This is a genomic window from Rhodococcus sp. BUPNP1 (genome assembly GCF_002215235.1).
GTDB lineage: Bacteria > Actinomycetota > Actinomycetes > Mycobacteriales > Mycobacteriaceae > Rhodococcus.
Map to the genome: position 1 here is coordinate 1 of NZ_NERM01000033.1, position 41,989 is coordinate 41,989.

The window sequence follows — 41,989 nt, forward strand, 5'->3', positions numbered from 1 at the left end:
GTGTCGGTGGGGGGTGTGGGCGCAGCTGTGGTCACACCTGGCAGGCTAGGACGCGGGTCCGACACGGTGCCGGACCCGCGTGCCCGATCCCGGGTGCGGGGCTGGAACGAAGGTGGACACGGCGATGGCAGTAGGCGGACTCGGGCGCAGCGGACCCTTCCAGGTGGGGGACCGGGTGCAGTTGACCGACGCCAAGGGCCGCAAGTACACCGTGGTGCTCGAACCGGGCAAGGAGTTCCACACCCACCGCGGCGGGATCCTGCACGACGATCTGATCGGCACCGACGAGGGTGTGGTGGTCACCTCCACCAACGGCACCCCCTATCTGGCGTTGCGTCCGCTGCTCGTCGACTACGTGATGTCGATGCCGCGCGGCGCGCAGGTGATCTACCCGAAGGACGCCGCGCAGATCGTGCAGGAGGGCGACATCTTCCCCGGCGCGACGGTGCTCGAGGCCGGCGCCGGCTCCGGTGCGCTGACCTGTTCGCTGCTGCGCGCGGTCGGGGAGAACGGTCGGGTGATCTCCTACGAGGTGCGCGAGGATCATCTCGAATACGCCGAGCGCAATGTCGACACCTTCTTCGGGGAGCGCCCGGCGAACTGGACGACGGTGCTCGGGGATCTGGCGGACTACGACGTCGAGAAGTACGGCCGCGTCGACCGGGTGGTGCTGGACATGCTCGCCCCCTGGGATGTGCTCGAGACGGTGAAGAAGGCGCTGGTGCCCGGTGGGGTGCTCATCGTCTACGTGGCGACGACGACGCAGCTGTCGCGGGTGGTCGAGGCGATGCGGGAGCAGACCTGCTGGACCGAGCCGCGTTCGTGGGAGTCGATGGTGCGCGGGTGGCACGTGGTGGGTCTGGCGGTGCGTCCGGAGCATCGGATGCAGGGGCACACGGCGTTCCTGGTCAGTGCGCGCCGGCTGCAGGACGGGGTGGAGACCCCGAAGCCGCAGCGTCGGCCCAGCAAGGGCTGAGCCGACGCCGACCGGCGGGGGTCATTCGCAGCTGAGCGTGCCCATGGCCAGGATCGAGCAGGCGCTCTCGTCGGCGATGACCCAGGTGCCGTCGATCTGCTCGAAGGTCAGCGGCATCGGGGCGCCGCCGTGCGGGCCGGCGACCTCGGTGGTCGCGGTGACGGTGTCGGCGTCGACGGTGGTGATCTCGCCGACGGTGCCGGTGAGCGGGTAGCCGGCGAGCACGCCGGTGAACTGGTCGAGCACGGCGGTGCGCGCGGTGCCGTTCTCGACGACCGCGGCGCGGTCCTCGGTGGTGGCGGCCGGGTCGAAGAACACGTCGATCTGTTCCTGCAGCTGTTCGACGGTGACCGCGGCGGTCACGGTGGTGCTGGTCGTGATGGTCGTGGCGCTGGTCGTGGCGGCGGTGTCGTCACCGGCGTCGTCGGAGCTGCAGCCGGTCAGGGCGGTGAGGGCGGCGATCGCGGTGGCGGCGCAGAGTGTGTGAACTGGACGTGGGGTCACGGAGGAGTACCTTTCGAGAGAAACGGTCGACGCACGGTATTTAGGGGAGCCTAACAGCGTGTCGGGAGTGCGCCGCCATGGCGCGTCCCACACGCGACACATGTTCGGAACACGACTGTTTCGTGTCCTCCCCCATGTGGGGCGATGTCCCGGTAGCGTGGAATGACCGACAGTGGAGGGAGTCGCTATGAGCTCGTCAGAGAAGCCGGATGCGGTTGCGGCGGCACGCGAAATCGAAGAGTTGCGCGCAGAGGTGGCGACCTTGCGTCGTCGGCTCGGCGAACCGTCCGATCAGGTACGCGACCTCGAAGCCCGGCTCGAGTCCCTCACGGTCCGCAACGGCAAACTGCTCGAGACCCTCAAGGATGCGCGCCAGCAGCTGATCACGCTGCGCGAGGAAGTCGACCGGCTGGCCCAGCCGCCGAGCGGCTACGGGGTGCTGCTCGAGACGTTCGACGATCAGACCGTCGACGTGTTCACCTCGGGCCGCAAGATGCGGGTCGCGGTGTCCCCGAATCTCGAACTCGACACCTTCCGGCCCGGCCAGACGGTGCGGCTGAACGAGGCGTTGACCGTCGTGGAGGTCGGTGGTTTCGAACGCGTCGGCGAGATCACCACCCTGCGGGAGGTGCTCGACGACGGCACCCGCGCGCTGGTGGTCGGGCACGCCGACGAGGAACGCATCGTGTGGCTGGCGGCCCCGCTCGCCGCGGCCGCCGCCGACGACAGGACCGATGTGCTCGTCGACGACGAGAACTCGTTCACGCTGCGCCCGGGTGATTCGTTGCTGGTCGACAGCAAGGCCGGTTACGCCTTCGAACGGATCCCCAAGGCCGAGGTCGAGGATCTCGTGCTCGAGGAGGTCCCGGACGTCGGCTACAACGACATCGGTGGCCTGGGTCGGCAGATCGAGCAGATCCGCGACGCGGTGGAGTTGCCGTTCCTGCACAAGGACCTGTTCCGCGAGTACTCGCTGCGCCCGCCGAAGGGTGTGCTGCTGTACGGCCCGCCCGGCTGCGGTAAGACCCTGATCGCGAAGGCGGTCGCGAACTCGCTGGCGAAGAAGATCGCCGAGGCCCGCGGCGACGATTCGAAGGAAGCGAAGTCGTTCTTCCTCAACATCAAGGGCCCGGAGCTGCTGAACAAGTTCGTCGGTGAGACCGAGCGGCACATCCGGTTGATCTTCCAGCGGGCCCGGGAGAAGGCATCCGAGGGCACCCCGGTGATCGTGTTCTTCGACGAGATGGACTCGATCTTCCGTACCCGCGGCTCGGGTGTGTCCTCCGATGTGGAGACCACGGTGGTGCCGCAGCTGCTCGCCGAGATCGACGGTGTCGAGGGGCTCGAGAACGTCATCGTCATCGGTGCGTCGAACCGTGAGGACATGATCGACCCGGCGATCCTGCGGCCCGGCCGCCTCGACGTGAAGATCAAGATCGAGCGTCCGGACGCGGAGGCCGCGCAGGACATCTTCTCGAAGTACCTGACCGAGAGCCTGCCGGTGCACGCCGATGATCTCGCCGAGTTCGGCGGCGATCGGGTCGCGTGTGTGCGGGCGATGATCGAGCGGGTCGTCGAGCGGATGTACGCCGAGTCCGAGGACAACCGGTTCCTCGAGGTCACCTACGCCAACGGCGACAAGGAGGTCCTGTACTTCAAGGACTTCAACTCCGGCGCGATGATCCAGAACATCGTCGACCGGGCGAAGAAGTACGCGATCAAGTCGGTGCTCGAGACCGGGGCGCCCGGTCTGCGGGTGCAGCACCTGCTCGATTCGATCGTCGACGAGTTCGCCGAGAACGAGGACCTGCCCAACACCACGAATCCGGACGACTGGGCCCGGATCTCAGGGAAGAAGGGCGAGCGGATCGTGTACATCCGCACCCTGGTCACCGGCAAGAACGCCAGCGCGAGCCGCGCGATCGACACCGAGTCGAACACCGGCCAGTACCTGTAGGAATCCACCCGCGACGGCCGGGCCTTCCCTCCTCCGGAAGGTCCGGCCGTCGCGGCCTATCCAGGGGGAGGACCGACCGTGCCGTTGCCGCGCACCATGGCCCGGTTCAACAAGATCGTCACCAACCGGGTCACCACACCCTTCGCGCAGCTGCTACCGGGCACCGCGGTGGTCGAACATCGCGGGCGCCGCTCGGGCCGGGTATTCCGCACCCCGGTGCTGCTGTTCGGTGTCGGCGACGATCTGCGGATCGCGTTGACCTACGGCGCCGACACCGACTGGGTGCGCAACGTGTGCGCCGCCGGTGAGGCGGTGGTGCACACCCGGGGCAGGGCCATCCCGGTGCGCGACCCGCGGCTCGGGACCGACCGGCAGGCGAGTTGGGCGCCGCTGCCGGTGCGGGTGGCGCTGCAGGCGATCGGGGCGCACGGCTATCTGGACTGCACCCCCAAGGCGCACCGCTGACCGGTGGCGGGGCTGTTCACGACCGTGAGCGTCCGGATCGCCTAGGCTCGAGGGCATGCAGCGGATCATCGGTATCGAGGTCGAGTACGGGATCTCCTCACCCAACGAGCCATCGGCGAACCCGATCCTGACCTCCACGCAGGCGGTGCTGGCCTACGCGGCCGCCGAAGGGGTGCCGCGCGCGCGGCGCACCCGCTGGGACTACGAGGTCGAATCGCCCCTGCGCGACGCGCGGGGCTTCGATCTGGGCCGGTTCAACGGCCCGGCCCCGGTCATCGACGCCGACGAGGTCGGTGCCGCGAACATGATCCTCACCAACGGGGCGCGCCTGTACGTCGACCACGCCCACCCCGAATACTCCGCCCCGGAGGTCGCCGACCCCCTCGACGCGGTGATCTGGGACAAGGCCGGGGAACGGGTGATGGAGGCCGCCGCCCGGCACGCCTCGAGTGTGCCCGGCGCACCCCGACTGCAGCTGTACAAGAACAACGTCGACGGCAAGGGCGCCTCCTACGGCACCCACGAGAACTACCTGATGGACCGCGAGACCCCGTTCTCCGCGGTGGTCGCGGGCCTGACCCCGTTCTTCGTCTCCCGGCAGGTCATCACCGGCTCCGGGCGCGTCGGCATCGGCCAGTCCGGTGACGAGCCCGGTTTCCAGCTCTCGCAGCGCGCCGACTACATCGAGGTCGAGGTCGGTCTCGAGACCACCCTCAAGCGCGGCATCATCAACACCCGCGACGAACCACACGCCGACGCCGACAAGTACCGGCGCCTGCACGTGATCATCGGCGACGCGAATCTGGCGGAGATGTCCACCTACCTCAAGGTCGGCACCACCGCGCTGGTGCTCGACCTGATCGAGGCCGGCATCGACCTGTCCGATCTGCAGCTCGCCCGCCCGGTCACCGCGGTGCACCACATCAGCCACGACCCGTCGCTGCGCAAGACCGTCGCGCTCGCCGACGGCCGGGAGCTGACGGGCCTGGCGCTGCAGCGGATCTACCACGAGCGGGTCGCGAAGTTCCACGACGGCACCGAGGACAAGCGGATCCTCGACATCCTCGACAAGTGGGCGATGGTGCTCGACCTGCTCGAACGCGACCCGATGGAATGCGCCGACCTGCTGGACTGGCCCGCGAAGCTGCGGTTGCTCGAGGGCTTCCGTAACCGCGAGGGGCTGTCCTGGTCGGCGCCGCGCCTGCACATGGTCGACCTGCAGTACTCGGATGTGCGCCTGGACAAGGGCCTGTACAACCGGCTCGTGGCCCGCGGGTCGATGCAGCGGCTGGTGTCCGAGCAGCAGGTCCTCGATGCGGTGCACACCCCGCCGTCGGACACCCGCGCCTACTTCCGCGGCGAGTGCCTGCGCCGTTTCGGTGCCGATATCGCGGCGGCGAGCTGGGATTCGGTGATCTTCGATCTCGGTCGCGAGTCGCTGGTGCGCATCCCGACGCTCGAACCACTGCGTGGCAGCCGCGCGCATGTCGGGGAGCTGCTCGAGACGGCGCAGTCGGCGGCGGAGTTGGTCGATCAGCTCACCCACTGACCACCCGCCCGGCAGGGGTGCGGTGGCCGGATCACAGGTCGCGAGTACGCGTGTCGCCACCGGTGGACCGCTTCGCTGGGTAGGGTAGGAGTTCGAAGCAGCGGTGACCACACCGATCGTCGACCGGTGACGGTTCCGCGCCGAGTACAGGAGGAGGTCGGCGGCTATGGCACAGGAGCAGACCACACGCGGTGGCGGCGGAGACGACGACGAGGTCGTCGGTGACGGCGGTGCCGGTCAGGAGCGTCGCGAGAAGCTCGCCTCGGACACCGACGATCTTCTCGACGAGATCGACGACGTGCTCGAGGAGAACGCGGAGGACTTCGTGCGGGCATATGTGCAGAAAGGTGGCCAGTGACAGCCGAACGATCCTCTCTTCCCTACCGCGAGGTGCAGCCGAAGCTGCACCTCGCGTCGCCCTTGTCGTCGTTCTCCGACCACCTGCGGATGCACGCCCCGGAGATGCTGCCGGAGAACCGGTTCCGGTTCGAACGAGGTGACCACGTGGACCTCGCCCCGCACGGCACCACCATCGTGGCGCTGACCTTCGACGGGGGTGTGCTCATCGCCGGCGACCGGCGCGCGACCATGGGCAACCTGATCGCCTCCCGCGACGTCGACAAGGTGTTCATCACCGACAACTATTCGGCGGCCGGCATCGCCGGCACCGCGGGCCTGGCGATCGAGCTCGTGCGACTGTTCGCGGTCGAACTCGAGCACTACGAGAAGATCGAAGGTGTGCCGCTGACCTTCGACGGCAAGGCCAATCGGCTCTCGTCGATGGTGCGCGGCAATCTCGGTGCGGCCATGCAGGGCCTGGCCGTGGTGCCGTTGCTGGTCGGTTTCGACCTCGACGCGTCCGATGCGCACCGCGCCGGGCGGATCGTGTCCTACGACGTGGTCGGGGGCCGCTACGAAGAGCGCGCCGGCTACCACGCGGTCGGCTCCGGATCGTTGTTCGCCCGCTCGTCGCTCAAGAAGCTCTACCGCGCCGACGCCGACGAGCAGAGCGCGCTGCGCAGCGCCGTCGAGGCGCTGTACGACGCGGCCGACGACGACACCGCCACCGGTGGTCCCGACACCACCCGCGGGATCTACCCGACGGCGGTGGTGATTACCGCGGCCGGGGCCGTGGCCGTCGCGGAGGAAACCCTGTCCGAGCTGGCCCGCACCATCGTGGCCGACCGCACCGCAGGAGATGCCCGGTGACACTTCCGTACTATGCGTCCGCCGAGCAGATCATGCGCGATCGCTCGGAGCTGGCCCGTAAGGGCATCGCCCGGGGCCGGTCGGTGATCGCGTTGACCTACGCCGACGGTGTGCTGCTGGTGGCGGAGAATCCGTCGAAGGCGCTGCACAAGATCAGCGAACTGTACGACCGGGTCGGTTTCGCCGCCGTCGGCAAGTACAACGAGTTCGAGAATCTGCGGCGCGCCGGGATCATGCACGCCGACATGCGCGGCTACTCCTACGACCGGCGGGACGTGACCGGGCGGGCGCTGGCGAACGCCTACGCGCAGACCCTCGGCACGATCTTCACCGAGCAGCCCAAGCCGTACGAGGTGGAGATCTGCGTCGCCGAGGTCGGGCGCGCCGACACCGAGGACGGCCCGCAGCTGTACCGCATCACCTACGACGGGTCGATCGTCGACGAACCGCAGTTCGTGGTGATGGGCGGCAACACCGAACCGATCGTCACCGCGCTGCGCTCGTCGTACACGGCGGGTCTGCCGCTCGACGAGGCGGTCGCCGTGGCGGTGACCGCGCTGCAGCAGCCCGCCACCGCCGATGCGGCACCGCGGGTGCTCGGCCGCGGGGAACTCGAGGTCGCGGTGCTCGAGAAGCAGCGGCCGCGCCGCGCCTTCCGGCGTATCTCGGGGGTGGCGCTCGACGCGCTGCTGCCCAGCACCGGGTCTGCTCAGGCGGCGCCGTCGGAGGCGCCCGCCGGTCCGGCCCCGGAGTCGGGGTCCGAGACCGCGACCGGCTCGGAGACCGGGTCCGGTCCCGACGCGGGCTGATCCGCCGCGAGCCGATAGACCGTCAACGCCGACGGCACCACCTCGAAGTCGAAACCGGTGCCGTCGGCGAGGACCTCCCCGTCGGTGGCCAACGCCACCGGATCCCCGATGACCTCCACCGACAGGCCCGGGATGTGCCGCTGCCGATACATCGGTGACGCGCCGAGGGTGCCGGTCGCCGCAGCGAGCAGCAGGCGTAGCCGCGAGAACCGACTCTCCGCGGGCAGATACCGCACGTCGAGGGTGCCCCGATCCAGATGGGCGCGGGACATCGGCACCTGATCCGCCGGGGTGTAGTGGCCGTTGCCGACGAACAGCAACCACACCGCCCGCCCCGCCCCGTCGATCCGCACGGGCATCGGGCTCGCCGTGCGCAGCACCGCGAGCATCGCCAGGCCCGCCGCCGGCCACTTGCCGATCCGCGGTTCCCAGTGCTCCCGCAACCGCACCGCATCCGGATAGCCGCCGAGGCTGGCGGTGTTGACGAACCGCCGCACCGTGCGCCCGTCCGGCCCGGTCACCGTGACCTGACCGAGCCCGACGGCCACCGCCTGCCCGGCGGTGACCGCCCGCACCGTCTCCTCCAGGTCCACCACGCCGAGGTCGAGCGCGAAATGGTTGAGGGTGCCGCCGGGGAACACCGCCACCGGCAGCCGCGCGTCGACGGCGACGTCGAGCACCGCCGCGACCGTGCCGTCCCCGCCGCACACCCCCACCGCCTGCGGCCGATGTTCGGTCAGCAGACGTTCCAGCTGCTCCGCCGGATCGCCGTCGGGATCCAGATCGACGCGCCGCACCCCCGGCAGCGCGGCGGTGACCGCCGCGGCGATCTCCTCGGCGGTCCCGGCGTCGCGGTTGACCACCAACAGCATCCCGTCGCCGCCGGGCAGGGCGGGCGCGGCGGCCGCGACCTGCACGGTCGCCGGTTCGCGGCTGCGCACCGCCCACCAGCGGCGCGTCGACCACGCCACCGTCGCCCCCACGGCGGCGCCGACGACGACGTCGCCGGGCCAGTGCACGCCGGTGTGCACCCGCGAATAGGCCACCGCCGCGGCCAGCGGCGCCAGGACCGCCCCGGCCGCAGGGGATTCGAGCGCCACCCCGGTCGCGAACGCCGCCGCCGACGCGGCGTGCCCGGACGGGAACGACGACGAGCGGGGGATCGGCACACTGCGGCGCCGAAACTTCGGGTCGGTGCGCGCCGGGGGCCGGCGGCGCGGCAACAGCGGTTTGAGCAGCCCGTTGGTCAGGGCGCTGGCCCCGGCCACCGACAGCAGACCCCGCACCGCACCGCGGCGGGCGTGACCACCGACAGCGGCGCACACCGCGGCGCACGCCACCCACAGCACACTGTGGTTGGCGGCCCGCCCGAGATCGCGCAGCAGCGGGTCGGCGGGGGACGCGCGCAGCGCCCCGGTGCGCTCGAACAGGGCCCGGTCGGCGGTGCGGTAACGCTCGGGAACGATCACACCTCGACCGTAGATGTCGTTGCGACCCATGGGGGTCGGGTTCGCGCGGTACTGTCGAGGTGTGCAGCGACGAATCATGGGTATCGAGACGGAGTTCGGCGTCACGTGTACCTTCCACGGGCATCGTCGGTTGAGCCCCGACGAGGTGGCCCGCTATCTGTTCCGCCGGGTGGTGTCCTGGGGGCGCAGTTCGAACGTCTTCCTGCGGAACGGGGCGCGACTGTATCTCGATGTCGGTTCGCACCCCGAGTACGCCACCGCCGAGTGCGACGACCTGCTCCAGCTCGTCGAGCACGATCATGCCGGTGAGCGGGTCCTCGAGGAACTGCTCATCGACGCCGAGCAGCGTCTCGCCGAGGAGGGCATCGGCGGCGACATCTTCCTGTTCAAGAACAACACCGACTCGGCGGGCAACTCCTACGGCTGCCACGAGAACTATCTCGTCGCCCGTGTCGGCGAGTTCTCCCGCATCTCCGATGTGCTGCTGCCGTTCCTGGTGACCCGCCAGTTGATCTGCGGCGCCGGGAAGGTGCTGCAGACCCCCAAGGCCGCCACCTTCTGCCTGTCGCAACGCGCCGAGCACATCTGGGAGGGTGTCTCGTCGGCGACCACCCGGTCGCGGCCGATCATCAACACCCGCGACGAGCCGCACGCCGACGCCGAGAAGTACCGGCGCCTGCACGTGATCGTCGGGGACTCGAACATGTCCGAGACCACCACCATGCTCAAGGTGGGGTCGGCGGCGCTGGTGCTCGAGATGATCGAGGCCGGGGTGCCGTTCCGGGACTTCGCGCTCGACAACCCGATCCGCGCCATCCGCGAGGTCTCCCACGACCTGACGGGCCGACGCCCGGTGCGCCTGGCCGGCGGCCGGCAGGCCAGCGCGCTGGACATCCAGCGCGAATACCACGCGCGGGCGGTGGAATATCTGCACCAGCGCGAACCCGACCCGCACGTCGCGCAGGTGGTGGACCTGTGGGGCCGCGTCCTCGACGCCGTCGAATCGCAGGACTTCGCGAAGGTCGACACCGAGATCGACTGGGTGATCAAGCGCAAGCTGTTCCAGCGCTACCAGGACCGCTACAACATGGAGCTGTCGGATCCGAAGATCGCGCAGCTCGACCTGGCCTATCACGACATCAAACGCGGCCGCGGTGTGTTCGACCTGCTGCAGCGCAAGGGTCTGGCGGCGCGGGCGACCGACGACGAGTCCGTCGACGCGGCGGTGAACACCCCACCGCAGACCACCCGGGCGAAGCTGCGCGGGGATTTCATCGCCGCCGCGCAGGCCGCGGGCCGCGATTTCACCGTCGACTGGGTGCATCTGAAGCTCAACGATCAGGCGCAGCGCACCGTGTTGTGCAAGGACCCGTTCCGGTCGGTGGACGAACGCGTCGAACGGCTCATCGCCTCCATGTGAGTACCGCTGGCCGTCGGATCGGACCGGACGGTCCGATCCGATGGACGGTGATGCGGTGCCGGCGGCGTGCGGGCACTAGGGTTGGCGCGTGGCGATCTCGAAAGTCGAACGGCTGGTGAACCTGGTCATCGCGCTGCTGTCCACCCGACAGTTTGTGACCGCGGAGAAGATCCGTGCCTCGGTGGCCGGCTACTCCGAATGCGCGAGCGACGAGGCGTTCAGCCGCATGTTCGAGCGGGACAAGAACGAACTGCGCGATCTCGGGGTGCCCCTCGAGACGGGCCGGCCGTCGCGGTCGTCGACGGTGGAGGGCTACCGCATCAACCGCGACGCCTACGAACTGCCCGAGATCGACCTCACCCGCGAGGAGACCGCCGCCGTGGCCGTCGCCGCGGCGCTGTGGGAATCGCCGGAGCTGACCGCCGCCGCGCAGGGCGCGGTGCTCAAGCTGCGTGCCGCCGGGATCCGTGTCGACTCCGACGGTGGGGAAGTGGTGGCGCCGCTGCCGCCGCGCGCCCGCGGTTCCGAGCCGGCGTTGACGGCGTTGCTCGCCGCGATCGATGCGCGCCGCGCGGTGCGGTTCACCCACCGCAGTTCCCCCACCGAGCCGTGGTCGACGCGCACCGTCGAACCGTGGGGTGTGGTCACCGTGCACGGCCGCTGGTATCTCGTCGGACACGACCGCGACCGCGACGCGGTGCGCACCTTCCGGCTCTCGCGCATCGGCGACGAGATCACCGCGATCGGCCCCGAGGGGGCGGTGCAGATCCCGGAGGGCGTGGATCTGCGGGGGCGCGTGCTCGCCGCGACCTCCCCGGCGGAGGTCAGCGGATCGGCGCGGCTGTGGGTGGCCGACGGGCGCGCCTGGGAGCTGCGCCGGCTCGGACAGGCCGGCGCGGCCCGGCGGATCGGCGACCGCGACGGGGTGGAACTCGAGGTGCCGGTGCGCTCGTGGGAATGGATCGCCCGGATCGTCGCCGGGCAGGGCGCGGACGCGTTGGTGCTCGACCCACCGGAGTTGCGGGCCGAGGTGCACCGCATCCTCGAACAGGCAACCACGGATGCGGGGGAGGAGGAGCGATGAGCACACGACTGTCGGCGCGACTGGGACGACTGCTCAATCTCGTGCCCTACTTCCTGGCGCACCCGGGGATCAGCGCGGCCGAGGCCGCCCGCGATCTCGGGGTCACCCCGAAGCAGGTGATGGACGATCTGAACCAGCTGTGGGTGTGCGGGCTGCCCGGCTACGGGCCCGGCGACCTGATCGACCTGTCGTTCTCCGAGGACAGCATCGTGGTGACCTTCACCGCCGGCATCGAACGCCCCCTGCGGTTGACCTCCACCGAGGCCACCGCGCTGCTCGTGGCGCTGCGGTCACTGCAGGAGATGCCCGGTGTCGTCGACCCGTCCGCGGCGCAGTCGGCGATCGCGAAGATCGAGGCGGCCGCCGGGACCGCCGCGCTGCCCGCCGACACCACCACTGACACCGCCACCGCGGCGACTGTCGAGCCGGATCCGGAGGCGGCCGGGGACTCGGATGCCGCCGGACAGGTGCGGGCCGCGGTGCGCGACGGGCGGGCCGTGCACCTGACCTACTATTCGGCCTCCCGCGACACCGTCTCCGAACGCGACGTCGACCCGATCCGCATCGTCATCATCGACGAACACGCCTACCTGCAGGCCTGGTGCCGCAGCGCCGAGGGGGTGCGGCTGTTCCGCTTCGACCGCATCGACGCCGCCACCGTGCTCGACGAGCCGGCGCGACCGCCGCACCGGGCGATCACCGACGACGAGCACCTCGAACTGTTCGAGGGCGACCCGTCGCTGCCCGCCGCGCGGTTGCGCATCGCCCCCTCGTACACCTGGCTGCTCGACTACTACCCGCTCACCGACGTGCAGGTGCTGCCCGACGGCAGTTGTGAGGCGTCGATGCGGTACGCGTCGCCGGGGTGGATGGCGCGGTTGCTCGTCGGTCTCGGCGCCGGGGTGCAGGTGCTCGACCCTCCCGAGTTGCGGGCGGCGGTGCGGGCGCGGGCCGAGGCGGCGCTGGCGGCCTACGCCGAGCTCGACGGGGAGAACGCGAGCCGCGGTGCGGGGCCGACACCCTGACGGCGAGAGTTGTGAAACATCTGTGTGAACCCTCTGCAAATTGTGGGTGGATACACCGGCGCGAGGCCTCGGTGTGTGCTCGAGGTCCGGTAGCATCGATCGGAGCCGATCAGTGGAGGTTGTTGTAAATGGGTGCAATGAGCCCCTGGCACTGGGCCATCGTGGCGCTGGTGGTCGTGATTCTCTTCGGTTCGAAGAAGCTGCCCGACGCCGCGCGCGGTCTCGGTCGTTCGCTCCGGATCTTCAAGAGCGAGGTCAAGGAGATGCAGAACGACGACGCCCGGGCGTCCACGCCGCAGCAGCCGGCGCCGAATCCGTTGCCGGCCGCGCAGCCGACGACCGATCCCGCCGCGCCGAACACGCACACCGAACCGCGGTCTGCCTGACCGACGTTCATCCTGCCGGGGCGCCCACCGCGGGTGTCCCGGCGTTCCGCTGACCCCGGCACGCCCGCACGCCGGTGGTCTCGACAGGAGCTGAGAACCGCACCGTGCGCATCCCGTTCGATCCGCGCCGAAGCCGGCGCAAGACCAATCCCGACGGCACCATGTCGCTGGTCGAGCACCTCTACGAATTGCGCACGCGTCTGCTGATCGCTCTCGCTGCGATCGTGCTCACCACCATCCTCGGTTTCGTCTGGTACAGCCGCAGCCTGTTCGGCCTCGAAAGTCTCGGGGAGATCCTGCGCGGCCCCTACTGCGACCTGCCCGCCTCGGTCCGCGCCGACCTGAGCAGCGACGGGGCGTGCCGTCTGCTCGCCACCGGTCCGTTCGAGCAGTTCATGCTGCGCCTGAAGGTCGCCGCCACGGCGGGCATCGTCATGGCGTGCCCGATCTGGCTGTACCAACTGTGGGCGTTCGTCACCCCCGGCCTGTACCGCAAGGAACGCCGCTACGCGATCGGCTTCGTCACCTGCGGGGCGGCGCTGTTCGTCACCGGCGCGGTGCTGGCCTATCTGGTGATCTCCCACGCGTTGTCGTTCCTGCTCACGGTCGGCAACGACGTGCAGGTCACCGCCCTGTCGGGCGCCGAATACTTCGGCTTCCTCATCAACCTGCTGGTGATCTTCGGGGTGTCCTTCGAGATCCCGCTGGTGATCGTCGCGCTCAACGGCGTCGGGGTGCTGCCCTACGCCAAGCTCAAGGCGTGGCGGCGCGGGCTGATCATGGCGGTGTTCGTCTTCGCCGCCATCGCCACCCCCGGCCAGGATCCGTTCTCCATGCTCGCCCTGGCGTTGGCGCTGACGCTGCTCGTGGAGTTCGCCATCCAGATCGCCCGGCTGACCGACCGGCGCCGCGCCCGCAAGGCCCGCGCCGAGGGCTGGGCCGATCTCGACGACGACGAGGGTTCGACGATCCCCGCCCCGAGCCCGGTGGAGCCGGCAGCGCCCACCGATCCGGCCCGCACCGACTACTCCGACACCCTGTGACCGGCGACCCCACTCCCGGCCCTGCCGGTGACGACGGGACCGGCACCGCGCCGCTCGTCCCCACCCCGCAGCTCGCGGAGTTCGGCACCGGCCTCGGGTTCCCGCTCGACCCGTTCCAGATCGAGGCGTGCCGCGCCCTCGAGAACGGGCATTCGGTGCTGGTGTGCGCCCCCACCGGCGCCGGCAAGACCGTCGTCGGTGAGTTCGCGGTGTATCTGGCACTGCAAGGCGGTTCCAAATGCTTCTACACCACCCCGATCAAGGCGCTGAGCAACCAGAAATACGCCGACCTGTGTGCCCGGCACGGCCGCGACGCGGTGGGTCTGCTCACCGGCGACCAGTCCATCAACTCCGATGCGCCGGTGGTGGTGATGACCACCGAGGTGCTGCGCAACATGATCTACGCGTCGTCCACCGCCCTGATCGGCCTCACCCACGTGGTGATGGACGAGGTGCACTTCCTCGCCGACCGCTTCCGCGGCGCGGTGTGGGAAGAGGTCATCCTGCACCTGCCCGAGGACGTGCGGCTGGCGTCGCTGTCGGCGACGGTGTCGAACGCCGAGGAGTTCGGTGACTGGATGACCACGGTGCGCGGCGACACCACCGTCGTCGTCGACGAGGTGCGGCCCATCCCGCTGCACCAGCACATGATGCTCGGCTCCCGCATCTACGACCTGTTCGACCGCCGCGCCGACACCGACACCGCCCCGACCCGCCGGGGCCGCGACATCGTCGTCAACCCGGAACTGGCGTCGGCGGTGCGGCAACGGCAGAGCCTGTCCGGGATGGACCGCTGGGGTGAACGCGGACCCCGTTTCCGGCCGCCGCCGCGCCCGGAGGTCATCGTCCGCCTCGACCGCGACGGTCTGCTGCCGGCCATCACCTTCGTGTTCAGCCGCGCCGGCTGCGACGCCGCCGTGCAGCAGTGCCTGCGCTCGGGTCTGCACCTGACCGACGACACCGAAGCCGCCGAGATCCGCCGGATCGTCGACGAACACACCCGGGATCTGCCGCGCGGCGACCTCGAGGTCCTCGGCTACGCATCGTGGCGCACCGCCCTCGAACGCGGCATCGCCGCCCACCACGCGGGCATGCTGCCGGCCTTCCGGCACACCGTCGAAGAACTCTTCGTCCGCGGGCTGGTGCGGGCGGTGTTCGCCACCGAGACCCTCGCGCTGGGCATCAACATGCCGGCCCGCACCGTGGTGCTCGAGAAGCTCGTCAAGTTCAATGGCGACACCCACGCCGAGCTGACCCCCGGCGAGTACACGCAGCTGACCGGCCGGGCCGGGCGGCGCGGCATCGACGTCGAGGGTCACGCGGTGGTGCTGTGGCAGCCGGGCATCGAACCGGCCTCGGTCGCCGGGCTCGCCTCCACCCGCACCTTCCCGCTGCGGAGTTCGTTCCGCCCGTCCTACAACATGGCGGTCAACCTCATCGACGCCGTCGGGGTGGAGCGGTCGCGGGCGCTGCTGGAGATGTCCTTCGCCCAGTTCCAGGCCGACAAGTCGGTGGTCGGTCTCAAACGCGGCATCGACCGCAACGAGGCTACCCTCGCGCAGCTGCGCGACCAGCTCGGCGGTGAGGGCAGCGAGATCCTCGACTATCTGCGGTTGCGCGCGGAGCTGACCGACGCCGAACGCGCCCACGAGCGGCGCGGCAAGCAGGATCGCCGGGCCGCGGCGGTGGCGTCCCTGGTGACCCTGCGGCGCGGCGACATCATCGCCGTGCCCGCCGGTAAACACACCGGCCTGGCCGTGGTGGTGCTGCCGGACACCGACGCCGGTGATCCGCGGCCGCAGGTCGTCACCGCCGACGCCTGGTCCGGTCGCCTCTCCGCCGGGAACTTTCCGACCCCGGCGACGGTGCTGGGCACGCTGCGGCTGCCGCGGCACGTCGATCACCGCACCGGCCGCGGGCGCCGCGACATCGCCTCGGCGTTGCGGTCGAAGGGCCTCGTGCCGCCGCGCCGTCCCAAGCGCAACAAGTCCAAGGGTGACACCCGCGAGATCGACGCGTTGCGCCGCGAGCTCAAGCATCACCCGGCCCGCAAGCATCCCGATCTGGATTCGCTGGCGCGGGCCGGGGAGCGCTACCACCGGTTGCTGCGCGAAACCCAGCAGCAGCGCCGCAAGGCCTCCGCGGCGACGGATTCGCTGGCGCGCACCTTCGAGCGGATCGTCGCACTGCTCACCGAACGCGGCTATCTCACCGAGGGCGACGACCCGGCGACCACCGAGGCGGGGGGGAGGCTCGCCCGCATCTACACCGAATCGGATCTGCTGGTCGCCGAATGCGTGCGTCGGCGCGCGTGGGCGGGACTGTCCGCCGCCGAACTCGCCGCGGTCGCCTCGGCGGTGATCTACGAATCGCGCACCGACGAGCCGGTCACCGTCGTCGGGCCGACCGGCCCGATCCGGCACGCGCTGGCCGAGACCACCCGGATCTGCGACGGCTTGCGGGCCGACGAGATCCGGCACCGGCTGCCCCCGACCCGCGAACCGGATCTGGGTTTCGTCACCGCCGCCTACACCTGGGCGTCCACCGCGTCGCTGACCGAGGCGCTCGTCGCCGCGGAGGCGGCCGGCAAGGAACTCTCGCCCGGGGATTTCGTGCGGTGGTGTCGGCAGCTGATCGATCTGCTCGACCAGATCCGCACCTGCGCGGACGATCCGGAGCTCGCCTGCACCGCCGGCAAGGCGGTCGGGGCGGTGCGTCGCGGGGTCGTCGCCGTCGATCCCACCGCCGAATGACCCGGCCCCTGCGGGGTGTCCGGGACGCCCGGTAGGCGTGGATGCCCGCGCGGCGGGTGGACGCTACCGTATGGGCACACAACGGGAAGGGTGAGTGGAGACGACGATGACCGGGCCGAACGAACCGCAGGACTCGCCGGGGCAGAGGCCGCCGGAATCGACGGATCCATGGGCACCGAACCCGACCTCCGGGGGCGGTGAGCAGCCCGGATCACCGTGGGCGCCGCCCGCCGGCCAACAACAGCAGCAGTGGGGGCAGGGCAGCGGCACCGGCTGGGGGCAGTCACCCGCCGGGCAGTCGCCGTGGCAACCCGACACCGGTGCGGGTGGGAACGCCCCGCAGCCCGGGTGGGCGCCGCCCGCCGGGCAGCAGACTCCCGGGCAGCCCAACCCCGGGCACCAGAATCCGTGGGGTGCGCCGACCGGTGCACCGCACCAGGGGTGGGGTCCGGCCCCGCAGCCACCCGCGCCCGGCTGGGGACAGCAGGCACCCGGTCAACAGGCACCGGGGCAGGCACCGGGCTGGGCCCAGCAGCCGGGAGCACAGCCGTGGGGTGCGCCCGGTCAGCAGCCGGCACAACCCGGCCCCGGGTGGGGTGGGCAGCAGCCCGCCGGGACGCAGCCCTGGGGAGCGCCCGCGAACACCTGGCAGCAGCCCGGCACACCGCAGCAGAACGGCTCGCAGACAGGGAAGTCGAAGTTGCCGTGGATCCTCGGCGGCGTCGGACTCGTCGTGGTGCTCGCCATCGTCGGGATCCTCGCCGCGACGATGTTCGGCGGGAAGGTCCTCGACACCGAATCCACCCAGGCCGGCATCGCGAAGGTGCTCACCGAGTCCTACGGGGCCGGGCAGGTCGGCGACGTGCAGTGCCCCAGCGACCAGAAGGTCGAGGCCGGGCACAGCTTCACCTGCGCGGTCACCGTCGACGGCCAGTTCCGGGAGGTGACCGTCACCGTCACCGACGACAACGGCACCTACGAGGTCGGCCGCCCCAACTGACCGGGACCGGTCAGCGGTCGGCCAGGGCCGCGACCAGCGCGGACACCGGCCGTTCCAGACCCCACCGCTGCGCCAGCGCGGTGAGCTGCTCCGGATCGGCCGGTGCCGCCGGCAACACGTCCGAGCGGGACAGGTCCACGTCGGCGTCGGTGGCGACCCGCACCACCGGCAGCGCCGCATCCAGATAGTCCGCCGCGGCGGCGAGTTTGACCCGCATGCCCTTCGCCATCGACGTCGACTCGTCGAGCGCCGCCGCGCGCACCGCGTCGAGGGAGCCGTACTGCTGCAGCAACGACGCCGCGGTCTTCTCCCCGACGCCCTTGACGCCGGGCAGCCCATCCGACGGGTCGCCGCGCAGCGCCGCGAGTTCGGCGTAGGCGGCGCCGGCCCGCTCGGCGGGCACCCCGTAGCGTTCGGCGACCAGCGCCGGATCGAACAACTCCGCCTTGGCCAGGCCGCGCCCGGCGTAGAGCACCCGCACCGGCACCGGGCTGTCGGTGACGACTTGCAGCAGGTCGCGGTCGCCGCTGACCACGATCACCCGGTCGGTGGTCTCGCGGGCGGCGAGGGTGCCGAGCACGTCGTCGGCCTCGAAACCGGCCGCGCCGCCGGTGGCGATGCCGGCGGCGGCGAGCACCTCGAGGATCACCGGCACCTGCGGCAGCAGCGCGGGCGGGACCTCCTCGACGGTGCCGTCGGACCCGGCGGCGACCCGGTGCGCCTTGTAGCTGGGGATCGCCGCGACCCGGAAGGCCGGGCGCCAATCCAGATCCAGGCACACCACCAGCCGGGTGGGACGGTGGGTGCGGATCAGCGCGGCCACCATGTCCACGAAGCCACGCACCGCGTTGACCGGGCTGCCGTCGGGGGCGGTGACCTTCTCCGGGATGGCATGGAAAGCACGGAACCACAGGCTCGCGCCGTCGAGCAGCATCAACGTGGGGTCCGGTGCGGGCGTGGAGTTCTCCGGTGCGGTCACGGACCACATCCTGCCATCCGGCCGCGGCCACTAGGCTCGAAGACATGACCACTGCCGCCACCCGATTCCCCGCCGACCGTTACGCGGCCCGTCTGGCCCGCGCCGCCGAACTCGGTGCCGCCGCCGGCTTCGATGCGCTGCTCATCACCCCCGGACCGGACCTGCGGTATCTCACCGGCTCGCGCGCCGAGTCGTTCGAGCGCCTGACCTGCCTGGTGATCCCCACCGACGGCTCCGGCGCCACCGTGGTGGTGCCGCGGCTGGAGTTGGCGTCGCTGAACGACTCCGCGATCGGTGAGCTCGGTCTGCCGGTGCGGGACTGGGTGGACGGCCAGGATCCCTACGCGCTCGTGCGCGACCTCGTCGCGACGGCGGGGGCGTTCGCGGTGGCCGAGGCGATGCCGGCGCTGCACCTGGTGCCGCTGACCGCCCGGTTCGGCAGCTCCCCGTCCCTGGCGACGTCGGTGATCCGGCAGCTGCGGATGGTCAAGGACGCCGACGAGGTCGAGGCGTTGCGCCGCGCCGGTGCCGCCATCGACCGGGTGCACGCCCGCATGGGTGAATGGTTGCGCGCCGGGCGCACCGAAGCCGAGGTGGCCGCGGACATCACCGCCGCGATCCTCGAAGAAGGCCACACCGCGGCGGCGTTCGTCATCGTCGGTTCCGGCCAGCACGGCGCCGACCCGCACCACGAGGTGTCCGACCGGGTCATCGAATCCGGCGACATCGTCGTCATCGACATCGGTGGTCCCGTCGAACCGGGCTACTACTCGGATTCGACCCGCACCTACAGCATCGGCGAACCGGACCCGGAGGTCGCGACGAAGATCGCGGTGCTCGAGAAGGCACAGCAAACCGCGGTGGATGCGGTGCGGCCCGGGGTGCGTGCCGAGGACGTCGACGCCGCCGCCCGCAACCTGCTCGCCGCCGCCGGTTACGGGGAGGCATTCGTGCACCGCACCGGGCACGGCATCGGTCTGTCGGTGCACGAGGAGCCGTACATCGTCTCCGGCAACGACGACACCCTGCAGCCCGGCATGGCGTTCAGCATCGAACCGGGCATCTACTTCCGCGGCGAGTGGGGTGCGCGGATCGAGGACATCGTCGTCGTCACCGAGGACGGCTGCGAGTCGATGAACCTGCGCCCGCACGGATTGACGGTGCTGCCGGGCTGAGACCCGGCCGGGTTCACCGCTCGTCGAGCAGGGCGAGCAGCTTGTCGGCGAGGGGACCGGGATGGTCGGCGGCGGCCTGCCGCAGCGCCTCGTTGCGGGCGCGGATCTTGCGGGCGAACTTCGTCTGCGCGCCGGTGAGAACCTCGTAGGTGAGGATCTCGGTGTCGTAGTCCTCGACGATGCCCAGCAGCCGGTCGAGTTCGGCGACGGTGAGCAGGACGGTGGCCAACTCCGGGAAACCCTCCTCGGCGGCGTGCCCGGTCGCGAGGTCGCGGCGGGACTTCAGATCGGCGAGGAAGACGTCGATGCTCGGGGTGCGGTCACTGTCCATCCCGCAGACAGTAGAACCCCGACACTGCATCCCGGAGATCGACCCGGGACACTGGGCCGCATGAACCACACCGCGCAGGGAACCGTCGTCATCTTCGGGGGACGCAGCGAGATCGGCGTCGAGGTCGCCACCCGCCTCGCGCCGGGCCGCACCGTGATCCTGGCCGCGCGTCGCGCCGACGACCTGGTCGACGAATGCGCCGCCGTGCAGGCAGGGGGCGCGACGGCGGTGCACCCGGTCGAGTTCGACGCCGACGCCCTCGACACCCACACCGCGGTGCTCGACCGGATCGCCGCCTTCGGGCCGATCGATGTGGCGGTGCTGGCCTTCGGCATCCTCGGCGACCAGGCCCGCGCGGAAACCGATGCCGCGCATGCGGTGTCGATCGTGCACACCGACTACCTCGCGCAGGTCGCGTTGCTCACCGACCTGGCCCAGCGGTTGCGCGCCCAGGGCTCGGGTCGGCTGGTGGTGTTCTCCTCGGTCGCCGGGTGGCGGGTGCGCCGCGCCAACTACGTCTACGGCTCTGCGAAGGCCGGACTCGACGGTTTTGCGTCCGGTCTGGCGGATGCCCTGCACGGCAGCGGGGTGTCGCTGCTGCTGGTGCGCCCCGGTTTCGTGATCGGCCGGATGACGGAAGGTATGAGCCCGGCGCCGTTGTCGAGCACCCCACCGCAGGTCGCCGATGCGACGGTGCGGGCGCTGCACCGCGGGCGCGGGGAGGTGTGGGTGCCGGCGGTGCTGCGGCCGGTGTTCTTCGGGATGCGGCTGCTGCCGCGCGCGATCTGGCGGCGGCTGCCGCGCTGACTGTCGGCGTGCAGTTCCCGTCGTCGCGGCTCGGCGTGTCGCGACAACAACTGCACGTGCGAGAGGCGGTCAGCTGCGGCGGGATTCGAGCAACCGCAACCAGATCTCGCTGATGGTGGGGTAGGACGGCACCGCATGCCACAGCGCGTCCAGCGGCACCTTCCCGACCAGGGCGACGGTGGCGGCGTGGACGAGTTCGGCGACCTCCTGGCCGACGAAGGTCGCGCCGACGAGGGTGTCGGTGGCGCGGTCGACGACGAGCGCGGCGTGCCCGGCGTAGTCGTCGCGGGCGAGCGAGGCCCCGGCGACGTCGATGTCGGCCTCGAGGACCTCGACGTCGAGGCCGTCGGCGCGGGCCTGGTCGGCGGTGCGGCCGACCGCGGCGATCTCCGGGACGGTGAAGATCACCTGCGGGACCTGCCCGTGGTCGGCGCTCGCCCGGAATCGTGACCCGTCGGTGGGGCGGTTCTCGGCGCGAGCGGCGATGACGTCCCCGCACACCCGCGCCTGATATTTGCCCATGTGGGTCAGGGCGGCGCGACCGGCGATATCCCCGACCGCATACAGCCACCGACCGTCGATCCCGTCGACGGTGAGATCGTCGGCGACCGTCACCTTCCCGTCGGTCAGGCCGACGCTGCCGAGACCGAGTCCGTCCACGGTGGGGTGGCGGCCGGCGGCGACGACGATCTCGTCGACCTCGACGGTGCTGCCGTCGGACAGTTCGACGGTGGCGGGACCACCGTGGATGCAGCCGACGCCGGTGTCCTTCACATCCGGGCGCTGCACCGAGCGGATCTCGGTGCCGTAGCGCACATCCAGGCCCTTGTGGGCCATGCGGGTGGCGACGCGTTCGGCGGCGAACGACTCCACACGCGGCAGCAAGCGGTCGCCGCGCACCGCGAGGGTGAGTTCCTCGACGCCGAGTTGCCGCAGCCAGGTGGCGGTTTCGCACGCGACGACACCGCCGCCGACGACCAGCACGCGGCGGGGGATCTCGAGCAGGTTCGTCGCATCGCGGGAGGTCCACGGCAGCGCGTCGCGCAGCCCGGGCAGGTCCGGGATCGACGGGACGGTGCCGGTGGCCAGGACCACGGCGTGCCGGGCCTGCAGGCGACGCTCCCCGTCGCTGCCGGCGACGGTGACGGTGCGTTCGCCGTCGAGGCGGCCGTGGCCGCGCACCACGTCGATACCCGCACCCTTCGCCCAATCCACCTGGGAACTGTCGTCGCGATTGTGGGTGAAACTGTCGCGGCGGGCCAGCACGGCCGGTACCTCGACGCCGTGGGCGCTGATCTTGTCGGCGACGCCGGGCATGTTGCGGGCGGTGGCGAGCACCTGGGTGGGGCGCAGCAGGGCTTTGCTGGGCATGCACGCCCAGTAGGAACATTCGCCGCCGACGAGTTCGTGTTCGACGAGCACCGCGGTGCGGTCGCTGCCGGCGATGGCGTACTGGGCGGCGTTCTCCCCGGCCGGGCCCGCGCCGAGGACGATCACGTCATAGCTGTCGGATTCCGCTGTCGGACCGCTCATCCGTCCACGATAGGCGCGGCCGAACCGTCGGCGGGCCGGATCGGCGGCGACGGTCCGGTTCGCGAAGTCCGCCCGTTCGTGCAGGTCAGCGGTGGCTCAGTGCAGGTGCGGGGAGTCGGCGTCGAAGATCAACCCCATGGGGGCGAGCACCCGCACCACCTGCTCGGCGGTCCACTCGTCGAGATCGCACAGCAGCACCGACCGCCACGGGGTGACGATCACCGGACGGTCGACGGCGGCGAGGAATTCCGCGAGTCGCGCGGGGAGGATCCCGCCGGGCAGCCCGCCGGCGAGGGTGACGGCCCCGTCGGGCTGGTCGAGCCAGCCGATCGGTGGCCGCGGCTGCTCCGGTACCGGTTCCGGGTCACCGGTGGGGTCGGCCGGTGGGGTGAGCAGCGCGTCGGCGGCGTCGTCCGGGGCGACGCGCACCCCGGTGTCGGCGCCGTCGCGGATCACCGCGTAGCGACCGTCGGGGCGGGCGAGGACCGCGACGGTGGGGGCCAGGGCGACGATGTCGCCGGTGCCGTCGTCGAGCCCGAACACGGTGCCGGCCGGCACCGGCCGCTCGTCGAGGCGCGCGAGCACCGCGACGGTGAGTTCGCGCAGGTCGTGGTGTCCGCCGATGCGGCCGCTGAGCGGGGAGACGAGAAGCCGTGCGCGGGTGGGCACGTCGACGGTGAGACCGGCGGCGGTGAGCGCCGCGCTGATCGCGGCGTGGTCACCCCGCACCTGCAGCTGGGCGTGGGCGGTCAGATGCAGTTCGCCGCCGCCGTGGGTGTGGGCGAGTTCGGCGAGCAGCTGCACCTGCGCGGAGGTCAGATGCCCGGCGGGCAGGTGCACGTCGACAGCGGTATCGGCCATGACCGCCAGCGTAGAACGCGGCGCCGGCGGGACGAGCGCTGCCGTGAGACCGTGCGGTTTGTAGGGTGGTGGCCATGCCCGAGTCGACGACCCCCACCGTCGCGGACCTTGCCGCCGCCAAGTTCGTGCTGCTGACCACCTACCGCAAGGACGGCAGCGCGGTGGACACCCCGGTGTGGGCGGCGCCCGACGGGAACCGGCTGCTGGTGTGGACGGTCGCCGACGCCTACAAGGTGCGGCGGTTGCGCCGCGATCCGCGGGTGTCCCTGGCGATCTGCGACGCGCGCGGCAACCCGAAGTCGGCGGCCGTGCCCGGCACGGGGGAGGTGCTCGACGCCGACGGTTCGGCGCACGCCCGGTCGGTGATCGCCCGCAAGTACGGGCTGCTCGGCCGGATCATCGTGGGCGCGAGCGTGGTGCGTCGCGGCCGCACCGGCACCGTCGGGTTGGCGTGTGTGCTCGATCCCGCCGACACGGCCGGCCGGTAGACGTCGTGGCGCGTTCTCACACCTACCGGTCCCAGGCGATCGCGGTGGCGCTCGCGAGCAGCCCGCTGATCTCCAGCGGGAGTCGTTGGAAGTGGTTGCGCCGCGCCGGTGTCGACGCCGCACCGCCGAGCCTGATCCACACCCGCGTGGTGGTACAGGGCCTCGGCCGGCTCACCCTCGGCGCGGGCTCGTTCGTCAACCACGGTTGCTATTTCGACACGGTCGCCGACATCACCGTCGGACAGCGGGTGTTCCTCGGCGACCACGTGCGGGTGCTCACCAGTAGCCACCGGATGGGCACCGCCGAACAGCGCGCCTCGACGTTGACGGGGGAGCCGGTGACCATCGGCGACGGCGCGTGGATCGGCTCCGGGGCGGTGATCATGCCGGGCGTGAGCATCGGGGCCGGTGCGGTGATCGGCGCGAACTCGCTGGTGACGAAGGACTGCGCCCCGCACACGCTGCATCTGGGCAGTCCCGCCCGGCACGTCCGTGACCTGGACTGACCCCGCCACCCGAGCGCGTCCGGATCGTCCGGGTTCGTCCGATCCCGTAGGGTCCGTGGTGATCTCGGCCTCATCTGCGGGGCCGAGCCGATCGAACCCAGTTCAGGAGAGCGCATGTCCGTGCACGAGTACACCGTGGCCACCGCCGACGGCGGCAGCGAGGATCTCGCCCGCTTCGCCGGCCGGTATCTGCTGATCGTCAACGTCGCCAGCAAATGCGGCCTGACCCCGCAGTACGAGGCGCTCGAGGCGCTGCACCGCGAACTCGGCGAGCGCGGCCTGCAGATCCTGGCGTTCCCGTGCAACCAGTTCGGTGGTCAGGAACCGGGCAGCGACAGCGAGATCCAGGAGTTCTGCCGCGTGAACTTCGACGTCACCTTCCCGGTGTTCGCGAAGGTCGACGTCAACGGCGACGATGCGCACCCGCTCTACCGGCACCTGCGCGCCGAGGCTCCCGGCGATTTCGGGCCGCAGCACGGTTTCCTGTTCGAGCACGTGAGCACGACCCGCCCGGAGGCGATCGGCACCGACGAGGTGAAGTGGAACTTCACCAAGTTCCTCGTCGACCCGCAGGGTGCGGTGGTGCGCCGCTTCGAGCCGACGGTCACCCCCGAGGAGATCGGCAAGGAACTCGCCGACCTGCTCTGAGCCCCTATCGGTCCGGTCGGTGCCTACCGACCGGACCGGAGGTCAGTGGGCGGCGCTGACCGACGACATGTGGAAGTCGGGGATGCGCACCGGCGGCATCGCGGTGCGGGTGAACCAGTCCTTCCACTCCCGCGGCAGGGTGCGTTCGGTGGCGCCGATCTCGGTGGCGCGGCCGAGCAGATCGACCGGAGATTCGTTGAACCGGAAGTTGTTCACCGCCGCCCGCACCTGCCCGTCCTCGACGAGATACACCCCGTCGCGGGTCAGGCCGGTCAGCAACAGCACCGCCGGATCGACCTCCCGCAGGTACCACACGGTGGTCAGCAGCAGACCGCGTTCGGTGCGGGCGATCATGTCGTCCACATCGGCGGTGCTGCCACCGGTGAGCAGCAGATTCTCGCCCGGTGCCGTGGGCGTGGCCCCGAATTCGGCGGCCGCGGCCCGCGGATACGCCAGCGCGTGCAGGGCGCCGTCGCGGAGCCAGTCGACCCGCGAGGCGCTCATGCCGGTGTCGAACACCGAGACACTGTCGGTGGAGGCGGTGGCGACCACGAACGGCGCATAGCCCAATCCCGGGGCGGCCGGATCGGACGTCAATGTCACCGGCAGTCCGGCGATCTGCTCGCCGAGGCGGGTACCGCCGGGCCCCGCCCACACCGACCGGCCCTCCTCGGCGCCGCGCCCGTCGAGGGACCACAACAGTGGGATCATCAGGTCCGCGACCACCGAGGGTGGCAGCAGCGTCTCGTACCGTCCGGCGGGCAGGTCGACGCGGGTACCGGCCCAGTCCAGCCGCCGCGCCAGTTCGGCGCGCAGCGGATCCATCGCGATGTCGGTGAAGTCGACGGTGCCGGCGCCGACCCAGGCGCTCGCCCCGGTCAGGCCGCCGCGTTTGCCGTTGAGCTCGAGCGACCCGTCGCGTTGCACCCAGCGGCGCCGCACCCCGGTGGAGGTGCCCAGCCACATCGTCGTGGATTGGTGGTGGGCGAATCCGTAGAGGGCATCGGTGTCGTCGAAGCCGGCGGCGAGCCCGTCGAGGAGCGGGGCGAAGACCTCGACGTCGGTGCCGACAGCCTCGTCGCCCCACTGCGGGTCGGTGTCGTCGCCGTCGATCAACGGCATCGCATCCGGTGCCGCCGGGGCCTGCTGCGCGGCCGCCCACGCCGCGGCGACCACCGCGCCGATGTCGTCGGCGTCGACGATCGGGGCGCTGACCACCCCGCAGTGTGCGCCGCCGGGGGTGCGGCGGATCGCGAGGATCGTGGCGCCGCGGGCACGGGCGGAGCCGTTGGTGGTCATCGAACTGCCGGCCCACCGCAGCGACGCCTCGGCACTGTCGGTGACCATCACGATGGTCTCGTCGGCAGGGGAGGTCGCCAGGGCGGTCTCGACGAGTCGGTCTCCGGGGATCATCGGCCACCTTCCTGCACCGTGTTGAGCACGTTCACGCCGCGCACCAGCACCGACGGGCAGCCGTGCGAGACGGACGCGACCTGCCCGGGTTGCGCCTTGCCGCAGTTCATCGCGCCGCCGAGCTGCCAGGTCGACGCGCCGCCGACCGACTCGAGGGCACCCCAGAACTCGGTGGTCGACGCCTGATAGGCCACATCGCGGACCTGCCCGGCGAGGCGGCCGCCGCGGATCCGGTAGAACCGCTGCCCGGTGAACTGGAAATTGTGCCGCTGCATGTCGATCGACCAGCTGCGATCACCGACGATGTACAGCCCGTCGTCGACCCCGGCGATCAGATCGGCGGTGCTGCGATCGACGCTCGGATCGGGTTGCAGCGACACGTTCGCCATCCGCTGGATCGGCACGTGATGCGCCGAATCGGCGTAGGCGCAGCCGTTCGAGCGGGCCACCCCGAGCTTCGGGGCGAACGCCCGGTCGAGCTGGTAGCCGACGAGCACCCCGTCCTTCACGAGATCCCAGGACTGGGCGGCGACCCCGTCGTCGTCGTAGCCGACGGTGGCCATGCCGTGCGGTTCGGTTCGGTCGGCGGTGACGTGCATGACGTCGCTACCGTAGCGCAGGCTGCCGAGCAGGTCGGGGGTGGCGAAGGAGGTGCCGGCGTAGGCGGCCTCGTAGCCGATGGCGCGGTCGTATTCGGTGGCGTGCCCGACCGATTCGTGGATCGTCAGCCACAGATTCGTCGGGTCGATCACCAGATCGGTGCGGCCCGGCGTCACCGACGGGGCCTGCGCCTTCTCCGCGAGCTGCTCGGGCAGTTCGGCGAGCTCACGGCTCCAGTCCCACCACCGGTCCGAGGCCACATACTCCCAGCCGCGGCCGGTCGGTGGGGCCAGGGTGCGCATCGACTCGAAGGTGCCGGCCTCACGGTCGACGCGGGTCGCGTCGAGGTCGGAGTGGATCCGCACCCGCTGCTGGGTGATCGTCGACCCGGCGAGATCGGCGTAGAAGGTCTGTTCCTTGACCAGGGTCAGATTCGCGGCGACGTGGTCGACGCCGGCGGCGTCCTGCAGTCGCCGCGAACGGTCCTCGAGTACCGCGATGCGCTCGGCCGCGGGGACGGTGAACGGGTCGATCTCGTACGGCGAGACCCACACCGCGTCCCGGTGGACCGGTTCGTCGGCCCACTGCACCGGATCGCGGTTCAACGCGCGCAGGGTGCGGGCGACCGCGACGGCTCGGGCCGCGGCGTCGGCGGCGCCGTCCGGGCCGGGCACCGGATGCGACGCGAACCCCCAGGTGCCGTCGAGCAGCACCCGCACCGCCACCCCGCAGTCGCTGTCGTCCACCGCCGCTTGCAGGGCGCCGTCGCGCAGGGTGCTCGTCCCGGTTCGGATCCGATGCACCCGCACATCGGCGTGACTCGCACCCGCCGCCCGCGCCACCGTCAGGCCCGCGTCGGCGGCGGCGTGCAACGGCAGGGCCAGAAAATCGTCGTCCACCGCATTCACCCGCCCACGGTAACGCCGGGATGTGCGGCATCGGGGTTGCCGCACCGAGCGTCTCGGGTGGCTCAGCCGAACTGTTCGATGCCCAGGCGGATCACCATGGCGATCACCACGACCAGCAACACCACCCGCACGAACCCGGCGCCGCGGGCGAGCGCCATCCGGGAGCCGAGCACCGAGCCGGCGACATTGCACACCGCCAGCGCCGCCCCGAGCGCCCACCACACGTGCCCGCCGACGGCGAACAGGACCAGCGCCCCGAGATTCGAACCGAAGTTGAGCACCTTCGCCATGGCCGCGGAGGTGACGAACTCGCTGCCGAGCATCGCCGCGAACACGATGATGAAGAAGGTGCCGGTGCCGGGCCCGAGGATCCCGTCGTAGAAGCCGATCACCGCCGCGGCCGTGATCACGACGGTGACCAGCCGCAGCGTCGACGGGCGGCGGGTGCCGCCGGCGCCGAGTTTCGGGCGGGCGGTGACGAACACCGCCACCGCGACGAGCACCACCATCACGATCGGGATGAACACCTCCCGGTCGATGAGCGAGACCGCCGCCGCCCCCGCCGCCGCGGCCACCGCGGCGACCAGGGCGGCGGGGCCGAGCAGCGACCAGCGCAGCGGGATGCGCCGCGCGAAGGTCAGCACCGCCGCGCCGGTCCCACAGATCGCGGTGAGCTTGTTCGTCGCCAGCGCCGCCTGCGGTGTCAACTGCGGGGCGACGAGGAACAGGGCGGGCAGCAGGATCAGCCCGCCACCGCCGACCACCGCGTCCACCCAGCCGGCGGCCGTCGCGGCGGTCATCAGCAACGCCCAGTCACCTGCAGTCATGGCGGCCATTCGATCACGCGCCGTATCCGGGGGCGGGTGCGGGAGCAAAACCGGCGGCCCGTTCGTTGACCGGACAGAAACCGCCGACGGAAGGAAGTCCCGCCGTGTACCCGTTGTTGTTCGTGCTCTACGTCGTGGCGGAGATCGCGGTGCTGGCCTGGCTCGGCTCCACCCTCGGCGCCCTGGCCACCGTGCTGATCTTCCTCGGTGTCAGCGCCGCCGGTTATCTCGTGCTCGCCGCCCTGGGTCGTCGCGCGCTGCGCAACCTCGGTGAACTGCGCGGGGGCCGGGCGCCGCGCGCCAATTCCCCGGAGCGGGTGCTCACCGACGGTGCGCTCATCGGCGCCGGCGCGGCCCTGGTGCTGATTCCCGGCATCGTCAGCACCGTGCTCGGGATGCTGTTGTTGCTGCCGACCCGCGCCGCGCTGCGGCCGGTGGTGCGCACGCTGGTCGCGCGACGCGCCCGCGCCACCGGGTTCTCCGCGCAGCGGCTGGTGGTGGTCGACGGACAGGTCGTCGATCACAGCGTCGTCGGCGGCGCCCCGCACCTGACCGGTGGTCCGGCGGTGACCGAGCAGGTCGACGACCGTGGCACCGTGCTCGAAGGGGAGATCGTGGAGACCCCGCGCCGCCGCGAAGAGCGGTAACCGGGCAGACTGGGCACTCGTGAGCCCTGCACCGCACACCCAGCTTCTCGTCGGCGGCCGCATCTACAGCGCCAGTGCCCCCGATGCCACCGCGATGGCCGTCACCGACGGCACGGTCGTGTGGGTCGGGCAGGACCGGCCCGGCCGCGCCCTGCACCCGGACGCCGAGATCGTCGACCTGCACGGCGCGTTCGTCGCCCCCGGTTTCGTCGACACCCACGTGCACACCACCACCCACGGCCTGGCCCTGACCGGGCTGGATCTGACCGACGCCGTCGACCGCGAGGACGCGCTGCGCCGGGTGCGCGCACACGCCGATGCGCACGACGACGCGGTGATCTGGGGGCACGGCTGGGACGAGACCCGCTGGCCCGACCCGACGCCGCCGACCACCGCCGACCTCGATGCCGCCGCCCCGGCCCGGCTCGTCTATCTCGGCCGGATCGATGCGCATTCGGCGGCGGCATCGAGCGCGTTGCGGGCCGCCGCCGAACCCCTCGACGAGCTGGCCGGGTTCGATCCGCAGCAGCCGCTGACCGCCGCGGCGCACCACGCGGTGCGCGGCGCCGCCCGCCACGGGCTGACCGCCGCGCAGCGTGCCCGCGCCCGCTTGGCGGCCCTCGACGATTTCGCCGCGCACGGCTACGTCGCGGTGCACGAATGCGCCGGCCCCGACATCTCCGGGCTCGACGACTTCACCGAACTGCTCGGCACCGACCATCCGGTGCAGGTGCGCGGCTACTGGGGCCAAGCGGTGCGCACCGGCGAAGACGCCGCGGAGCTGCTCGCGAAAACCGGCGCCGATGCCCTGGGCGGGGATCTGTTCGTCGACGGGTCGATCGGTTCGCACACCGCCGCGCTGGCCCGCCCGTACGACGACCTGGCGGACTGCTGCGGCACCACCTATCTGACCGAGGACGAGCTGACCGCGCACGTGCGGGCGTGCACCTCGGCGGGCATCCAGGCCGGTTTCCACGTCATCGGTGACGCGGCGACCACCGCCGCGGTCGCGGCCTTCGAGGCGGTCGCCGCGGAGGTCGGGGGACCGGCGCTCGCCGCGCGTGGGCATCGGCTCGAGCACGTCGAGTCGCTGACGGTCGCGCAGGCGGAGGTGTTGGCGCGGTACGGGGTGATCGCGAGCATGCAACCGAGCTTCGACGCGCTGTGGGGCGGGCCGGACGGGATGTACGCGCAGCGGCTCGGCGCCGACCGCGCCGCGGCGTTGAACGCGTTCGCGCCGCTGGCGGCGACCGGACTGGCGTTGGCGTTCGGCTCCGATGCGCCGGTGACAGCGCCGCGGCCGTGGCCGATGCTGCGTGCGGCGGTGCACCACCGCACCGAGGGCAGCGGGATCTCGCCGCGGGCGGCGTTCGCCGCCGCGACCCGCGGCGCGTGGCGCGCCGGTGGGGTGCGTGACGGGATGGCCGGCACCCTCGATCCGGGGGCGCCGGCGTCGTATGCGATCTGGGAGGTCGGGGAGCTCGTGGTCAGCGCCCCGAAGGATTCGGTGCAGCGGTGGTCGACGGATCCGCGGTCACGGGTGGCGCCGCTGCCGGATCTGACACCGGGCACCGCCGATCCGGTGCTGGTGCGCAGTGTGCACCGCGGCCGGGTCGTGTACGCGCGGTGACCGGCCGACGCTTCGCGAAGGTCACCGCGCGGGCGGTGCGTGTCGTCGCGCTGCGCGCGCTGCTGGCCGTCGTCGCGGGAGTGTTGCTGTTCGCGTCGTTCCCGCCGCGTCCGCTGTGGTTCCTCGCCCCGGTCGGGATCGCGCTCCTGGTCGGTGTATTGACTGCAGTGCCGCTGCGGCGGCGCGCCGGGTTCGGCTACGGCTATCTCGCCGGCCTCGGTTTCCTGGTGCCGCTGCTGCCCTGGATCGGCGTCTATGTCGGTCCGTTGCCGTGGTTGGCGCTCGCCGCCGTCGAGGCGGTCTTCGTCGGTCTGTTCGGGGCGCTGGTGGTGCACCTGCGGTCGTTGCCGGTCGCGCCGTTGTGGATCGCGGCGGCGTGGAGCCTGACCGAATGGTTGCGTTCGAGCGTTCCGTTCGGTGGGTTCCCGTGGGGGCGGTTGGCGTTCGGGCAACCCGACGGTGGGTTCGTCTCCCTCGCCGTCGTCGGGGGCGCCCCGCTGGTGTCGTTCGCCGTGGCCGCGACCGGTGCCGGTCTCGCCGCCCTCGCCCTGACCGCCTACCGCCGTCCCCGCCCGGCGCGGGCCTGGACGGCGCCGGTCGCGGTGACGCTGCTCGGGCCGCTGCTCGCCGCGGCGGCGTGGCCGCTGGTGCGCACCACCACCGACGAGTCGTCGACGGTGACGGTCGCGGCGATCCAGGGTAGCGTGCCGCGCCTGGGTCTGGACTTCAACGCCCAACGCAAGGCGGTGCTCGACAACCACGTCGCCCGCACCCTCGCACTCGCCGAGGACGTCGCTGCCGGGCGGGCCCCGGCCCCGGATGTGGTGATCTGGCCGGAGAACGCCTCGGACATCGACCCGCTGCGCAACGCCGACGCCGCTCGCGACATCTCCGCCGCGTCCGCCGCGATCGATGCACCGATCCTTGTCGGGGCGGTGCTCGTCAACGACGACCGGACCACCACCAATTCGGTGATCGTGTGGGACGCGCAGACCGGTCCGGGGGAGCGGCACGACAAGAAGATCATCCAGCCGTTCGGCGAATACCTGCCGTGGCGGTCGTTCTTCCGGTTGTTCTCCGAGTACGCCGACCGCGCCGGCCATTTCGTGCCCGGCGACGGCGACGGCATGGTCACCGCCGGCGGCATCGAAATCGGGGTGGCGACCTGTTACGAGGTGGCCTTCGACCGGGCGTTCCGCGACTCGATCGACGCCGGCGCGCAGCTGCTGGCGGTGCCGACGAACAACGCCACCTTCGGCGACACCGAGATGACCTATCAGCAGCTGGCGATGTCGCGGGTGCGGGCCGTCGAGCACGGCCGGGCCGTGATCGTCGCGGCGACCAGCGGGGTCAGTGCCATCGTCGAACCGGACGGTCGGGTGCAGCAGAGCACACCGTTGTTCGTGCCCGATGCCCTGGTGGCGCAGGTGCCCTTGCGCGCAGACGTTACGCTGGCTAGTCGGCTCGGAGTGGCGCCGGAGCTTGTGCTCTGCGCCGCGGCCGTGGCCGCCACCGCTCTCGCCCTGGTGCGGGGGCGGCGGGAGAAGGCCGGTGCGGCAGCTCGCACCAGCACCGGCGCAGCAGGAGCACCGGCCGGTGGCCGGTTCGACAAGGAGGACCTCTGATGGCAGCGGCGACGCCGGCCGGGAACGACAGCGCACCCAGCGCCCGCACCCTGGTGATCATTCCGACCTACAACGAGCGGGAGAACCTCGGTCGGATCATCACCCGGCTGCACGCTGCGCTGCCGCACACCCACGTCCTCGTCGTCGACGACGGCAGCCCCGACGGCACCGGTGACCTCGCCGACGACCTCGCCGCCGCCGACGAGCGCATCGCGGTGCTGCACCGCACCGAGAAGAACGGTCTCGGCGCCGCCTACATCGCCGGTTTCCGGTGGGGTCTGGCGCACGACTACACGGTGCTCGTGGAGATGGACGCCGACGGCAGTCACGCCCCCGAACAGCTGCACCTGCTGCTCGAGAAGGTCGACGCCGGCGCCGATCTGGTGCTCGGCTCGCGTTACGTGCCCGGCGGCACGGTGGTGAACTGGCCGTGGCATCGCGAGGTGCTCTCCCGCGGCGGCAACATCTACTCCCGTCTCGCGCTGGGGGTGTCGGTCCAGGACATCACCGGCGGTTACCGCGCCTATCGCCGTGAGGTGCTCGAGAAGCTCGACCTCGACGCGATCGCCTCGCACGGCTACTGCTTCCAGGTCGATCTCGCGTGGCGCACCCTGCAGGCCGGGTTCACCGTCGCCGAGGTGCCCATCACGTTCACCGAACGGGAGATCGGCGAGTCGAAGATGAACGGCAACATCGTGCAGGAGGCCCTCGTCCGGGTCACCGTGTGGGGGCTGCGCAGCCGCCTCGCGCGCCTGCGGGCACTGCTCGGCCGCTGAACCGGCCCGCGCGGCCGAGGTGTCAGGCGCTGCGCGGCTGATGCGCTAGCCGCTGCGCGGCCACGGCCAGCGGGCGTCGAGTTCGTCCCCGAGCCCCAGGCCCGCGCACAGTCGGCGGATGGCGCTGCAGTCCTGCACCACCGGCCGGCCCTCGGTCACGGCGATGGTGTCGGCGACCAGCTCGTCCCCGCCGGGGATGTTCTCGTGCGCGATGATCGCCGCCCAGGTGGAGGTGTCGGCGCCGGTGAACGCCGCGACCGCGGTGCCGAGCGCGTCGAGCAGCCGCACCCGATCGGTGTCGTCGAGTTCGGTGAGCACCGCGGTGAGCAGCCCACCGGCCAGCGAGGCGTGGCACAGCTCGTCGCGGCGGTGCACCGCCACCGTCGCGCGGTTGACCGGTTGCAGCTCCGGGTCGGTGGTGAGCAACGCCAGATAGGCGCTGATCGAGGTCTCCGCGACGGTGGTGAACGCCAACTGCACCAGCGCCGCGTCCCGCGGGGTCTCGGCGTGCGCGACCGCGGCGCGATGCTCGCGCACCGTCGGGCACGGCGGCAGCACCGACTCCGGCAGCGTCCAGCCGCGGCGACGGCGGGTGAGCACGTTGGCCTGCTGGTGCATGAGGGTGTGGTACTGCTCGTCGACCATCGCCTGGAGCACCCCGGTGACCACCGTGTCGGACGGGTCGATGCCGAAGGCGTCCTCGGTGATCAACGCGAAGCCGGGGTTGACGACGTGCTGTTCGATGTCGACGACGCTCTTGTTGTACGCGATCCACGCCCACGCCCGCAGCCGCGCCTGCTGCTGCTCGTCGAGCGCGAGATAACGCGGATGCTCGGCGAAGGGCAGCATCTGCTCGGGATAGTCGGCGCGGTCCGCCTCGAACAGCGCGTCGAGGTCGACCTCGGGTTTCTTCACGGCGGCGCGGCGCGGCCACGAGCGGGTCAGCCCGGCGATCACCGCGCTCTCCGCCGGATCGGACGGATCGTATTGCGGGAGTTCCGGCGCGCGCAGCTGCGGGCCGGGGATGTCGGACGCACTCATGTCCGGCTCCTTTCCTCGCTCGGATCGCCAGCCGCACCCGGATCGCGGGGCAGCGCCGCGAACAGCTGCGCACACAGCTGCGCGGCGGCGGGTTGCCCGTCGCCGAGCGCGGCGCGGGCCCGGTCGAGCAGCGCCGCGAAGTCGGGCAGCGCGTCGGTGGCGGCGTCGAGATCGGCGACCGCCTCGGCGAGGGCGCGGCGGGCGGTGGCGGCGTACGGGTTGGTGAGCTGGATGTCGTGGTAGACCTCGGCGGTGCCACCGGCGACGCGGGCGAGCAGCGCCCGCAGCACGGTGTGCGGGGGCGCGGCGACCTGCGCGGCGACCTCCGGCACGTCGAGCCGGTCGAGGGCGATACCGAACGCGAGGATCGCGGCGTGGGTGAGCACCTGCACGGCGGCGGTGATCCGGTCGTGCTCGTCGGCGGTGGTCTCGACCACCGTGGCATCCCAGGCGCGCAGCGCCGCGACGAACTCGGCCACCACCGGTGCGTCGTGGTGGCGCACCGTCAGCACGGGCCGGCCGGGCAACCCGAGATCGGGGGCGAACATCGGGTTGATGCCGAGCGCGGAGGCGCCGGGCCGGTAGGTGTGCAGCGCCGCGGCGATCGGGGTCTTCACCGACAGGGTCTCCACCAGCAGGGTGTGCGGGGACAGCAGCCGCGCGAGCACCGGCAGGGCGGCACCGGCGACGACGTCGGGGACGGCGAGCACCACGATGTCGGCGCCGTCGAGCGCCGCGGCGAGGCGGGTGTCGGGGGCGGTCAGATCCGCGCGCAGCATCCCGGGTGCGGCCGGGTCGGCGGCCGGGTCGACGACGAGCACCTCACGGCCGGCCTCGCGCAGCGCGGCGGTGAGCAGGGCGCCGACGGCGCCGCATCCGCCGGCGACGACCACCCGGCCGGGCGTGGTCACGGCCCGGCCCGCCCCGGCAGCACCGGTGGCCCGTCGACGAGATCGGCCGCGGAGCCGACGGCACCGGCCCCGTCGGTCGGGGTGGTGTCGCGGGCGGCGGCGAGGCAGCGGCGCATCACCACGGACTTGACGAGGGTCTCGTCGAGTTCGTCGTCCGGATCGGACAGCGCCACGATCGCCCCGCCGATCCCGAAGGTGACCTCGTGGGCGGTGGCGACGAGGGTGCGGATGACCACCGACAGGTCGGCGGCGCCGGTCGGCGACAGATACCCGATCGCCCCGGAGTACACCCCGCGCGGGCCGTCCTCGAGCTTGTCGATGATCTCCATGGTGCGCAGCTTCGGGGCGCCGGTCATCGACCCGCCGGGGAAGGCGGCACGCACACAGTCCACCGCCGAGACGTCCGGGCGCAGCCTGCCGCGCACCGTGGACACCAGCTGATGCACCGCGGCATAGGTTTCCACCGCGAACAGCGCCGGCACGTGCACCGAGCCGGGGACGCACACCCGCGACAGGTCGTTGCGCACCAGGTCGACGATCATCAGGTTCTCGGAGCGGTCCTTCTCGCTGGCCTGCAGTCCGTCCCGCAGCGCCGCGTCCTCACCGGGGGTGCGGCCGCGCGGGCGGGTGCCCTTGATCGGTTTCGATTCGACGGTGCCGTCGGCGTCGATCCGCAGGAACCGTTCCGGGGACGCGCTGAGCACCGCGACCTCGGGGAAGTCGAGCAGCGCACTGTAGGGGGTGGGACTGATGCGGCGCAACACCCGGTAGGTGCTCAGTGGGTCGATGCCGCCGTCGACGGTGACGGTGTTCGTCAGGCACACCTCGTACGTCTCGCCGCTGCGGATCTCGTTCTGGCACTGGGCGATCAGATCGAGATAGCGCTGGGGGGAGTGCCGCAGCCGCAGTTGCGGGCCACCGTCCGCGCCGATCAGTGGCACCGGGGTCTGTTCGTCGGTCGCCGGTTCGGGCAGCGCCGACAGGATCGCGGCGGTCGCGTCGAACCAGGCGAGGGTCTCGGGATCGTCGGTGTCCTCGGTCAGGGCGAGCAGATAGCAGCAACGCCCGTCGTGGTCGACGACGACCGCGCGGTCGGCGAAGACCAGCGCGGCGTCGGCGTAGGGGGAGGTGTGCACGAGCTGCGCGCCGGCGTCGGCCTTGAGTTCGTAGCCGAGATAGCCGACGTAGCCGAGCGCGAACCCGAACGGCAGGTCGTCGCGGGCGGCGACGCGGCGCTCGGCGAGCCGGGCGGTGAGATGGTCGAAGACGGGGCGGTGGTGTTCTTCGACGGTGCCGTCGGCGCGGTGTTCGCGCACGATGCCCTCCCCGACCCGGTAGGTCAGGTAGTCGGCGCGCGGTCCGGCGCCGTTGCCGAGGACGGTGAACCGCGACCGCGGATCCAGCGCGGCGCTGCCGTCGAGCCAGAAACCGTGCGGTCCGGCGGCGAAGAGCGCCTCGTAGACGGCGGACGGGTCGGGGTGCAGCGGCAACTGGCGGCTGGCGAGCACGTAGCGCGGGGCCGGTTCGGGCGCCGGTTCCGGATCGGCGGGGGAGGTGACGGTGATCGGGTGGCGCGGCGGGGTGGCGTCGCGGAAGTTGGCGAGCAGTTGCGCGCCGTGGGCGGTGCCGATCGATTCGGGATGGAACTGCACCCCCCACAGCGGGCGGTGCCGGTGCGCAACGGCCATGAGCAGCCCGTCCGGGGTGCGGGCGGTGGCGACGAGATCCGCGGGGACCGGGTCGGCGATCAGCGAGTGGTAACGCACCGCCTCGAACGGCGACGGCAGCCCGGCGAACAGGCCGGTGCCGTCGTGCAGGATCGGGCTGGTGCGGCCGTGCACCGGTTCGGGGGCGGTGATCACGGCGCTGCCGAACAGCTGGCACAGCCCCTGATGGCCCAGGCACACCCCGAGCAGCGGCACCCCGGCATCGGTGAGGGCGCGGGCGCTGATCCCGAAGTCCCGGGCCCGGTCGGGGCGGCCCGGTCCGGGGGAGATGACGATGTTGTCGAACGGTTCGGCGACGAGCTCGTCCCAGCTGCGATCGTTGGTGAGCACCCGCGGCGGGATGCCGTTGACGCGGGTGATCAGGTCGTAGAGGTTGTAGGTGAACGAGTCGTAGTTGTCGATCAACAGCGTGCGGATCGGTCGGGGCGCAGACACGACGGGCCTCAGTTCGTGCCGTCGCCGCGGCGACCGGAGCCGACCCGGTCTGCGGCGTCGTCGCCGGAGACGATGCGGTCCTCGACCCGGCAGGCCTCGTCGATGAGCAGGGTGTACAGCGAGCGCACGAAATCCCCCGACAGGCCGTGCCGGTGCGCGTAGTCCTGGGCGCGGCGGTGCACGACCTCCATGCGGCCGGGTTGCATGACGTCGAGGCCGTGGCGTTGCTTGAGTTCGGCGACGCGTCCGCACACCTCGAGGCGGGCGCGGACCCCGTCGAGCAGGGCCCGGTCGATGTCGTCGAGTTCGGCGCGCAGCTCGGCCAGTTCGGCGGCGGCCCGGGTCGGCGGTGCGTCCGCCGCAGTGTGGTGACGGTCGGTCACGGACACTCACCCCCTTGCAAGCGACCCGCCGGAACACCGGCGCGAAGGTCGTGGATCGGGCGTGCCGATCATGATCGATCGGCGTGCGATCATGATTGCACGCACCGTCCGGCCGATATCGACGATTGATCGATTCGTGGCGGGGCCGCAACCGAATTCGCGGAACCACCGTCCCGTCGGGAGGGCGTCGTCGGGTCCGTAACGACGTGTGCCGCCCCGGACGATCGTCCGGGGCGGCACACGTACGGGTTTGGGCGGCGTGGTGTCAGGCGCCGCGGCGCTTGGCCTTGAGCAGGTCCAGGCGCTCCTTGAGCAGGTCCTCGAGTTCCTCGATGGAGCGACGCTCGAGCAGCATGTCCCAGTGGGTGCGCGGCGGCTTGACCTTCTTCGGCTCCGGTGCGGCACCCTCGACCAGGGTGCCCTCGAGGCCGTTCTTGCAGATCCAGGTGCCGGGGATCTCCGCGTCGTCCGCGAACGGCACGTCGTATTCCTCGCCGTTGTCGCAGCGGTAGCGCGCGATTCGCCGCGGCGCCAGATCGTGGTCGCGGTCGGTTTCGTAGCTCACCGCCCCGAGTCGGCTGCCTCGCAGTACACGATCTGCCATGGTGGTGTCCTTCCTTGTGTGCTCCGCCCGGGTGACGATGCCGTGCGGCATCGACGCCGAACTCGACGTCCACTGTGCTCAACGTCGGAGGAGCCGATTCCGTTCCCGCGGCCCGCCGAGGAGCCGAAGGGCAAGTCTACCGACCCGCCGCAGCGCCGCACGCACCGTGCCCGCCCTCCCGCATCTGCGGTGTTCCCGCCGCCCCGCCGGGGGTGCGGGCGGGCAGTACAGTGACGCTCGTGACCGGACGTGACACGCGAGCGAGCACGTGCCTGTGGTGCGGGCGCCCGGTACCGGAGATCGGCACCGGCCGGCGACGCCGGTACTGCCGCCAGTCGTGCCGGCAGCGCGCCTACGAGCAGCGCAGCAGCGCCCGCCGCGCCGGGCTGCCCGAGGATTCCGTGGTGCTCACCGCCGCCGAGGTCGAGGCGCTCGCCGACCGCGCGTTCCGGGTGCGCTGCGCCGCCGAGGACGTCGCCACCGCGGTCGCCGAGGGCGCCGCGGCCGACGAGCTGACCGCCCTGTGCGCGGAGCTGCTCGACCTGGCCCGCGACGCCGAGCGACTGCGCTGACCGCCCCAGATCGGGCCGACGGCACCCGATCGGGGAGTGACAGGCCTCAGGCGAAGAAACCCCCCATGGTGTAGATCACCTGGCAGAACGCGCCGTTGGCGTACTGCAGCGAGCCGAACAGGGCGCCGAGCACCGCGCCGGGACCGCTGTCGATCACCGTCGACTGCAACCCGCCGCCGTTGTTGTCGAGGGTGGCGACCCCGGCCCGGATGTTCTCCATGTTGATCCACACGAACTTCAGGTCCGAGGCGGCCACCGGCGCCCCGGCGGTGGGTTCGACGAACACCTCGATCGACCCGAACGGCACCTGACCGTGCGGGCCGGGATGCACCCAGGCGGTGGTCATCGCGAACGGCACGAAACCGCCGCCGCAGCCCGGGCCGACGGTGGGGGCGGGCGCCGAGAACGGCTGCGGGATGTTCTTCGGCGGCGGCGCGAACGGATTCGCCGAGCCGGAGTCGGCGACGAGCCGCTCGAGCGCGGCGAGGGTCTCGGGGGAGTCGGCAACCTCCGCGCGCAGCTGGTCGAGCGGCACCCCCGGCGGGGCGGTGTCGGCGGTGGCCTGGGCGGGGGCCGCGAGCAGGGCGGCGGCGAGCAGGGCGGTGACGAGCGGGGCGGATCGGCGACGCAACATCTCGGGCTCCTTCGAATCGGGTCGAGCAGGCGGGACGAGACGATCCGGTCGCGATCCGGTCACGCACGGGTCGCGGCACGGGGGCACGAAGGTGACGGCCGCTTCGAGAATAAGGACACCTATCCGGTTTCGGGGCGTTTCCGACGAGCCCGATCCGGCTTCCCGGCCGACCTCACTCGTCACGCCGGTCACGAACAGGACATTCCTCCCGACCGTCGGGAAAACGTTATCGAAACGCGACGAATCTGCTGCGGGGGAACGATTTCCGAGGTCACCGGCGGTGCCGCACCGGCTCTGCGGCGGTATCGGTGCGATGCCGGAGGTTCTGCAGGGGACGGGGGTGCGGCCGTCGCCGCAATCCGGTCGTACCGGTCGCACCGGTGGTCTAGCTTGTTGTGTGGTCCCGGTCACACGGGGTCACACGATCGAACGGGGGTCCGATCGCGGCGCCGCACGCCCAGCGCGGCACCGGGATCGGCCCCTGCACGCGATGTCGGGGGACACACGCCGATCACGGCCAACAACATCGCTTTCGGAGGGGACATGTCGCTGCGACACCGTCGTCCGCAGATACCGGCCGGCGCTTTCCCGCTGTCGTCCGCGCAACGAGCCATCTGGTTCGCGCAGCAGCTCGCGCCCGAGGTACCCGTGTGCATCGCGCAGTATGTGGATCTGCGCGGCGCCCCGGACCTGGATCTGCTGCGACGCTGCGGATATCGCGCCGGCGCCGAGTTCCAGTCCGCCTATCTGCGGGTCGTCGACGTCGACGGCGAACCCGTCCAGTACGTCGACCCCACCGTCGAGGACCGCAACGACATCCCGCTGCTCGACTTCCGCGGCGCACCCGACCCGATGACCGCGGCACACGAGTGGATGACCGCCGACTACGCCACCCCGGTGGACCTGGCGAACGACCTGCTGGTGAACATGACGATCCTGCAGGTCGCCGACGACCGGTTCCTCTGGTACGCCCGCATCCACCACGTCGCCCTCGACGGATTCGCGGCGATGACCATGGTCAACCGCATCGCCGCGCTGTACACCGCCGAGATCGAAGGCCGCGAAGCGGAACCGTCCAAGGCCGCCGACCTGCGCGCCCTGTACGACTGGGACCGCGACTACCGCACCTCCGAGCGCTACCGCACCGACCGCGACTACTGGATCGAACGGGTCGCCGGACTCGAGGACGGCTCGACCCTGGCGCACCGCGACGCCCCCACCGCGGCGGTGTCACTGCTGTCGAGCCACACCCTCCCGGACGAACTCGTCGACGCGCTGACCGCGGTGGACGACGAACCGGGACTGTCGTCGACGGCGGCGGTGATCGCGGCGTTCGCGTGCTATCTGGCGCGGATGACCGGCCGCGACGACGTGATGATCAACCTGCCGGTCTTCGCCCGCACCACCGCGATGGCCCGCCGCTCCGGCGGCATGCTCGTCAACACCGCGCCGCTGCACATCTTCGTCGAACCGGGCGACACCCGCACCGACCTGGTGCGGCGGGTGCAGCTCGAACTCACCGGGGCGCTGCGACACCAGCGGTTCAGCCTCGAGGACATCCGCCGCGAGACCGGCGCCGCCGGCGATCCGTACCGCTATGCCGGGCCGATGGTCAACGTCATGCTGTTCCGGCAGGAGATCGTGCTCGGCGACATCCGCGGCGAGTTCCACATCATGACCTCCGGTCCCGTCGAGGACCTGCTGGTCAACATCTATCAGAGCGGCGACCCGGCCCGGACCTTCCTCGACTTCCGCGGCAACCCCCACCGCTACGACGAGGACGAACTGCGCACCCACCACGACCGGTTCGTCGACCTGCTCGACGACTTCCTGCGCAGCGCCCCCGACCGTGCGGTCGCCGCGATCCATCCGGCCAGCGTGACCCTCGGCGAGCAGCGCCGCCGCGCCGCGGCCGCCGCCGGATTCTGGCGCGAACGCCTCGCCGACGCCCCCGAACGCCTCGAGCTGCCCCGCCCGGTCACCGCACCCGCCGACGACACCCCCATCGATGTCGAGGACCGCCTGGCGGTCACGGCCGCGGCGCTCGCCGCGCGCTTCGCCACCACCGAGGGCGGCGCCCCCGACGCCACGATCGCCGCGGTGCTGCACGCCGCGACCGCGGCGCTCACCGCGCGGCTGACCGGCCACGACGACGTCCTCGTCGGGGTGGCCCACGACGGGCGGGTGCTGCCGCTGCGCGTCGCGGTGGACCCGGCCGAACCCTTCGCCGAACTGGTGCGGCGCGTGCGCACCCTCGACGCGGATCTCGCCGCCCACAC

General features: G+C 71.6%; 40 protein-coding genes. 25 read left to right on the plus strand and 15 right to left on the minus strand.

The window, feature by feature from the left end; genetic code table 11:
• Positions 1-124: 124 nt before the first annotated feature.
• On the plus strand, positions 125-976 hold the full coding sequence (locus B9C99_RS22640) for a tRNA (adenine-N1)-methyltransferase (protein ID WP_016690821.1): 852 nt from the start codon (positions 125-127) through the stop codon (positions 974-976).
• Positions 977-997: 21 nt separating this feature from the next.
• Here B9C99_RS22640 and B9C99_RS22645 read toward each other — a convergent pair whose 3' ends face one another.
• Entirely contained in the window at positions 998-1,480 is a 483-nt protein-coding gene (locus B9C99_RS22645; RefSeq protein ID WP_088899424.1) for a hypothetical protein, read from the minus strand.
• A gap of 187 nt (positions 1,481-1,667) precedes the next feature.
• On the opposite strand from B9C99_RS22645, the gene arc reads away from it, so the two are divergent.
• From arc to prcA, 6 genes are all read left to right on the plus strand, one after another.
• Positions 1,668-3,437, plus strand: coding sequence for a proteasome ATPase (arc, locus tag B9C99_RS22650; protein ID WP_026060876.1), 1,770 nt, complete (start codon positions 1,668-1,670; stop codon positions 3,435-3,437).
• 78 nt (positions 3,438-3,515) lie between these two features.
• The gene (locus B9C99_RS22655) at positions 3,516-3,902 is read left to right on the plus strand and encodes a nitroreductase family deazaflavin-dependent oxidoreductase (protein ID WP_088899425.1); all 387 of its coding nucleotides are present in this window, start codon (positions 3,516-3,518) and stop codon (positions 3,900-3,902) included.
• Between the two features lie 55 nt (positions 3,903-3,957).
• Positions 3,958-5,451: a depupylase/deamidase Dop gene (gene dop / locus B9C99_RS22660; RefSeq protein WP_006552172.1), complete on the plus strand. Its 1,494-nt coding sequence runs from the start codon at positions 3,958-3,960 to the stop codon at positions 5,449-5,451.
• Between the two features lie 166 nt (positions 5,452-5,617).
• Entirely contained in the window at positions 5,618-5,809 is a 192-nt protein-coding gene (locus B9C99_RS22665) for a ubiquitin-like protein Pup (protein WP_006552173.1), read from the plus strand.
• An 89-nt stretch (positions 5,810-5,898) separates the two neighbouring features.
• Entirely contained in the window at positions 5,899-6,660 is a 762-nt protein-coding gene (prcB, locus tag B9C99_RS22670; RefSeq protein WP_228045135.1) for a proteasome subunit beta, read from the plus strand.
• A complete protein-coding gene (gene prcA / locus B9C99_RS22675; RefSeq protein ID WP_088899426.1) occupies positions 6,657-7,469 on the plus strand; it encodes a proteasome subunit alpha in 813 nt (270 codons plus the stop codon). Before prcB ends, prcA begins: the two co-directional genes overlap by 4 nt.
• Here the strand turns inward: prcA and B9C99_RS22680 are convergent.
• Complete coding sequence (locus B9C99_RS22680) at positions 7,370-8,938, minus strand: bifunctional phosphatase PAP2/diacylglycerol kinase family protein (protein WP_026061780.1); 1,569 nt, start codon at positions 8,936-8,938, stop codon at positions 7,370-7,372. The two genes, prcA and B9C99_RS22680, sit on opposite strands and share 100 nt — an antisense overlap.
• 61 nt (positions 8,939-8,999) lie before the next feature.
• Between B9C99_RS22680 and pafA the strand changes: the two genes are divergently transcribed.
• From pafA to B9C99_RS26300, 7 genes are all read left to right on the plus strand, one after another.
• A complete protein-coding gene (pafA, locus tag B9C99_RS22685; protein WP_026061779.1) occupies positions 9,000-10,358 on the plus strand; it encodes a Pup--protein ligase in 1,359 nt (452 codons plus the stop codon).
• 88 nt (positions 10,359-10,446) lie between these two features.
• The gene (locus tag B9C99_RS22690; protein ID WP_016695543.1) at positions 10,447-11,442 is read left to right on the plus strand and encodes a YafY family protein; all 996 of its coding nucleotides are present in this window, start codon (positions 10,447-10,449) and stop codon (positions 11,440-11,442) included.
• Positions 11,439-12,467 carry a YafY family protein gene (locus B9C99_RS22695; RefSeq protein WP_016695542.1) on the plus strand — a complete coding sequence of 343 codons (1,029 nt, stop codon included), beginning with the start codon at positions 11,439-11,441 and terminating at the stop codon, positions 12,465-12,467. Before B9C99_RS22690 ends, B9C99_RS22695 begins: the two co-directional genes overlap by 4 nt.
• A 137-nt stretch (positions 12,468-12,604) precedes the next feature.
• On the plus strand, positions 12,605-12,853 hold the full coding sequence (tatA, locus tag B9C99_RS22700) for a Sec-independent protein translocase subunit TatA (protein WP_324256238.1): 249 nt from the start codon (positions 12,605-12,607) through the stop codon (positions 12,851-12,853).
• Positions 12,854-12,957: 104 nt separating this feature from the next.
• On the plus strand, positions 12,958-13,896 hold the full coding sequence (gene tatC, locus B9C99_RS22705) for a twin-arginine translocase subunit TatC (protein WP_088899427.1): 939 nt from the start codon (positions 12,958-12,960) through the stop codon (positions 13,894-13,896).
• Positions 13,893-16,649 (plus strand): DEAD/DEAH box helicase, encoded by a 2,757-nt coding sequence (locus B9C99_RS22710; protein ID WP_088899428.1) that lies wholly within the window; start codon positions 13,893-13,895, stop codon positions 16,647-16,649. Before tatC ends, B9C99_RS22710 begins: the two co-directional genes overlap by 4 nt.
• Positions 16,650-16,755: 106 nt before the next feature.
• Positions 16,756-17,649: a DUF4333 domain-containing protein gene (locus tag B9C99_RS26300; protein ID WP_202399793.1), complete on the plus strand. Its 894-nt coding sequence runs from the start codon at positions 16,756-16,758 to the stop codon at positions 17,647-17,649.
• Positions 17,650-17,659: 10 nt separating this feature from the next.
• Here the strand turns inward: B9C99_RS26300 and B9C99_RS22720 are convergent, their stop codons facing one another.
• Positions 17,660-18,637 carry a 5'-3' exonuclease gene (locus B9C99_RS22720; protein ID WP_088899429.1) on the minus strand — a complete coding sequence of 326 codons (978 nt, stop codon included), beginning with the start codon at positions 18,635-18,637 and terminating at the stop codon, positions 17,660-17,662.
• A gap of 35 nt (positions 18,638-18,672) precedes the next feature.
• On the opposite strand from B9C99_RS22720, the gene B9C99_RS22725 reads away from it, so the two are divergent.
• Positions 18,673-19,803, plus strand: coding sequence for a Xaa-Pro peptidase family protein (locus B9C99_RS22725; RefSeq protein WP_088899430.1), 1,131 nt, complete (start codon positions 18,673-18,675; stop codon positions 19,801-19,803).
• A 13-nt stretch (positions 19,804-19,816) separates the two neighbouring features.
• On the opposite strand, the gene B9C99_RS22730 is transcribed toward B9C99_RS22725, so the two are convergent.
• Entirely contained in the window at positions 19,817-20,134 is a 318-nt protein-coding gene (locus B9C99_RS22730) for a hypothetical protein (RefSeq protein ID WP_024101048.1), read from the minus strand.
• 60 nt (positions 20,135-20,194) lie between these two features.
• On the opposite strand from B9C99_RS22730, the gene B9C99_RS22735 reads away from it, so the two are divergent.
• On the plus strand, positions 20,195-20,941 hold the full coding sequence (locus B9C99_RS22735; protein WP_088899431.1) for an SDR family NAD(P)-dependent oxidoreductase: 747 nt from the start codon (positions 20,195-20,197) through the stop codon (positions 20,939-20,941).
• A gap of 69 nt (positions 20,942-21,010) precedes the next feature.
• Here the strand turns inward: B9C99_RS22735 and B9C99_RS22740 are convergent, their stop codons facing one another.
• Together B9C99_RS22740 and B9C99_RS22745 are read right to left on the minus strand one after the other, a co-directional pair.
• Positions 21,011-22,474: an NAD(P)/FAD-dependent oxidoreductase gene (locus tag B9C99_RS22740; protein ID WP_088899432.1), complete on the minus strand. Its 1,464-nt coding sequence runs from the start codon at positions 22,472-22,474 to the stop codon at positions 21,011-21,013.
• A 96-nt stretch (positions 22,475-22,570) separates the two neighbouring features.
• Entirely contained in the window at positions 22,571-23,335 is a 765-nt protein-coding gene (locus B9C99_RS22745) for a precorrin-3B synthase (RefSeq protein ID WP_088899433.1), read from the minus strand.
• A gap of 74 nt (positions 23,336-23,409) precedes the next feature.
• On the opposite strand from B9C99_RS22745, the gene B9C99_RS22750 reads away from it, so the two are divergent.
• From B9C99_RS22750 to B9C99_RS22760, 3 genes are all read left to right on the plus strand, one after another.
• The gene (locus B9C99_RS22750) at positions 23,410-23,823 is read left to right on the plus strand and encodes a PPOX class F420-dependent oxidoreductase (RefSeq protein WP_088899442.1); all 414 of its coding nucleotides are present in this window, start codon (positions 23,410-23,412) and stop codon (positions 23,821-23,823) included.
• A 5-nt stretch (positions 23,824-23,828) separates the two neighbouring features.
• Positions 23,829-24,329 carry a DapH/DapD/GlmU-related protein gene (locus tag B9C99_RS26305; RefSeq protein WP_088899434.1) on the plus strand — a complete coding sequence of 167 codons (501 nt, stop codon included), beginning with the start codon at positions 23,829-23,831 and terminating at the stop codon, positions 24,327-24,329.
• 114 nt (positions 24,330-24,443) lie between these two features.
• On the plus strand, positions 24,444-24,977 hold the full coding sequence (locus B9C99_RS22760; protein ID WP_088899435.1) for a glutathione peroxidase: 534 nt from the start codon (positions 24,444-24,446) through the stop codon (positions 24,975-24,977).
• Positions 24,978-25,019: 42 nt separating this feature from the next.
• On the opposite strand, the gene B9C99_RS22765 is transcribed toward B9C99_RS22760, so the two are convergent.
• From B9C99_RS22765 to B9C99_RS22775, 3 genes are all read right to left on the minus strand, one after another.
• Positions 25,020-26,390, minus strand: a complete 1,371-nt coding sequence (locus tag B9C99_RS22765; protein WP_088899436.1) for a metallopeptidase TldD-related protein — start codon at positions 26,388-26,390, stop codon at positions 25,020-25,022.
• The gene (locus B9C99_RS22770) at positions 26,387-27,898 is read right to left on the minus strand and encodes a TldD/PmbA family protein (RefSeq protein ID WP_088899437.1); all 1,512 of its coding nucleotides are present in this window, start codon (positions 27,896-27,898) and stop codon (positions 26,387-26,389) included. Before B9C99_RS22770 ends, B9C99_RS22765 begins: the two co-directional genes overlap by 4 nt.
• 62 nt (positions 27,899-27,960) lie before the next feature.
• Complete coding sequence (locus B9C99_RS22775; protein WP_088899443.1) at positions 27,961-28,725, minus strand: TSUP family transporter; 765 nt, start codon at positions 28,723-28,725, stop codon at positions 27,961-27,963.
• Positions 28,726-28,829: 104 nt separating this feature from the next.
• On the opposite strand from B9C99_RS22775, the gene B9C99_RS22780 reads away from it, so the two are divergent.
• From B9C99_RS22780 to B9C99_RS22795, 4 genes are read left to right on the plus strand one after another with little or no spacing between them, the layout of a single operon-like run.
• Entirely contained in the window at positions 28,830-29,372 is a 543-nt protein-coding gene (locus B9C99_RS22780) for an FxsA family protein (RefSeq protein WP_088899438.1), read from the plus strand.
• A gap of 19 nt (positions 29,373-29,391) precedes the next feature.
• The gene (locus B9C99_RS22785; RefSeq protein WP_253250169.1) at positions 29,392-31,002 is read left to right on the plus strand and encodes an amidohydrolase; all 1,611 of its coding nucleotides are present in this window, start codon (positions 29,392-29,394) and stop codon (positions 31,000-31,002) included.
• A complete protein-coding gene (gene lnt / locus B9C99_RS22790) occupies positions 30,999-32,627 on the plus strand; it encodes an apolipoprotein N-acyltransferase (RefSeq protein WP_172415063.1) in 1,629 nt (542 codons plus the stop codon). The genes B9C99_RS22785 and lnt overlap by 4 nt, the downstream gene beginning before the upstream one ends.
• A complete protein-coding gene (locus B9C99_RS22795) occupies positions 32,627-33,403 on the plus strand; it encodes a polyprenol monophosphomannose synthase (protein ID WP_016695914.1) in 777 nt (258 codons plus the stop codon). Before lnt ends, B9C99_RS22795 begins: the two co-directional genes overlap by 1 nt.
• Positions 33,404-33,448: 45 nt before the next feature.
• Here the strand turns inward: B9C99_RS22795 and B9C99_RS22800 are convergent, their stop codons facing one another.
• From B9C99_RS22800 to B9C99_RS22820, 5 genes are all read right to left on the minus strand, one after another.
• The gene (locus B9C99_RS22800) at positions 33,449-34,444 is read right to left on the minus strand and encodes a diiron oxygenase (RefSeq protein ID WP_088899439.1); all 996 of its coding nucleotides are present in this window, start codon (positions 34,442-34,444) and stop codon (positions 33,449-33,451) included.
• Positions 34,441-35,355, minus strand: a complete 915-nt coding sequence (locus B9C99_RS22805) for a prephenate dehydrogenase (RefSeq protein WP_088899440.1) — start codon at positions 35,353-35,355, stop codon at positions 34,441-34,443. The genes B9C99_RS22800 and B9C99_RS22805 overlap by 4 nt, the downstream gene beginning before the upstream one ends.
• The gene (gene pabB / locus B9C99_RS22810) at positions 35,352-37,517 is read right to left on the minus strand and encodes an aminodeoxychorismate synthase component I (protein ID WP_088899441.1); all 2,166 of its coding nucleotides are present in this window, start codon (positions 37,515-37,517) and stop codon (positions 35,352-35,354) included. The genes B9C99_RS22805 and pabB overlap by 4 nt, the downstream gene beginning before the upstream one ends.
• Before the next feature lie 8 nt (positions 37,518-37,525).
• Entirely contained in the window at positions 37,526-37,906 is a 381-nt protein-coding gene (locus tag B9C99_RS22815; protein ID WP_016695910.1) for a chorismate mutase, read from the minus strand.
• Positions 37,907-38,165: 259 nt separating this feature from the next.
• Positions 38,166-38,504: an RNA polymerase-binding protein RbpA gene (locus B9C99_RS22820; RefSeq protein WP_026061850.1), complete on the minus strand. Its 339-nt coding sequence runs from the start codon at positions 38,502-38,504 to the stop codon at positions 38,166-38,168.
• A 230-nt stretch (positions 38,505-38,734) separates the two neighbouring features.
• Here B9C99_RS22820 and B9C99_RS22825 point away from each other — a divergent pair, with 230 nt between their 5' ends.
• Complete coding sequence (locus B9C99_RS22825) at positions 38,735-39,076, plus strand: hypothetical protein (RefSeq protein ID WP_060653046.1); 342 nt, start codon at positions 38,735-38,737, stop codon at positions 39,074-39,076.
• Positions 39,077-39,122: 46 nt separating this feature from the next.
• Here B9C99_RS22825 and B9C99_RS22830 read toward each other — a convergent pair whose 3' ends face one another.
• Entirely contained in the window at positions 39,123-39,710 is a 588-nt protein-coding gene (locus tag B9C99_RS22830) for a hypothetical protein (RefSeq protein ID WP_016695907.1), read from the minus strand.
• Between the two features lie 543 nt (positions 39,711-40,253).
• Between B9C99_RS22830 and B9C99_RS22835 the strand changes: the two genes are divergently transcribed.
• A partial coding sequence (locus B9C99_RS22835; protein ID WP_143543587.1) for a condensation domain-containing protein occupies positions 40,254-41,989 on the plus strand: 1,736 nt, incomplete at its 3' end.

Bases quoted from the DNA above. Each gene is read 5' to 3' on its own strand.
- B9C99_RS22640 (WP_016690821.1), top strand. From the start codon at position 125: ATGGCAGTAGGCGGACTCGGGCGCAGCGGACCCTTCCAGGTGGGGGAC.
- arc (WP_026060876.1), top strand. From the start codon at position 1,668: ATGAGCTCGTCAGAGAAGCCGGATGCGGTTGCGGCGGCACGCGAAATC.
- dop (WP_006552172.1), top strand. From the start codon at position 3,958: ATGCAGCGGATCATCGGTATCGAGGTCGAGTACGGGATCTCCTCACCC.
- B9C99_RS22665 (WP_006552173.1), top strand. From the start codon at position 5,618: ATGGCACAGGAGCAGACCACACGCGGTGGCGGCGGAGACGACGACGAG.
- prcB (WP_228045135.1), top strand. From the start codon at position 5,899: ATGCACGCCCCGGAGATGCTGCCGGAGAACCGGTTCCGGTTCGAACGA.
- B9C99_RS22695 (WP_016695542.1), top strand. From the start codon at position 11,439: ATGAGCACACGACTGTCGGCGCGACTGGGACGACTGCTCAATCTCGTG.
- tatA (WP_324256238.1), top strand. From the start codon at position 12,605: ATGAGCCCCTGGCACTGGGCCATCGTGGCGCTGGTGGTCGTGATTCTC.
- B9C99_RS26300 (WP_202399793.1), top strand. From the start codon at position 16,756: ATGACCGGGCCGAACGAACCGCAGGACTCGCCGGGGCAGAGGCCGCCG.
- B9C99_RS22720 (WP_088899429.1), bottom strand. From the start codon at position 18,637: ATGTGGTCCGTGACCGCACCGGAGAACTCCACGCCCGCACCGGACCCC.
- B9C99_RS22725 (WP_088899430.1), top strand. From the start codon at position 18,673: ATGACCACTGCCGCCACCCGATTCCCCGCCGACCGTTACGCGGCCCGT.
- B9C99_RS22730 (WP_024101048.1), bottom strand. From the start codon at position 20,134: ATGGACAGTGACCGCACCCCGAGCATCGACGTCTTCCTCGCCGATCTG.
- B9C99_RS22735 (WP_088899431.1), top strand. From the start codon at position 20,195: ATGAACCACACCGCGCAGGGAACCGTCGTCATCTTCGGGGGACGCAGC.
- B9C99_RS22740 (WP_088899432.1), bottom strand. From the start codon at position 22,474: ATGAGCGGTCCGACAGCGGAATCCGACAGCTATGACGTGATCGTCCTC.
- B9C99_RS22745 (WP_088899433.1), bottom strand. From the start codon at position 23,335: ATGGCCGATACCGCTGTCGACGTGCACCTGCCCGCCGGGCATCTGACC.
- B9C99_RS22750 (WP_088899442.1), top strand. From the start codon at position 23,410: ATGCCCGAGTCGACGACCCCCACCGTCGCGGACCTTGCCGCCGCCAAG.
- B9C99_RS22760 (WP_088899435.1), top strand. From the start codon at position 24,444: ATGTCCGTGCACGAGTACACCGTGGCCACCGCCGACGGCGGCAGCGAG.
- B9C99_RS22765 (WP_088899436.1), bottom strand. From the start codon at position 26,390: ATGATCCCCGGAGACCGACTCGTCGAGACCGCCCTGGCGACCTCCCCT.
- B9C99_RS22775 (WP_088899443.1), bottom strand. From the start codon at position 28,725: ATGACTGCAGGTGACTGGGCGTTGCTGATGACCGCCGCGACGGCCGCC.
- B9C99_RS22795 (WP_016695914.1), top strand. From the start codon at position 32,627: ATGGCAGCGGCGACGCCGGCCGGGAACGACAGCGCACCCAGCGCCCGC.
- B9C99_RS22800 (WP_088899439.1), bottom strand. From the start codon at position 34,444: ATGAGTGCGTCCGACATCCCCGGCCCGCAGCTGCGCGCGCCGGAACTC.
- B9C99_RS22820 (WP_026061850.1), bottom strand. From the start codon at position 38,504: ATGGCAGATCGTGTACTGCGAGGCAGCCGACTCGGGGCGGTGAGCTAC.
- B9C99_RS22830 (WP_016695907.1), bottom strand. From the start codon at position 39,710: ATGTTGCGTCGCCGATCCGCCCCGCTCGTCACCGCCCTGCTCGCCGCC.